The organism is Vibrio renipiscarius (genome assembly GCF_000827885.1).
Classification (GTDB): domain Bacteria; phylum Pseudomonadota; class Gammaproteobacteria; order Enterobacterales; family Vibrionaceae; genus Vibrio; species Vibrio renipiscarius.
On sequence record NZ_JTKH01000013.1, the window covers coordinates 1 to 57,671 of the forward strand.

Here is a 57,671-nt window from a genome sequence, read left to right on the forward strand (position 1 = left end):
CCAAGGGTATGGCTGTTCGCCATTTAAAGTGGTACGCGAGCTGGGTTTAGAACGTCGTGAGACAGTTCGGTCCCTATCTGCCGTGGGCGTTGGAAAATTGAAAGGGGCTGCTCCTAGTACGAGAGGACCGGAGTGGACGAACCTCTGGTGTTCGGGTTGTCACGCCAGTGGCATTGCCCGGTAGCTAAGTTCGGAATCGATAAGCGCTGAAAGCATCTAAGCGCGAAGCGAGCCTTGAGATGAGTTTTCCCTGGCACTTTAAGTGCCCTAAAGGGTTGTTCGAGACTAGAACGTTGATAGGCAGGGTGTGTAAGCGCTGTGAGGCGTTGAGCTAACCTGTACTAATTGCCCGTGAGGCTTAACCATACAACACCCAAGGGGTTTTGTAGGACTCAATGCAAGAACATGATTGAATGTGTGTGAGAACATAAGACAGCTTTCCGAATTAAAGAATTTGCTTGGCGACCATAGCGTTGCGGACCCACCTGATTCCATGCCGAACTCAGAAGTGAAACGCAATAGCGCCGATGGTAGTGTGGGGTTTCCCCATGTGAGAGTAGGACATCGCCAGGCTTTAAATTTCGTTTTTAGATAGACTATCTAGAAACAAAATGGACGCTTACTAAGGTAAGTTTGCCACTGCGGAGTGGTAGTTCAGTTGGTTAGAATACCGGCCTGTCACGCCGGGGGTCGCGGGTTCGAGTCCCGTCCACTCCGCCACTATTTGAAGAAGCCCTGCTAGTAATAGCAGGGCTTTTTTACGTCTGTCGAAAATTGAAGTGCTCTTCCGTTCAATGTCTCTCCTTTCCATTTTGACAATACCATTCTCCTTTATCTCAAGACTTGTGTGCGAAGTTACATTATTTCGGATCGGTTTATTTGTTTGTTTCTATGTGTCCATAAAGATTGAAAGTGGCTAGAATGTAGCCATTGAATATATTGGGGGATTTATGGGGCAACTTTCCATACTCGGCTTTATTGCACTCGGTGGGGCATTCGGTGCTTGTTCTCGCTATTTGGTCTCGGAGCTTTGCGTTGCGTTGCTAGGGCGTGGTTTTCCATACGGTACTTTGACGGTTAATGTGGTCGGTTCTTTCATCATGGGCTTACTGATCGCGGCTTTTGAAAGTGAGGTCCTTGCTATCGAACCATGGCGCCAAATTATTGGATTGGGCTTTCTTGGTGCATTGACTACGTTTTCGACCTTCTCAATGGATAATGTTCTACTCATGCAGCAAGGTGCCTTTCTCAAAATGGGCCTAAACGTATTACTTAATGTGGTGTTAAGTATTTCAGCTGCGTGGGTTGGCTTTCAACTTTTGATGAAAGTTAACATGTAATTAGTAATTGCGATGTGGTCGGCTTGGTTTCGTATCATTAATTGCTTATAATTTCTTCACTTGTCGGAGAGCCATTTGGCTGAGACCGTTTATTCGGGATCCGTAGAACCTGATCAGGCTAAGACCTGCGTAGGGAACAAGAGAAGATCTTTACACCTAATGTCCTGCTACATTCTGTGAAATCATCTCATTATCAGTGTTGCTCTATTTCTTAGTCTCACTCGATTCCTCTTGTCATATCGTTCCGCCAAGCATTTTTATCCCATACGTTTTATAAAAAATGAGCAAGGAAAAATGCTATGTCGACTCGCAAACAAGCAAGACTGGAAGCTAAACAGTTTATAGATACTCTCTCGGTACAACCGTACCCAAACTCCCGTAAAGTTTATATTGAAGGCTCACGACAAGATGTACGTGTGCCTATGCGTGAAATCACGTTAGCCGATAGTTTGATTGGTGGCACAAAAGATGCGCCAGTCTTTGAGCCCAATGAACCGATGCGTGTCTATGACACTTCAGGTGTTTATACCGATCCTGAACACGCGATTGACCTGTATAACGGCCTACCGAAACTTAGAGAAGCGTGGATTGAAGAGCGTAACGATACTCTCGTTCTCGATAATGTTAGCTCGGTATACGCGAAAGAGCGTTTAGACGATGAAACGTTAAATGATCTTCGTTATGGAAATTTGCCAAGAATTCGTCACGCCAAACAAGGTCAGTGCGTCACTCAATTACATTACGCTCGTAAAGGCATCATCACACCTGAAATGGAATACATTGCTCTACGTGAAAATATGGGCCGCGCTCGATACCATGATGAAATGCTTACTCAGCAGCATCCAGGACAAAATTTTGGGGCTAACTTACCCAAAGACATCACACCTGAATTTGTACGCCAGGAAGTCGCTGAAGGGCGCGCAATTATCCCATCTAATATCAACCACCCAGAATCGGAACCGATGATTATTGGCCGTAACTTTTTAGTTAAGGTGAATGCCAACATAGGTAACTCATCGGTGAGTTCATCGATTGAAGAAGAAGTTGAAAAGCTCGTATGGTCTACGCGATGGGGCGGTGATACGGTGATGGATCTCTCTACTGGGCGAAATATTCATGAGACGCGCGAGTGGATTTTGCGTAATAGTCCGGTGCCAATAGGTACCGTTCCCATGTATCAGGCGTTAGAAAAAGTGAATGGCGTTGCTGAAGATCTCAACTGGGAAGTGATGCGTGACACGCTAATTGAACAGGCGGAGCAAGGAGTCGATTACTTCACTATCCATGCCGGTTTGTTATTACGTTATGTTCCTATGACCGCCAAGCGTGTTACCGGGATTGTTTCGCGTGGTGGTTCTATTATTGCCAAATGGTGCCTCGCTCATCACCAGGAAAGCTTTCTTTATACTCACTTTCGTGAAATCTGTGAAATCTGTGCCAAGTACGATGTCGCTCTTTCTTTAGGGGATGGCTTGCGTCCTGGATCGATCGCTGATGCTAACGATGAAGCGCAGTTTGCCGAGTTACGCACATTGGGTGAGCTAACCAAAGTTGCATGGGAATACGATGTTCAGGTGATCATTGAAGGCCCTGGTCATGTGCCGATGCATATGATTAAGGAAAATATGGATGAGCAGCTAAAGCATTGTCATGAAGCGCCATTCTATACTTTGGGTCCACTGACCACCGATATCGCTCCTGGTTATGATCACATTACATCGGGGATTGGCGCCGCGATGATCGGTTGGTACGGTTGTGCAATGCTCTGTTATGTCACCCCCAAGGAGCATTTAGGTCTACCAAACAAAGAAGATGTTAAAACTGGCCTGATTACCTATAAGTTGGCCGCTCATGCAGCGGATTTGGCCAAAGGTCATCCTGGCGCACAAATTCGTGATAATGCACTCTCTAAAGCACGCTTTGAGTTCCGTTGGGAAGATCAGTTTAACTTGTCTTTAGATCCTGAAACGGCACGTACTTACCATGATGAAACTTTGCCACAAGAATCAGGCAAGGTGGCTCACTTCTGTTCTATGTGTGGTCCTAAATTCTGCTCAATGAAAATTTCACAAGAAGTTCGCGAATACGCAAAAGATACCGAGCAGGTCGCCGCTGATCAGGCTATCTCAATCAAGATGCTTGATGACCCTCTTGAAGGTATGAAGCAGAAATCAGCTGAGTTTAGGGCGACAGGTTCTGAACTTTATCATCCTGCGGTGGCGTCTGAGGCAGAGTAATCATGGTCGAAATATTGGTTCCATCATCTTCGATAGAGCTAACGGCAGAGATTCAGCAAGCATTGTTAGTCGCTGAGAAAAATGGTTTTGTGATTGACCAAGTGACGTTGGGAGTAAGCTCAACGTCACTCTTTGAGATAAACCTTGCGGATAAAAAATTTGTTGTTGGTACTGATTTTATTGGGTGTGACGATTGTGTTAGTGATTACTACCTTTGCTACACAACACGGCAGAATGTGATTACAAACCCGAGCCAGCGTAATTCTATTTTGCTGGGGATCGTCGATGGCGATAGTGCTTTGGATATATGGCACCACCCTCTAGGGGATGAGGTTCGTGCTCTCTCTTATCCGATTCAGCCTCTCGATAATAATCAGAAAAAACGGCATCTCTCTTGGGTGCTGATTTTGCTTGGTTTAGATTTTCCTATTGAAGATTGCCTTACGCTTGCGCGAGCGATGATGAATGTTTCACGTGAAACATGGGCGTCGGATTTCACGCAATTTCCTCGTCCGGTATTAGAGGATCACCGGCTTGATATTCAAGTCGGTTGGTCAGCTCAAACTCGTATTCGCTCTTTTGCTCACATGCATAAACAGGAAATTGGACTCTATCCGGTAGTCGATAGTGTTGAATGGATTGAACGGTTATTAAAAGTGGGTGTGAAGACGGTTCAATTGCGGATAAAGAACGCAGATCAAAGCGATTTGGAAGCGCAAATAAAGCATGCGATTGATCTCGGCGAACAATATAACGGCCAAGTGTTTATCAATGACTATTGGCAGTTGGCCATTAAGCATGGAGCCTATGGCGTCCATCTTGGCCAAGAAGATATCGAGCAAGCAAATCTATCGATGCTTAATCAAGCGGGTATTCGCCTTGGACTATCTACGCATGGCTATTTTGAACTGCTTCGAATCAGTCAGGTAAATCCCAGCTATATTGCTCTTGGCCACATATTCCCGACGGCAACCAAAGTGATGCCTTCCAAACCACAAGGTTTGGTGCGGTTGGCTCTCTATCAGCGGCTTATTGACACAATCCCATATCATGATCAAAAAGGGTACCCAACCGTTGCGATTGGAGGGATTGATTTGACGACGGCGCCGGTTGTTTGGCGTTGTGGCGTTTCAAGTTTGGCGGTAGTTCGTGCGATTACACTAGCAAAAGACCCTGAATCTGTGTGCGTTCAATTTCGTCAAATTATGCAGCGAAAAACTTTTGAAGCTATTCGAGAACAGGGAGTGGAATATGTTGCCTGATTCGTTATTTGAGCGTTACCAAAGACAAATTGGTTTACTTGAGATTGGTGAGCGTGGTCAAGAATCGTTGATCGCTTCCCACATTTTAGTGATTGGATGCGGCGGATTAGGTTCTGCTGCAACACTTTATTTAGCCGCGGCTGGCGTGGGGCGATTGGTGTTGGTTGATGACGATGTACTTGAAGAGAGTAATCTGCAAAGGCAGGTTGCTTATCGTCAAACCGATCTTGGAAAAAGCAAGGTAGCAGCACTCACTGTTCAATTGCAGGACCTTAATTCTAATGTAGCTGTCAGGACGCTCAATCAACGTTTATCTGATGAACAACTTGGACTAGAGATCATGCTCGCCGATCTTGTGTTGGACTGTTCTGATAACCTGACCACACGTCAGCAAGTTAATCGTCTTTGTTATCAGCAAAATAGGCCTTTGGTTTCTGCGGCAGCTATCGGCTGGCAAGGGCAATTTAGTGTGTTTGATTATAAGGATGAAGCACCATGTTATCGCTGCCTGATCCCATTTGATGAGATGCCGCAAAAGAGTAAGTGCAACGATATGGGTGTTGTTGGTCCGGTTGTTGGAACGTTAGGTAATTACCAAGCCTTGGCAGCGATTCAAAAATTGGCGACAGGACAATTTCTCGTCAAACCCAATCATTTGCATCTATTCAATGGCCAGTCAATGGAATGGCAAACTATCGAGATAGTGCATGATCGTGAATGTCACGTCTGCGCGAATCTTAGAGAGGCGACTTTATGAATGTTATGACGATCTACGTTAATCAAACGCCGCAAGAGATAACCGGTGGAGGCAGTCTAGAGAACGTGATCAGTTTACTCGGTCTTCCACATCAAAGTTGCGTATTCGCTATTAAAAATCAAGTTGTGCCGCGCAGTGTTTGGGCCAGCACTTTGCTATGTGAAGGCGATGAAATATCGCTGTTTCAAGCTATTGCAGGAGGCTAATCATGTTAACTATCGCAGATAGAACGTTTCAATCACGCTTATTTACCGGTACCGGTAAGTTCTCAAATTCTAGCCTGATGGCACGCGCCATTGCTGCTTCGGGTTCGCAACTTGCGACGATGGCGCTAAGGCGAGTTGATATGAGTGACAAGCAAGACGATATATTGCTGCCTCTTATAACATCAGGCGTCAGCCTACTACCGAATACCTCCGGGGCAAAAAATGCTAGAGATGCGGTTTTCGCTGCGCATCTTGCACGTGAAGCTCTTGGTACCAATTGGTTGAAATTAGAAATTCACCCAGATCCTAAATACCTTATGCCGGACCCGATAGAAACGTTGGCGGCCGCAGAGCAATTGGTCAAAGATGGCTTTGTTGTATTGCCGTATTGTCACGCAGATCCTGTGTTGTGCAAGCGATTAGAAGAAGTAGGCTGTGCAGCCGTCATGCCGTTAGGGGCGCCGATTGGTTCCAATAAGGGGCTTGTGTCGCAAGACTTCCTTGAAATTATCATCGACCAGGCATCTGTGCCGGTTATTGTTGATGCCGGAATTGGGGCGCCATCTCATGCCGCTCGAGCGATGGAGCTGGGTGCAGACGCTGTATTAGTCAATACCGCCATTGCTGCAGCAAGTAATCCTGTCGCTATGGCTATGGCGTTCAAACTAGCTGTTGAGTCTGGGCGTATGGCTTATGAATCGGGTCTTGCCGGTCAAGTATCGCATGCTGTTGCCTCGAGTCCTTTGACTTCATTTCTGGATAACTAGGTTGATGTTATGAGCTTTGTTGACAGGTTTAAGCAACTCAATTGGGATGACATTTCGTTATCTATCTATGCAAAAACGGCAGAGGATGTAGAACGTGCCTTAGCGAAACCTAAGCGTGATTTGGAAGACTTCAAAGCGTTGATTTCCCCCGCGGCGGAACCTTATTTAGAGCAGATGGCACAACAATCCTTTGCTCTTACTCGTAAGCGCTTCGGGCATACGATGTCGCTTTATATTCCGCTTTATCTTTCGAATTTATGTGCCAATGCGTGTAGCTATTGTGGTTTTTCTATGGAGAACCGGATTAAGCGACGCACGTTAACCAAGAGCGAAATTGAAGCCGAGGTTACCGCGATCAAAGCAATGAAGTTTGACAGCGTTTTGTTGGTGACTGGCGAACATGAAACGAAAGTGGGTATGAATTACTTCCGGGAAATGTTGCCGGCAATAAAGCCAAGTTTTAACTACTTAGCGATGGAAGTTCAGCCGCTCGAGCAGCAAGATTACGCCGAATTGAAAACGCTTGGGCTGGATGCCGTTATGGTATATCAAGAGACTTATCATCCCAGCACGTATGCGCAGCATCACTTGCGAGGCAATAAAACCAATTTTGAATTTCGCTTAGAAACGCCCGATCGTCTTGCGCAAGCCGGTATCGATAAGATTGGTATTGGTGCTCTGATTGGCTTGGAAGAGTGGCGTACGGATTGCTTCTTTGTCGCAGCGCATCTTGATTACTTAGAGCGCCGCTATTGGCAAACGCGCTATTCAATTTCATTTCCGCGTTTACGCCCTTGCGAGGGAGGCTTACAACCCAAATCGGTGATGTCGGATAAACAGTTAGTGCAATTGATTTGTGCTTATCGTCTGTTTAATCCACAAGTTGAGCTTTCTCTTTCTACTCGAGAGAGTGAAGTGTTTCGCGATAACGTATTGCCGCTTGGTATTACGGCAATGTCGGCCGCATCCAAAACTCAACCGGGTGGATATGCGTTAGAAGAGACTGAGTTGGAACAGTTTGAGATCAGTGATGAACGCAGTGCGAGTCGTGTTGAAGCCATGATTCGTAGCAAGGGTTTTGATCCCGTTTGGCGTGACTGGCATTCCGCTTATTCTGGTTAGATCTGATTGAGTGCGAGTGAGTGTTTCACGTGAAACAAAAAGGCTTCCGAAGGAAGCCTTTTCTATTAGCGCATGTGTTAACGAGCGCTATGAATTGTCGTTACTTATCTTATAGCGACAAATATTAGTGACTCAGTGGTAGGGTTGCTTGACGTAGCCACGCCTGCACTTCGCCAGAGACTAACGGACTCAAATCATTCCATACTTTATTGTGGTACTCATTTAGCCATGCAAGCTCTGGTCGCGTTAGCAAGTTCACATCAACGTTGCGAACATCGATTGGGCAGCGTGTCAGTGACTCGAAAGCCAAAACGGAGAAATCCCCTTGTGTTGGTTGCTCAATGACGAGCTCCAAGTTTTCAATACGGATACCAAACTGTTCAGCACGGTAGTAACCCGGTTCATTTGATAACACCATGCCTTCAACTAGCGGAATATCAATTAAGCGTTTGGAAATGCTCGCAGGGCCTTCATGAACACTGAGGAAGTGGCCCACACCATGGCCAGTGCCATGGTCGTAGTCATACCCTTCGGCCCATAGATGTTGACGAGCAAGGGTATCAAGCTGGAAGCCACGAGTGCCTTGTGGGAAGCGTGCGCGTGCCAGACCGATATGACCCTTTAAGGTTAGCGTAAATTGCCTAATCATTTCTGCACTTGGTTGGCCGATCGCAATCGTACGAGTAATGTCGGTCGTTCCATCTAAGTACTGGCCGCCTGAATCAACTAAGTACAATGAATTTAAACTCAATTGACCTGGTGTAGGTTGGTTCTCATGATTGTAGTGACACATTGCAGCGTTGCCGCCTGCTGCTGAAATGGTATCAAAGCTAAGATCCATCAAACTAGGGTCTAGGCGACGAATCGCTTCCAGCTTATCTGCAAGCTGCGCTTCATCATGCAGATGACCTTGTTCTACTTCATTATCTAGCCATGATAGGAACGTCACCATCGCGACGCCATCACGAACATGGCAGGCTTTCATACCCGCAATCTCGGTCGCGTTCTTAGATGCTTTTGGCATCAAGCAAGGATCCGCGGCGGTAATCACGGTCGCACCACTGTTTTCCAGTACCAACTTAAACCAAGCGTTACTGGTATTCGCGTCAAGCAGGACCTTAAATTGGCTTAATGCTTCTAAACGCTCTTGCAGTTGTTCTGGATGGTAAACGCGAACGCCTTGGCCAACATGCTGCTCAAAGTCTGCAGGGAGGCGGGTTGGGTCGAGGAAAAACTCCACTTGGCCGTCATTGTGCAAGATCGCGTGTGAGAGTAAAACGGGTAGGCGAGAGACATCAAGACCGCGTAAGTTAAGTAACCAGCAGATCGAGTCTAATGCGGTAATTACCGCGCTATCGCCCCCTTGTTTTACGACAATCGCCCCAATCTGTTCACGTTTACTGGCACTTGATTGACCAACTGCGTCCGTTGCCATTAAACGAACATCAGAGACAATGGCGGCAGGACGATCGAACCACAGTTCGTCGATTGGATTGCTGTCTAAAATGGTTAGGTGATGCTGCTTGGCCAGTTTAGCTTGAGCAGTTTCTAGCCACGCACCAGAATGCATACGTGGTTCGATGGCGACTTTTTTACCTGCTGAAACATGGTCAATAATCCAATCCAGTGCGGGTTCATTGATTAAGTGGCGGTACTCGAATAGCTCACCAGGTACTTGTTTGGTGACTTGAACGGTATAGCGACCATCAACAAAAATCGCTGCTTTATCTTGAGTTACGACCGCTACGCCAGCTGAACCGGTAAATCCTGTGAGCCAATGTAAACGTTCATTGTGTTCAGGAACGTATTCACCCAAGTATTCATCTTCGTGAGGTACAAGTAGTGCATCAATATTGTGCTGAACAAGCCATTGTCTAATGGCGCTCAAACGCTGTTCAGTGTTTGTAAGCATGGTCGTTAATCCTTCAAATAAATTGGTCACGCAAGCGTCGCTATAATGAAGAATAAGCTACTCCTTTTGCCGCATGGCTGCAAATATTAGCGAGCCCGTTTGCTGTATTTATTCTTCAGTAGGCTTGCGGTTTAAGCCTTTGTGATTTGTCCGTTATCGCAATGAATTCGTCTTCTCGGTTACCAATGAGCGTAACCATGAAAGTGCCGGATCATTCTCGCGGTCGCGATGCCAAAATAGCGTATAAGCCATTGGTGGAAACTCGAGTGGCAACGGTAGAACGGTAAGGTTGTTTTGACTGGCCGCGAGGTGGACAAAGTGACTTGGGGCTGTAAAAACAAAATCGGTGTAGCAGCATAAGCTCGCCGCGCTGTTGAAATCGGGCACCGTAACCGCGATGTCTCGCTCCGCCCCCATATCTGCCAAACGGTAGTCGAGTAACCAGCGGTCATTGCCGTCACAGCGAACCTGTACATGGCGCTGCTTGAGATAATTGGCTAAGTTCCACGGTTGTGTCAGCGCAGGATGATCTTTGCGTAACAGGCACATCTGATTGTCGCGGTAGATTTCTTGTTCACAGATATCATGCGGAGGCAACATAGTGAGTTTGGCATCATTGATGTCGATGTCTTTACCCGTAATACCTAAATCCAGCTCACCTCGTTGCAGTAGTGCAAAAGTTTGGTCGTTCCATGGATGCGTGCTGATGGTTACATTGGGGGCTTGCTTAAAAATCTGTGGCAAGAAATGGGGCAAAATCAGTGGGTAGACACTTTCGACTGCGGCGATTTGAAAGCGGTAATCACTCGAACTAGGAGAAAACTGCTCTGGTTGAGTTAGCTGTTCTAACTGATGGATCAGGTTATCGAGCTTAGGTTTCAGAAAGAGTGTTTTGGGAGTGGCCGTTAAACCATGGGCATTACGAATGAACAGAGGGTCGTCAAATTGCAGGCGCAACTTGGCTAAGTTTTTACTTACCGCAGATTGAGACAAACAGAGTCGGTTGGCACTGCGAGTGACATTCAGTTCCTCCGTGAGTACTTTCAAGCAGACCAGCAAATTGAGGTCGATGCGGGCAAGTTTTTCAATGTTCATTGCTATTCCTAATGAGAATATCTTGAATGACTTAATGTCATTGGATGTCATATCTAGCCTAACTTACACTTAGGGAAATTTCATCCACTAATGGTTTTGTTGTGCCGCATTCTCCTTCTGTTTCACCCGCTAAATCGCAAATGATTCTGCTTACTTTACTGGTTTTGTTCAGTCCTTTAGCGATTGATATTTACTTACCAGCATTCCCTTTGATGCAAGAGTCGTTTCACGTGGAACATGCTCAGGTGCAAGACACGATTAGTTGGTTCTTGTTCGCGATGGGTATCGGCCAGTTATTTGCAGGCCCACTCGCAGACAAGTTAGGCCGTCGAACGGTTGCACTTGGTGGTATTGGTATCTATGGCGTGAGTGCTTTATTGGCGTGGAGCGCTCAAAGCATAGAATGGATGCTGATGGCTCGATTGCTACAAGGTTTGGGCGCATGCGCGACTTCTGTAGCCGCCTTTGCAACCGTTCGCGATCTCTTTGGCCCACAAAAAAGTGGCAAGATGATCAGTTACCTAAATGGGGCGATATGTTTTATTCCCGCTTTAGCGCCGATCTTAGGCAGTTGGCTTACCCAGCAGTTTGGCTGGCGCAGTAACTTTAGTTTCATGGCTGGCTTTGCGATCACGGTGTTGGTGATGATGATTGTTGGCATGAAAGAGACCAACTTATCACCAAGTAAGGAGCCGGTGTTTAAGCTCAATCGCTATACGAGTATTCTGCAGACGCCGACATTCTTGTTCCATGCGAGTCTTTGCATGTTAGCCATGGCAATCATTCTTGCTTATGTCACATCTGCCCCTGTGGTATTGATGGCGCAATTAGGCTTGAGTATGAATGACTTTACCTTCTGGTTTGGTTTGAATGCTGCGATCAATATCATTGCTTGTATGACTGCGCCAAAATGTATGGACAAGCTTGGTACACGCGCCACTCTCATGATCGGTCTTACTATCTTGATGCTTGCAGGCGTGTTAATGCTGTTATTAGCCTCAATCGAGACTGCACTTGCCTTTATGCTGCCTATCTTCCTTTCTTCGGTTGGTTTTGCTTGGATTCTTGGTGCAGCGGCAGGTAAGGCGTTGGCCCCGTTTGGTGATAAAGCCGGTACTGCCGCGGCATTGTTAGGTTTATTCCAAATGAGTGGGTCAGGGTTGGTGATTGCACTGGTTCAACGCTTAGGCTTAGAGCCTCAAACGTTAATTGCAATTCAGATGCTGATTGTTTTCCCTTGGTTGCTGGTATTGTTTACTAAATCAGGTCGAGCGTGGCATGAGGTCAATGCGTAATAACCCGTGAGAATGATTCGGTTATTTGGCTTACAACTAGGCGGCATAGCGAAAACGTTGTATATTTAGCGTTCTTATTTAGCAAGTGGATTTTTTATAACATGTCTCTGACGACTTACGAGATGGCACGCATACTAGAACAACTAGATACCGCTCCAGAGAAAGTTATGTTTGGTAAATTACTCAATGAATTGGGTAATCAAAGCGGTGAGCGTATTCAAAGTGCGGCTAAGCAAGTCCCTGTAGCGGTGTTACGCGATATGATCTATCACTTCCAACAAGTGATTCTTTCTCGTAAAGATGAACAAGTTGATATCCTCGCTAAGCAAATTGCCGATCAAGGTATCTCTGTTGAAGAGTTAAAGTTATACCTTGAGTCTCGCTAATTTCTTTCATTAAAAAAGCTCGCCATTGGCGAGCTTTTTTATGTCTGTATCGAACCCCATCGCTATGGGTTCACGTTTCGATTGATCGGATTTTGCAGAGAGATTAGCGTTTCGGTGGATTGCACTTCATCGATGGCTTGCAGTTTATCAATCAAAACATACTGCAACTCTTCTATCGAACGACACATCAATTTTACAAAGATGTTGTAAGCGCCAGTGGTGTAATACGCTTCCACGACTTCCTCTAGCGCATTGAGTTTGGCCAGTGCGGAATGATAGTCACGGGCCGCGTTGAGATTAATGCCGATAAAGCAGCACACATCGTAGCCGAGCTTTTTGGTATCAACGATAACCTCTGTGCCTTGGATTACATTGGCCGCCTTCATTTTTTCAATGCGAACGTGAATAGTGGCAGGGCTAACATCAAATTTTTTGGCCATCTCAGCATAGGGTGTACGCGCATCTGCCATTAGCGTTTTTAATATGGCTTTATCAAGATCGTCGAGTTTATTCACGTGTACTTGCATAAAAATCCTGCCTGAATTTAAGCACTTAAGCTGTCGAGTTTAGTACAATTTACCACCAATGATGATACCATTGTATGTGTATTTCTTTTTATTAAAGAGCTGAATCTGTGCGTGTTTGCCTGATCGTTATTTCCCTTCTGCTGAGCCCTCTCGTCAGCGCAAAAGATCGGGATGAATTTATCGTTCACTCCTACAATCAGGGAGTATTCTGGGCAGGGTCTTTTCTACAAGGATTGGACAAGATACTGAAACCCGCTCAATCTTTCTTACCTACCATTTCTATTGAGAATAAAGACTCACAAAACGGCGCGTGTTTTGAATTGCTTACATTGGCAGATACGCCTTCGGTGATGAATAAACCGATGAGCTTTGTTGAGCGATACCGAATGGAATTACGTTTGGTTTTGATTCTGTGCCTGACGCTATCAATCGTGATCGTCGGGCTCATTTACTATCTTCGTCGTTTGAAGCGTAGTGAACAAGAAGCCCTCGAAAACCAAACCCTTATTGAGATGGTGTTCGATCAAAGTTATCACTACATCGGCCTTCTTGATGCTCAAGGTTGCATTCTCTCAAGCAACAGCAAACTACAAGATTTGTTCTATCACCAAAATATGGTGGTGGAGAAGCCTATTTGGTCGAATTGTCACTGGGAGCAAAGTGCAATCAATCGGCTACAGCATTATTTTTCGGCCAATAATGATGAGAGCAATTGTCAATTCGAGGCTGAGATTTGGCACCCAGAACACGGTTCAATCGTATTGGAGCTGTCATTAAGAAACTTACCAAGGCATGAAAATCGACCGGTACAAATCCTGCTTGAAGCGCGCGATATCACCTCTCGAAAATTAACCGAAGAACGCCTGTTTGAGCGTGAAGCTAATCTCAGTCATTACTATGAACAGCAACCAGTGATGATGATTACGCTGGATGATAAAAATCGCATTCAGCAGGTCAACCGTTTTGCTGAGCAGCTATTGGGTTACAAAGAGAATCAAATCCTCGGGCATTGGCTCAATTCCTTTTATGTGGACGCTGAAGCCAGTACGCCGCGACAAGTTTTATTGCAGCCTAAACAAGTCATGAAGGGCGTTTGGCGTCGTGAGGTTGAGTACCGACACCAAGATGGCCAGACCCTTTGGATTCGGGAAAATATTCGCCCGTTAACAGAGAGTGGGCAGTTACTGATTGTGGGTGAAGATATTACGACGATGCGTCAACTCTCTGAGCAGATCACCTATCAAGCATCCTATGATCTACTGACTGGGGCTTATAACCGTAACCATTTTGAAATGGAGTTAAACACGGCATTACAAGAGGTGGAGATTGAGACGCGTACCCACGCGATGCTTTACCTCGATATGGACCAACTTAAGGTGCTGAATGACACCGCAGGCCACGAGGCCGGTGATGCTGCCATTCGTTTTTGCGCGGGAATCATAGCGGAAGTGCTGCCATACAAAGCCATATTGGCTCGTATGGGAGGGGATGAGTTTTCCGTATTATTGAAGGACTGCACTGAGCGTGACGCGAAAAATGTGGCGAGTTCCATTCTGGCGACGTTAGCGGAACAGCCTTTTCTTTGTGGTGACATTAAACTCAACCTGACTTGTTCTATTGGTATACGCTTAATTGACCATACCGCCTCTTCGCCACAAATGGTGCACGCTCAAGCCGATACGGCTTGTTATGCCGCCAAAGAAGAAGGCCGTAACCGTTTCAGTCTGTATTGCCAAGATGACCAACAACTGCGTCGTCGTGAAATGGAAATGGCTTGCGTTAATATGGTGCACGATGCGCTCAATCATCGCCGTCTTGAATTGTTCGCACAGCGGATACTGAGTCTGGAGCAAGACGACAACCGCATGCACTTTGAGATATTAGTGCGCATTCGTAATGCGGAAGGCGAATACATGTCGCCGGGGATTTTTATGCCCGCGGCTGAGCGTTATAACATTGCACATTTGATTGATAAGCAGGTAGTGCGTCAAACACTACAGTGGCTGACACAACATCCTGAGAGTATTCATAACTTAGCGCTGTGCGCGATCAATATCTCTGGCCACTCGATGGGGAACCAGGAATTTACTGACTTCTTATTTCATGAGTTGCAAGCGAGTGCGGTGCCGTGCAACAAGATTTGTTTAGAGATCACCGAAACGGCGGCGATGAGCAATATGACGCAAGCGATTGAGTTTTTTGGTCAGCTTAAGCAATTAGGGTGTTTGATTGCTTTGGATGATTTTGGCTCAGGCTTATCCTCGTTTGGGTATTTGAAAAAATTACCTGTCGATATCGTGAAGATTGATGGTTTGTTTGTTCGTGAGATGGACAACAATGAAATGGATCACGTCATGGTTCGCTCAATCAATGATTTAGCGAAACAGATGGGGAAACGCACGGTCGCTGAGTTTGTTGAAAGCCACCAAATTATTGAGCAGCTTATTGAGCTGGGCGTCGATTATGCGCAAGGATACGCAATCGGAAAACCGAAACCTCTCGCCGACTTAGTGGGTGAGCTCACTCGTGAGAGTGAAGAGTTCACTCGCGAGCGTAGTAGCCAAGAATAAAATTCGCTAAACTGCGCGTCCTTTTTGCGCTTTACTGGAGCCAACTGTGCAATTACAAATTGTTTGTGAAGACCTAACTCAAACGGATCGCCTTGCTGAACTTGCGACCCGCTGGGGGCTTGAACATGATGAGCAAAGTCAATTTGCATTAGTGCTGACAGATCAGCGTTTAGAACTACGCAAACTTGATGAGCCAAAGCTAGGCGCAATCTTTGTCGATTTGGTTTCTGGTGCCGTCGCGCATCGCCGCAAGTTTGGCGGTGGTAAAGGGCAGGCAATCGCGAAAGCGGCCGGTTTGAATAAGGGCGCAACACCAACCATATTAGATGGAACCGCAGGCCTTGGCCGTGATGCTTTTGTATTGGCGTCACTGGGTTGTAAAGTGCAAATGGTCGAGCGTCATCCCGTCGTCGCAGCGTTGCTAGATGATGGTTTAACTCGCGCAAAGCAAGACAGCGAAATTGGTTCGTGGGTTTCCGAGCGAATGTCATTACTGCACGCTTCGAGCCATAACGCATTAGACACTCTCGCAAACGATCCAGAATTTGTTGCGCCAGATGTGGTGTATCTTGATCCTATGTACCCACACCCTGAGAACAAAAAGAAAAGCGCATTAGTTAAAAAAGAGATGCGCGTGTTCCAATCCTTGGTGGGCGCAGATAATGATGCGGATGCCTTGTTAGTACCGGCCTTAGCGTTAGCAACAAAACGAGTAGTGGTTAAACGCCCTGATTACGCAGAGTGGCTTGATCAAATCAAGCCAAGCATGGCGATTGAAACCAAAAAGAATCGATTTGATGTCTATGTAAAAGCATCGATGAGTTAAGTTCGAGACCCAAACAAAAAAGCCCGCATCAATGAATGCGGGCTTTTTATTTGTGGCGACTTTATGACGAAGAGCTCGATGTATAGTGACGTTCGACTTGGCGTTTAACCCAAGTTTCGTTAACCCAGAGTGACAACAAAATAATAGCTCCCCCAATCGAAAGGCGAAGCAGATCGACATCGCGGTTCCAAATAACAATGTTAACGATCAGGCCTGCAGGGACGAGGGCATTATTCATTACCGCTAAAGCACCCGCATTCACCATTGTGGCGCCTTTGTTCCAAGCAAAATAACCAATGCCAGAAGCGATCAAGCCAAGGTACAACAAGATCCCCCACTGAGTGCTGGTGGTCGGTAGATTGTCGATATTGCCCATTAGGCTAAACGCGATCGTCGCAACGACAAGTGCACCCAGATAAAAATAACCAAAGACGGCGTGCTGCGGCAGCTTAACCGGTTCCGTTTCCATGATGTATTTGTAGCCGACTTGGCCAATGGCAAAGCAGAGGTTTGCCCCTTGAACGACTAAGAAACCGAGTAAGAAATTCTCATTAATGCCGGCAAATTTAATAAAAGCAGCCCCGACAACGGCGATGCCAGCGGTGACTAAATACCAAGGAGAGAAGCGACCTTTGAGTAAGTCATAAATTAAAGTGACGTAGATAGGGGTGAAAACGGTGAACAGCAGGACTTCAGGCACCGATAGGAGCAGAAACGATTGATAGTAAAAACAATACATCAACCCAAGCTGGAAGCCACCAACGATCATGAGTTTGGCGATAAGGGATTTGCTGACGCCTTTGAATTTTATAAACGGCAGAAAGACGATGCTGGCTAACGCCACACGCATAAAGACGGAAAACCAAGAGTCGACCTGGCCTGCCAGATAGACACCAATCAAGCTAAATGAAAATGCCCAAAGCAACGTGACGGCTGATAAGTAGCCCATAAATCCATACTCATTATCAATAACAGCCGTCAGTCTAAACTAGATGATTCAGTGAAGCGATTAATCCTTGAGTGGTACAACCAACAAGTCGACCGGTGTGCAATTAATCAGTTGGCGAGTGGAAGAAAGCAACTTGCTCCAAAAATCTTGGTGGTGACCACAGATCACCAAGTCAATTTGATACTCACTGATGTTTTCGCACAGCTCATTACTCAAATCCCCGCTGCCCACTAACGTATGCTTAATGGGATAGCCAGCGTGATCCGCCAGGCTTTGTAGCTGTTGCTGTGAGGCTTCAATGGCTTGGTGCTGTGTCTCAGCCATATTGATATCGATTAAGCCGGTATAAAGCTCAGCATAATTCACATCAATATGAATAAATGACACTTCCGCGTTTAACGGTTTCGCTAATAACACCGCTTTCTCTACCAAATGTTTACTGTCTTCAGACAGGTCTATTGCGACTAAAATATGTTGATAACTCATACTGTCATCTCCTGTAGGTCTTTGATTTAAGGTTAGCACTGGTCGAGTGATAATTATGCTGTCGTGATCCCATAACCATACTCAGTATGCAAAGTGTTCTGTTTTTGTTCGTGTTATAGTCAATTAGGATTACAGAATGACTAGGAGCAGAAAATGTTGTCACAAGCTATGATTGATGAATTGAATGAGCAAATTAACCTCGAATTCTTCTCATCCAATCTATACTTACAAATGAGTGCTTGGTGTGAAGACAAAGGATTCGACGGTGCTGCTGAGTTTCTACGTGCGCACGCGGTAGAAGAAATGGGGCACATGCAACGTTTGTTCACCTACGTAAGTGAAACCGGTGGTATGCCGATTCTGGGGTCGATTGATGCACCCAAGCACATGTTTGGTAGCCTAGGTGAAGTCTTTCGTGAAACTTATGAGCACGAGCAGATGATTACACTGCAAATTAATAAACTCGCTCATTTAGCGTTTACTTCACAAGACTACTCAACATTCAACTTCTTACAGTGGTACGTAGCCGAACAGCACGAGGAAGAGAAGTTATTTAAAGGGATATTAGATAAATTGGAACTGGTTGGCGAAGATGGTAAGGCATTGTTCTTTATCGATAAAGATCTCGCTGCGTTAGCAAAAGAAGGTTCATCTTCCATTATGGACGCCCCGGCTGCGTAATCGTTAGCCAAAGACATTCTTACTGATTGTCTTTTTCTCTTGGGCTTCGTTGGAAGATGTAGGGAGGAAGAGATGATCAGTGGAGACACTATTTTATTTGCACTTATGCTTGTCACGTTAATCAACATGGCAAGATATCTGACTGCGTTGCGTTCATTAATTTATATTATGCGTGAAGCACATCCATTGTTGTACCAGCAAGTGGACGGCGGTGGCTTTTTTACCACGCATGGCAACATGACCAAACAGGTCAAGCTGTTCAGTTATTTGAAAACAAAAGAATATCATCATCATCATGATCCCGTATTTACTTCTAAATGTAGCCGGGTGAGACAACTGTTTATCTTATGCTCGACACTTCTCTTGGTGACCCTTTTTGCTTCTTTCATTCTTTAAGCCATGAATGGTGTAAACTCAATTCGGCAGCGAATTGGCAAGCTGTTAAAGAATCGCTAGAATAGCGCTTCGATTTGCAAGGATGTGCACTCAGCACATCCTTTTTTTATTGCCTAAGTAAGTTGTTTGAGTAAATCATCATGAGTGAAAAATTTGACGTCGTTATTATCGGTGCCGGTGCTGCGGGATTAGTTTGTGCAGCAGAAGCGGGTAAGCGAGGTCGTAAAGTATTGGTATTAGACCATGCAAAAAAACCAGGGCGTAAAATCCTTATCTCTGGTGGTGGCCGCTGTAATTTCACCAACTACGATGTGAGTGCCAACAACTACTTATGCCGCAACCCGCACTTTGTGAAATCGGCACTATCTCAGTACACCAACTGGGATTTCATTTCGATGGTGAGCAAATACGGCATCGAATTTGAAGAGCGCGATCACGGCCAACTGTTCTGTGTTGATTCTGCAAAGCAGATCGTCAATATGCTGTTGGAAGAGTGCCAACAAGCGAAAGTACAGTTCCGTTACCAACAAGATGTGCATCAAATTGAACAAACGGAACAAGGTTTTAATTTGATGGCCAATACGACGGCGATTGAGTGCCAGTCATTGGTTGTGGCTACAGGTGGTCTGTCGATGCCAAAACTGGGCGCAACGCCATTTGGCTACAAAGTGGCGGAACAGTTTGGTTTGCCAATTATCCCTACGTCTGCAGGCTTAGTGCCATTCACTTTGCATAAGCAAGAGAAAGAAGATTTCGAAGCTCTGTCTGGCATTGCGATCCCAGCTGAAATTACCGCACAAGATGGTACGGTATTTAAAGAAGCTCTGCTGTTTACTCACCGAGGTCTATCTGGCCCGGCGGTATTGCAGATTTCGTCATTCTGGAAAGCGGGTCAGAAAGTGACGATTAATCTTGTTCCAGAAGCGGATGTTGATGAACTATTGACGGTTTCACGTGAACAACACCCGAATCAAAGTTTGAAGAATACACTGGCGCGAGTGTTACCAAAGCGCTTAGTGGAAGTGATGGTTGATCGTAAAGAGCTGGTGGATAAGCCGCTGAAACAGTTCAACGACAAAGAGCTTAAGCAGATCACCGAATACCTGGAAAACTGGCAGGTTGCACCAAACGGCACGGAAGGCTACCGCACGGCAGAAGTGACGCTTGGTGGCGTTGATACCGACCATCTTTCGTCAAAAACGATGCAGAGTAAAAATATCGACGGTTTGTATTTCATCGGTGAAGTGATGGATGTGACCGGCTGGTTAGGCGGTTATAACTTCCAGTGGTGCTGGAGCTCCGGTTTTGTGGCGGGCCAATACGCTTAACAAGTCATGCTGAAACTCTCCCATCTGGGGGAGTTTTTTTTCATTTGTAACTGGTTAAGTCATTCTACTTGTTGAATATGTTTGGGTTAGGCATAATGTTACGAGTAACATGGATGAATAAAATACCCCTATGAATCAAAACAATAAGAAAAATCGAGCCACCTTGCAGGATGTCGCGGACAAAGTTGGCGTGACTAAAATGACGGTATCGCGCTACATGCGCAATCCTGATTCAGTGGCAGAGAAAACTCGGCTTAAGATCGCCGAGGCGATCGAGCAAACCGGTTACATCGAAAACCGTGCGCCTGCGATGCTCTCGAAATCGTCGAGCAATGCGATTGGCATTTTGTTGCCATCGTTATCCAATCAGATATTTGCCTCTTTTGTGCAAGGTATTGAAACTGTAACCAAAGCCCATGGCTATGAAACCTTATTAGCGCACTTTAGTTACGATGAAACGGAAGAAGAACACAAGATTGCCTCACTGCTGTCTTATCAAGTCGATGGATTGATTTTAACGGAAAGTCACCACACTCAACGTACCCTACAAATGATCAAGAACGCGGGTATTCCGGTAGTAGAAACGATGGAATTACCGGAGAATCCGATCGATATGGCGGTGGGACTGGATCATGAAGATGCCTCCTATCATGTGGTGAAGCAGATGCTGGACTCAGGCAAAACTACCATCGCGTATTTTGGGGCGCGTCTAGATACCCGTACGAAATTGCGTATGCAAGGGTACGATCGCGCAATGCATGAAGCCGGTTACGAACCGAAGCATATTCTTACGGGGGAGCATTCAAGCTTTTCTTTAGCGGATGGCTTGTTGGAGCGAGCGCTTGAGATGTATCCGAACTTGGATGGCGTATTTTGTACTAACGATGATATTGCGATTGGTACGCTCCTCAGTGCACAGCGTCGCCAAATTCGTGTGCCTCAACAATTGGCCGTCGTGGGTTACAATGCGCTGGATATTGGCCAAACGATCAGCCCAACCTTGACCAGTGTTGATACGCCACGTTTTGAGATTGGTGAAAAGAGTGCGCAGTTATTGATTGCTCGCTTGAAAGGTGAAGCGGTAGAAGAAACCGTCGTCGATATGGGCTATCGAATCTCCCAAGGTGAAAGCGTTTAACGAATGTTGTTCGCGTGAATCAATAGGCATTAAAAAGGGCGAAGTGAGTAAACACTTCGCCCTTTGTCTTTTTCGTTTATCGACTCGAGATCGGTTAAACGATGAAGCTTGCGCCTTCTTCTGCGCTGGTCACACTTTGACGCATTACGCTAAATAAGTTACGACCCCAAGTTTGCTGTACCGCTTCGGTATCCACTTGCAGTTGCTCACGGCCGGCCATGTCAGTTAGGTTGTTTAGCTCACCCGTTTGGCAATTTAGGCTGATGATGTCGCCGTCACGAACCAAACCAATCGCACCACCACGCAGCGCTTCTGGTGATAGGTGAATGGCTGATGGGATCTTACCCGATGCGCCAGATAGACGACCATCTGTCACCAATGCCACTTTAAAGCCCGCTTTTTGGATGTTACCCAAAATAGGCATTAGCTTGTGTAGCTCAGGCATGCCGTTTGCTGCTGGGCCATTGTGAGTCACGACAACAATACAGTCTTTGTTTAGTTCGCCACGCTTATACGCCGCTTCCACTTCGTGCTGACATTGGAATACGATCGCAGGGGCTTCAACAATGCGTTGGTCTTCTTTTACCGCTGATACTTTAACAACCGAGTTGCCAAGGTTGCCTTTCAGTACACGAGTACCACCGGTTTTTTGGAATGCTTCACCAGATGCCGCAATCACTTCTGCGTCAGAACTTGCGGCGCATGGCGTCCACTCAAGCTTGCCATCTTTCAGGCTTGGTAGGCTCATTTGGCCTTCGAAGTCACCAAACACAGGAGTGACATCACGATGCAATAGGCCTGATTCGTCCAAACGACGCATGAGTGCAGGTACGCCGCCAGCTTCTTGGAAGGCGTTCATGTCTGCAGGGCCGTTTGGGTAAACACGCGCCAGTAGTGGCACGACTTCCGATAGATCGCTGAGGTCTTGCCAAGTAAGCAATAGGCCAGCTGCGCGAGCAAGCGCTAACATGTGAATCGTATGGTTCGTGCTACCGCCAGAAGCCAATAGCGCAATAATACCGTTGATTAAGCTCTTCTCGGTCATCACTTCTGACAGTGGACGGAAGTTCGCTGAACCTGCGGTCATTGAAGCAATCTTAATCGCTGCATGGTCAGTCAGTGCGTGACGAAGTTCTGAATGTGGGTGGATAAATGCGGAACCTGGCAGCATTAAGCCCATCGCTTCAAATACAAGCTGGTTGGTATTTGCGGTGCCGTAGAACGTACAAGTACCCGGAGAGTGGTAAGCACGACATTCCATATCCAGTAGCGCTTCTTTGCCTACTTGGCCTGCCGCGTATTTTTGGCGAACGTCGACTTTTTCTTCGTTGCTAATACCGGTTGCCATTAGGCCTGCAGGTACAAACGCGGTTGGTAGATGTGCGTAAGCCAATGCACCCATTAGCTGTCCTGGTGCGATTTTGTCACAGATACCCAATAGTAAGGTGGCATCAAAGACATTATGGCTCAGTGATAGCGCGGTTGATTGTGCAATCAGGTCACGAGAGAACAGTGACATATCCATGCCCGCTTGTCCTTGCGTCACGCCATCACACATTGCCGGTACGCAACCTGCAACTTGTGACGTGTGGCCGTATTCCGCCAACACTTTCTTAATTTGTTCTGGGTAGTACTGGTAAGGCTGGTGTGCGCTCAACATATCGTTGTAAGCGCTGATCATCGCGACGTTTGAATGAGTAAAGTCGAGGATGTTCTTTTTCTCAGACGAGCAAGATGCCGCTACCGCGTGTGCAAGGTTGCCACACGTTAGGCCAACACGGCCTTTACCCGCGTCAGCTTGTTGTTGAGTTCGCGCGAGGAAAGCGGCACGAGTTTCGCGACTGCGTTCAACTAAGCGTGCCGTTACGTCAAGAATTACGGAGTGAGTCATAGTACTGCCTCTTGTTGAGCAACAAGTTGTTTCGCTGCGTTGTCGACGATTTCTTCAATAGAACAGTCAATGCCAACCACGATTGTTTGTGGCTCTGCATCTGGACGTTCTAGAGTTTCAAACTGGCTGTTAACCATGTTTTCTTTCATGAAGTGACCTTGGCGCTGACGCATACGCTCCATGATTAGGTCTTTGCTACCGTCGAGGAATAGGAAGGTCACGTTCTCGTTGCCTTCGCGAATTTGGTCACGGTATTTTTTCTTTAGAGCCGAGCAAACGATAATGCCGTGCTCATTTTTGCTTTCGAGGCTGTAAGATGCATCGCGGATGCGTTCTAGCCATGGCTTACGGTCGTCGTCGTTCAATGGTTGGCCTGAAGCCATTTTTTGAATGTTTGCTCGTGGGTGAAGATCATCACCATCAATGAATTTACGTCCTAGCTTCTGCGCTAGTTGTTCACCAATTGTGCTTTTACCACAGGCGCAAACGCCCATCACGATGACACTGCTGCCAGCCATAACTTATCCTCTATAACAAATTTTGCGCGTGATCCCAATTTTGGCATTCACTTTTAAATATGGGTTTATCTTATTCGTGTTATCGGTAACATGTTACCGGTAACGTAAATAAATGTGAACCACAACACAAACTATAATTCTTAAAGGTGAACCTATGGAGCTGCTAACCCAAGCCGCTGACCCAACTTACTTATTGACGATCGCAGTCCTTGCTATTGCGGCGTTACTAGTACTGATTATTAAATTTAAAGTGCACGCGTTTGCTTCACTAACGATCGTGAGCTTACTAACTGCAATCGCAACAGGCGTTGCTTCTGAGCAAGTTGTACCAACCATGATGAGCGGCTTCGGCGGCACATTGGCATCGGTTGCACTGCTGGTTGGCCTTGGTGCGATGATCGGTAAAATCCTTGAAGTAACAGGCGGCGCGAAAGTACTGGCTGATACGTTGATTGGCCGTTTTGGTAAAGAGCGTGCACCATTTGCTCTGGGTGTTGCATCCCTTCTGTTTGGTTTTCCAATCTTCTTTGATGCAGGCCTAGTGGTTATGATGCCTATCATCCTTAGCGTGGCAGCACGTTTTGGTGGCTCACCAATCAAATACGCATTGCCTTCAGCAGGTGCGTTTGCGGTTATGCACGGTTTTGTTCCACCACACCCAGGTCCTGTTGCTGCAGCAGAATTCCTTGGCGCGAACATCGGTCTACTGCTATTCGTTGGTATTCTTGTTGCGATCCCAACTTGGTACTTCGGTGCTTACTTGTTTGGTCTGTACGCAGGTAAGAAATTCGATATCCCACTATCAAAAGCATTTTTCAATAGCGATACGGTTATTGATGAAGCGAAACTGCCTAAATTTGGCACAGTAATGGCGATTTTGGTGCTTCCAGTATTGCTTATCTGTCTAGATACGGTATTAAACACGCTAGCGGTTGCGGGTCTGATTGACGGTAAAACGGCACTGGTTGAATTCCTACGTATGCTAGGCAAAACACCAGTAGCACTACTGATCACCTTGATTGCGTGTCTAGCGATTTTCGCAAAAGACTACGGCATGGCAAAACTTGAGAAGCTATGTGGCGACTCACTAGCGCCTATCTGTGGTGTGATTCTAGTAACGGGTGCGGGCGGCATGTTCGGCGGCGTTCTACGTGCGAGCGGTATTGGTGATGCACTTGCGGGTGTTCTGACTGATACGGGTATGCCTGTGATTGTTGCAGCATTCGTTATCTCTACTTGTTTACGTGTTGCTCAAGGCTCAGCGACCGTAGCACTAACAACCACAGCAGCTCTTATTGCGCCAGTAGTGGCAGCAACAACGGGTCTGAGTGAACTGGACCTATGTTTCATCGTGATCGCGATTGCGGGCGGTGCAACGGTGCTTTCTCACTTCAATGACTCTGGTTTCTGGTTGGTTTCTCGTCTACTTGATATGGATGAGAAAACCACACTGAAGACTTGGACTGTTATGGAAACTTTACTTGGTGGTATCGCGTTTATTATCGTGGCTACACTAAGCTTTATTTTTTAGAGGTTATTCATGAAAACTCTTGAACAACGATTAAGCGAAATCAAAATCGTTCCTGTTATTGCCATCAATGATGTTGCACACGCACTGCCACTTGCAAAAGTGTTGGTAGAAAACGGCCTACCATGTGCGGAAGTGACTTTCCGTACGGAAGCGGCTGCAGAGTCTATCCGTATTATGCGTGATGCTTACCCTGAGCTATTGATTGGTGCGGGTACGGTTCTAACGACAGAACAAGTTGATATCGCGATGGATGCGGGTGTGGACTTCATTGTAAGCCCAGGTTTCAACCCAACGACAGTGAAATACTGTCAGCAACGCAACATTCAAATCGTACCGGGAGTGAATAACCCTAGTTTGGTTGAGCAAGCGATGGAAATGGGTCTACGTACCTTGAAATTCTTCCCTGCTGAGCCGTCAGGCGGTGTTGGTATGCTTAAGGCATTGACTGCGGTTTACCCAGTAAGCTTCATGCCAACCGGTGGCGTAAGCCCATCGAACGTTGAAGAGTACCTGGCAATTAAAGCTGTTGTTGCTTGTGGTGGTACTTGGATGGTTCCAACTGACATGATGGATAAAGGTGATTGGGAAGGTATCGCAGCATTGGTTCGCGAACTTAACTAATTTATTACGAATATCGTAATATCCAAAAAGAGAAAAGGGCGCTTAGGCGCCCTTTTTTATCGGATAAAATTCAATGGAAGTGGCATGTCAGGCTAGTTTGTATTGGCCGCTATTTCTTTCGTTTTGAATTTGAGCTGCTGAATCACTAAGCCCGCAATGATCAAGACCAACCCGATTAAGGTGGTTGGATGAATGCTTTCACCAATGATGGTGGCAAGCAAAATAAGAGAAATAAATGGCGAAGCGAAAATGAGGTTGCTGATGCGAGCAGTATTCTGCGTGAGCTTCAAAGCGCTAAGCCACAAAACAAAAGTGATGCCCATTTCGAACAAGCCGACATAAGTGACCGCTAACCAACCTGATGGGGTGATTTGACTCCAAGTCGCACCTTCCCAAATGCTTAAGCCAATCGCAAAGGGAATCGCGACTAAGAATCCAAGCAACACGCCCACGACAGGGTCGGCTTTGTTTTTGGTATTGAGAATCCAATAGCCAGCCCACAATAACGTCGATACCAGCGCCAGTGCTACGCCCAGAGGGCTTTCAAAGTTCAGACCTAAAATATCGCCCTTAGTGGCAATTACGATGACACCAAAGTAGCTCAACACACAGGCGACCCAGTCTTGTTTACGTATCTTCTGACCAAGGAAAAATGCCGCCATTAAGGTCAGCGTGATCGCCCAACTGTAGTTGATCGCTTGCGCTTGAGAAGCGGGCAGCAAGTCGTAGGCTTTAAACAAAATCACGTAGTAAGCCAGTGGGTTGATTAGGCCAAGCAGTAAGTAGTAACCCGGGTTAGAGGCAAACGTCGTCGATAGCGATGAAAGCTTGCCTTGTACACCGCAAATAACCAATAAAACCAGAGCTGAAACGATACTGGCAATCGTCAGCATTTGGATAGGCGAGAACTCTGCCAGCGTGAGTTTGAAGGCAGTCGCCACCGTTGACCACAGTAAAACCGCAGATAAGCCAAATCCTAGAGCGCGGCGTTCGTTCATAATATTCCTTTTATTTTAGTCGCCGAATCGGCAAAACAGTCAGCAAAAACGTACTGCGAAAATGCATTGAACGCTGTACGGGGCGCTCAGTGTATCTGCTGATTATCTAGTCGACAAACTGGACATTTATCCAGTGGTGAAATACCATTATTTTTAAGTAATAGAAAAGAGTTAACGCCTTATTATGCAATGGATTATCGAGAACCAAAGCGTGTTATTCAGTGCCCTTGGAAGTGCCGTGATCAGCGGAGCGGTCGTGGGTTGGTGGGTTAAGCAGAAATTAGGCCTTGAAGGCCAGCTACTCGAACAACAATTGCACTCGAATCAACAATTGGCGAACGCACAAATCGGCCAGTTAAAACAATCGCTTGTCGAAGCGCAGCAAGAATTAGATGAACTAGACCAAGACCGTGATAAAGCCGCCTATGAGCTCAAGCAGTCGCACGGTAAATTGATGGCCGTGATTGAAAAGTTGCGTTATTTCGATGCGGTAAAACAAGAGCGCCAGCAATACGCCGACGATCTGAATCAAGTACGTGAGCAGAAATCACTGCTGGAAGCGCAATTGCGCGAACAAGAAGCGCGCCATCAGCAAGCTCAGTTGGCTAGCCAAGAAAAATTGCAGTTGCTTGAAAAAGCCGAAGAGCGCTTAAAGCAGCAGTTCGAGCATCTGGCGAATCAATTGTTTGAAGAAAAGACCGCGAAAGTTGACCAACAGAACAAGCAGAGTTTGGAGGGACTGTTAAGCCCTCTTAAAGAACAGCTAGAAGGCTTCAAACGCCAAGTCAACGACAGCTTTAACCTTGAAGCCAAAGAGCGCCATACCTTGGTGCATGAATTGAAAAACCTACAGCGCTTGAATGAAGATATGACCCGCGAAGCGGTCAACCTGACACAGGCATTGAAAGGCGATAACAAGCAACAAGGCAACTGGGGTGAAGTGGTGTTGGCGCGCGTGTTGGCGGAATCAGGTTTACGAGAAGGGCACGAGTATCAAACTCAGGTCAGCTTGCAAAATGAAGCGGGTAAGCGTTATCAACCGGATGTGATTGTTCACTTACCCCAAGAGAAACAAGTGGTGATTGATTCAAAAATGGCGTTGGTCGCTTACGAGCGTTATTTCAATGCAGACAATGACCAAGAGAGAGCTCGTGCGCTGAGTGATCACTTATTGGCTTTGCGTGGTCATATAAAAGGACTCAGTCAAAAAGATTATCATCAGCTGAAAGGCATCCGTAGCCTCGATTATGTGTTGATGTTTATTCCGGTCGAGCCCGCATTCCAAGTGGCTATCCAAGCGGATCCGAGTTTGGTGAAAGACGCGATGGAGCAAAACATTATCCTGGTGAGTCCAACCACATTGCTGGTGGCGCTGCGCACCATTGATAACTTGTGGCGTAATGATCGCCAAAACCAAAATGCACAAATCATCGCGGAACGAGCGAGCAAGCTTTATGACAAACTGCGCTTATTTGTCGAAGATATGGAAGGTTTGGGCGGAGCGCTCGATAAGGCCAATCAAAGCTACCAAGGCGCGATGAATAAGCTCGCCACCGGGCGCGGAAATGTGATTCGCCAAGCGGAAAGCTTTAAACAGTTGGGGGTGGAAGTGAAACGTCCAATCTCAAGTAATATTACGCAATTATCGCAAGCGGAGGATGTGACAGAAAATGAATATTTGGCTGAAAATGCACCGCAGTTAGAAAGACATCCGGCTGAGGATAAAGTAAACTAATCGGCCGCAGCTCGGGTCTGTGCTGCATCGATGTAAAACCCAATCAAGACTCGATGAGTGTTGTTGGGTCATGATGCTGCACAATACGTATCAATTCTATGTATAAACCATGCGTATAAACCGTAATTCCGAGTTGCTCGAAGAGGATTAATCATGACGGATACCAACGTGCAGTCAAATACAGCGTTAGAAACACAAGAAACCACCCATTTTGGTTTTACCACCGTAGCCAAAGAAGAAAAAGTGGCCAAAGTTGCTCAAGTATTTCACTCGGTAGCGGCGAAATACGACATTATGAACGATTTAATGTCGGGTGGTGTGCATCGTTTGTGGAAGCGTTTTACCATTGATTGCAGTGGTGCGCGCCCAGGTCAACGTGTACTGGATCTTGGTGGTGGCACTGGCGATTTGACGGCAAAGTTTTCGCGTATTGTGGGTGAGAAAGGTCATGTGGTCTTAGCCGACATTAATAACTCAATGCTCAATGTTGGTCGCGATAAATTGCGCGATAGCGGCATCGTTGGCAACGTACATTATGTGCAAGCCAACGCGGAAGAATTGCCGTTCCCAGACGACTATTTTGATGTTATCACCATCAGCTTCTGCCTACGTAACGTGACCGATAAAGATAAAGCACTGCGTTCGATGTTCCGCGTGTTGAAACCGGGTGGTCGCTTATTGGTACTTGAATTCTCTAAGCCGATTCTTGACCCATTATCAAAAATTTACGATGCGTACTCGTTTCACTTGCTGCCAAAAATTGGTGAAGTCGTGGCAAACGATGCAGACAGCTATCGCTACCTAGCAGAATCGATTCGCATGCACCCAGACCAAGATACCTTACAAGGTATGATGGATGACGCGGGCTTTGAGCAAACCAACTACTACAACCTCACGGGTGGTATCGTTGCGTTGCACCGTGGTTATAAGTTCTAGAGGTCGCTATGCCATTTGATCCCTTAGTTACTGCGGTTATTGAAACCACGCTCAACACCCTGATTAAAGACGATCCGGAACTGGTTCGTCGCTTGTCACGCCTGAAAGGGCAAGTTATTCAAGTTCATCTAAAAGAAGTGAATAAAACCCTCACATTTATCTTTAGTCAGCAAATCGATGTACTGGCTAACTATGAGGGTGAGCCGGATTGCTATTTGTCGCTTAACTTGTCGGTGCTGCCTGAATTGCGTGAGCAAGCCAATATCACCAAGTTGATCAAGCAAGATAAGTTAGTTTTGGAAGGTGATATTCAGTTAGCGCAAAAATTTGCGCAACTGATGACCGATTGTAAACCGGATATCGCGGAGTGGTTGTCACGCCTTGTGGGTGATGTTGCCGCGCATTCATTAGTGAAGGGCGTGAGCCAGTTTGGTTCATTCGTTAAATCACAAGTAAGTAAGCAGCAAAGTTATGTTGGTCAAGTGATCACCGAAGAGTGGCGTTTAGCGCCCGCCCCACTTGAAGTGGCGTACTTCTGTGATCAAGTGGATGATGTGAAAAGCCAAGCGGCGCGTATTGAAGCGAAATTAAACCAATTACTGGAGCGTGTATGACACCTTCGGAGATTCGTCGCCTTTACCGAATCATCAAAGTCCAACTTGAGTACGGTCTGGATGAGCTGCTGCCCAATCATCAGTTAACCAAAGCCCCATTACTGGCCCGCAAAGCGCTATTCTGGATTAAGAATCAACATCCAGAGAAACCGCTGGGTGAGCGTTTACGTTTAGCACTGCAAGAGCTAGGTCCGGTTTGGATTAAGTTTGGTCAGATGATGTCGACGCGCCGAGATTTGTTTCCTCCGCACATTGCTGACCCGTTGGCGTTGTTGCAAGACCAAGTCGCGCCCTTTGATGGCGCGTTAGCGAAAGCGCAGATGGAAGCATCGCTAGGCGGCCCGATTGAGAATTGGTTTAGCGAATTTGATATCAAGCCTCTGGCATCTGCGTCTATTGCTCAAGTGCATACCGCTCGCCTTAAAGCGACTGGGCAGGAAATTGTTTTGAAGGTCATTCGACCTGATATTCGTCCGGTGATTGATGCAGATCTAAAACTGATGTATCGCATGGCGCGTATAGTCGCCAAGGCGCAACCGGAAGCTCGTCGTTTAAAACCGGTTGAAGTGGTGCGAGAGTATGAAAAGACTCTGCTTGATGAACTAGACTTAAGAAGAGAAGCGGCAAACGCGATTCAATTGCGTCGTAACTTTGAAGGCAGTGAAGAGTTATACGTACCGGAAGTGTTACCTGATTTCAGCAGTGAATCGCTGATGGTGTCAGAGCGAATTTACGGCATTCAAGTGTCCGATATCGAAGGTTTAAAAGCCAACGGAACGAACATGAAATTGCTGGCCGAACGCGGTGTGAGTGTTTTCTTTACCCAGGTGTTTCGCGACAGCTTCTTCCATGCAGACATGCACCCGGGCAACGTGTTTGTTGAGCCCGAGCACCCAGAGAATCCACGTTGGATTGGTTTGGATTGTGGCATTGTTGGTACATTGAACAGCGACGATAAACGTTACTTGGCGGAAAACTTTTTAGCCTTCTTTAATCGTGATTATCGCCGTGTGGCAGAATTGCATGTCGAGTCGGGTTGGGTTCCACGTGAAACCAACATTGATGAGTTTGAATTTGCTATTCGTATCGTGTGTGAGCCGATTTTTGCGAAACCGTTGTGTGAGATTTCGTTTGGTCATGTACTACTGAATCTATTTAACACTGCGCGCCGCTTCGAGATGGAAGTGCAGCCGCAACTGGTCTTGCTGCAAAAAACCTTACTCTATGTTGAAGGGTTAGGGCGTCAGCTATACCCACAGTTGGATCTGTGGGCAACAGCGAAACCTTTCCTTGAAACCTGGATGATGAATCAAGTTGGTCCGCAAGCGCTGATCAACGCTGTGAAAGATCGCGCGCCGTTTTGGGCGGAGAAATTACCTGAGCTACCAGAGTTGTTGTACGACAGCTTGCGTCAAGGTAAAGCCATGACAGAACGCATGGATCAGCTCTATCAAGGTTATCGATCTTCAAAGCGTCAACAGGCAACAGGTAAATTTTTATTTGGTGTTGGTGCCACATTAGTCGTATGCTCGGCAATAATGGTCAACAGCACTTACGAGCAATTGTCACCGATCTGCGTCATTGCAGGGGTCACATTTTGGTTGCTCAGCTGGCGGGCTTATCGTCGATAGGCGTTAAACTCATAAAATAATTTTGTTTAATAGAACCCGAGGTAAATGAAATGGGTGGTATTAGTATTTGGCAACTTCTGATTGTTGCTGTGATTGTTATCCTGCTATTCGGTACCAAGAAACTACGTAACATTGGTGGTGACTTAGGTAGTGCTGTTAAAGGCTTTAAAAAGGCCATGAGCGACGAAGAAGCTTCTCAAGATAAGAAAGATGCGGATTTCGAGCCTAAAAATTTAGAGCAGCAGCAAAAGACAGAAGCGACTGCTGAAACTAAGAAAGACAAAGAGCAGGCATAATACGTGTTTGATATCGGTTTTTGGGAACTGGTATTAATATCTGTTGTTGCTCTTGTTGTATTGGGCCCTGAACGTTTGCCACATGCGATTCGAAGCGTTTCACGTTTTGTGTCGCAAGCCAAAACCATGGCAAACAGCGTGAAAGATGAAATCTCTCATGAGCTAAAGGTACAAGAACTGCAAGAGAACTTGCGTAAAGCCGAAAAAATGGGGATGGAAGATCTGTCTCCAGAATTGAAGTCTTCCGTTGAAGAACTCAAGAAAGCGGCGCAAGAGGTGCAACGTCCCTACGCTCAAAAAGCGGCAGAGACAGAGACGGTAGTGAACAGTGACACTAAGCCACTGACAAGCCAGTCTAGTGCACCGGCAGATAAGAAAGCCGAGTAGCCTTTAAGTGAGGAGCTGCATGTGACGTGCGGCTCCTTTTTGATCTTCTAGAATGAGGTTTGATATGCCTTCTGTTGAGCAGACGCAACCTTTAATCAGCCACTTACTGGAACTGCGTAATCGTCTATTACGCGCGCTGGTTGCGGTACTGATTGTATTTCTTGGTTTAATCTACTTCTCTGGTGATATCTACGAGTTTGTTTCAAAACCACTTGTCGACAAATTACCGGAAGGGGCGACAATGATCGCGACAGATGTCGCGTCCCCTTTCTTTACGCCATTAAAACTGACGTTAATCGCGTCGGTGTTTATTGCCGTGCCACTGATTCTTTATCAGGTTTGGGCCTTTGTCGCACCAGGATTGTATAAACACGAACGTCGCTTAATTATGCCGCTGATGTTCTCCAGCTCACTGCTGTTTTACGCGGGGGTTTCTTTTGCGTATTTCGTGGTGTTCCCGCTGGTGTTTGGCTTTTTTACCGCGATATCGTTGGGGGGCGTAGAATTCGCCACCGACATTTCCAGTTATCTTGATTTCGTTCTCGCGCTATTTATGGCGTTTGGTATTGCGTTTGAGATACCGGTAGCGATTATCTTGTTGTGCTGGACGGGAGCGACCTCACCGGATGAATTAAGGTCGAAGCGTCCGTATATTATTGTGATCGCTTTCATCGTTGGCATGTTACTGACACCACCCGACATCATCTCGCAAACGCTATTGGCGATTCCAATGTGTTTGTTGTTTGAGGTGGGACTGTTCTTTGCACGTTTCTATGTCCGTAAGGATGAAGACGAAGAAGAGCAAGTCGAAGAGTAATGATACTGCTCGTCGTATTGAAAAAGGTTGGCTATGCCAACCTTTTTTTTATGCCTGTGAGAGACGAATGGCGATCAAAATCGCGTGTTATTCGTCGCTAAACCTTTATAGCTTAAACAGCATTTTCGCGTTGTGCGTCGTGAGCTCATCGACCTGTTGTAAGCTCATCTCGCGCAGATCCGCCACACGTTGAGCGACCAACTGAGTGTAGGCTGGCTCGTTGCGTTTACCGCGATGCGGCACTGGCGCTAGGTAAGGGCAGTCGGTTTCTAAAATGAGATAGTTCAGATCCAGCTCCGGGATCACCACATCCATGCCGCCATTTTTAAAGGTAGAGACGCCACCTAAACCTAAATGAAAACCAAGGTCGTTGATCGCCTTGGCTTCTTCAATACTGCCCCCGAAGCAGTGGAAGACGCCACTTAGCGATCCATCTTGTTCTTGGCGAAGTAGGCTGAGGGTTTCTTCAATCGAATCACGGGTATGGATCACCACCGGTAGACGCATTTCTTTCGCCCAGTTTAACTGAGTAATGAAGGCCTTTTCTTGTTCCGTTCGGTAAGTTTTGTCCCAATATAAATCGATACCAATTTCACCCACGGCAATAAACGAATGCTGGCTAAACCACTGATAGATAGTCGCTAGGGTTTGATCAACGTTGCCATCGACATAGCAAGGGTGCAGTCCCATCATTGAACGGCAAATTTCAGGATAAGCGGCTTCGGTTTTGAGCATTGGTTCAATCGAGTCTAGATCAATGTTCGGCAATAAAATGTGCTCAATACCTTGCGCTAATGCTCGTTGTACAACGTCGTCGCGATCATTATCAAATTCGCTGGCGTAGATATGGGCATGGCTATCGATCATGGTGATTCTCTTGATTCATGGGTTATATTTCGGTCTGAACAAAGTATACGGCAGTGTGAAGCGTAGGTCATTTTTTGCATTTTTAATGCTTGGATCTAGCGTGTGCTGGCGAGAGTGATATGATTCTCAGTAAGCACTTTCACCAGATGAAGGAGAATAGAGTGTCAATTTCCATTCAAGGTCAATTTCCAGGTCGTCGTATGCGCCGCATGCGTAAGCACGACTTCAGTCGCCGTTTAATGGCAGAAAATCAGTTAACGGCGAGTGATCTGATTTATCCGATGTTTGTTCTTATGGGCGAAAATCGCCGTGAAGCGATCGGTTCAATGCCGGGGATAGAACGTCTATCGATTGATTTGTTGTTGGAAGAAGCTCAATACCTAGCGCAGCTAGGAGTGCCAGCGATTGCTTTATTCCCAGTGGTTGATCAAGACGTGAAAAGCTTGTGCGCAGCAGAAGCATACAACTCAGAAGGCTTAGTTCAACGCGCAGTGCGTGCATTAAAAGCACACGTACCAGAAATGGGTGTGATCACGGATATCGCGTTAGATCCATACACCACACATGGTCAAGACGGCATCATTGATGACGAAGGTTATGTGCTGAACGATGAAACAACCGAAGTCTTGATCAAACAAGCCTTGTCTCACGCAGAGGCAGGAGCGGACGTCGTGGCACCATCGGACATGATGGATGGTCGTATTGGTGCGATTCGTGAAGCGCTTGAAGAAGCCGGTCATATCAACACGCAAATCATGGCGTACTCAGCGAAGTATGCATCATGCTACTACGGCCCATTCCGTGATGCGGTCGGCTCGGCATCGAACCTGAAAGGTGGCAATAAGAAAAACTACCAGATGGATCCAGCCAATAGCGATGAAGCCTTGCACGAAGTCGCAATGGACATCAATGAAGGCGCGGATATGGTGATGGTGAAACCGGGTATGCCATATTTGGATATTGTTCGCCGTGTGAAATCAGAGCTGCAAGTGCCGACGTTTGCCTACCAAGTGTCAGGCGAGTATGCGATGCACAAAGCGGCGATCTTGAACGGTTGGTTGAGTGAGCGCGATACGGTGATGGAATCATTACTGTGCTTTAAGCGTGCTGGCGCAGATGGCATTTTGACTTACTTTGCTAAAGATGTGGCGCAGTGGTTGGCAGAAGACAACGCACAAGCGGCGCAACACTTACGCAGTGAGTAGTTAAGACAGTAATCAATTGAAAGGTCGGCGATAGCCGGCCTTTTTTTTCCCTGGATAAATGTGGTGACGATGTTGATGTAAATAAGCCGTATCAATACGGTAAAAATAAATGAGACTTTTTCTCATTTAGCTATTGACTGTGTAAATGAGAATCATTATTATCGATATCGTCTTAGGGAATGAGGTTGTTCACAAGGATGTTGAGTCATTAATTTTAAGCAATTGAATTTAATGGCGACACAGAATTCAACGAACTTGCACAAGTTCTTTTTGACACGACATTGCTCACATTGCTTCCAGTGTAATTTATAGCTATTTGGCAAAGCGAAATGTTCCACATGAAACGCTTTGACAGTTTATCGCTAGGCGACATCGAAAGATGTCGCTTTTTTTATCCCTGTCATTTGGCCTTGCACAAAAGGGCACCAACAGTCTTTTCCACAATTGAAGATCGTTTTTAGATCTCAAATCAAACGATCGATCCTTTAATATATCCTTTGTAAACAATGCATTGCGTATGAAAATACCAGTAAAATACAAAAACAAAAAGACTGGGGATAATTATTATAAACAGAGTTATCCACAGATGGCGGGTTGGGTTGTAGAGATTCTAAACAAATGCCGCAAGAGACATCACAGAGTTTGCATGGCATCGCTGGCACAGTCGTGGCATTCTAAGCAGATCTTATTTTGCATTTTCTTTGGAAACTAAAAGACTATGGCTCGTATCCCAGATAACCCGTTAATTCTGATCGACGGTTCTTCCTATCTATACCGTGCATTCCATGCTTACCCTGGCACCATGAGTAATGGTGATATCCCAACCAATGCGGTTTATGGCGTGGTAAACATGCTTCGTAGCATGATGCGTCAATTTGCGTCGGATCGCATTGCAGTGATCTTTGATGCGAAAGGAAAAACCTTCCGTGATGATATGTATCCGGAATACAAGGCAAATCGACCACCGATGCCGGATGATCTTCGTTGCCAAATTGAACCGCTGCATAATGTTATTCGAGCGATGGGTTTGCCATTGATCTCGATCTCAGGCGTGGAAGCGGATGATGTGATCGGTACATTAGCGTATCAAGCATCACAACAGGGCATTCCTGTCCTGATCAGTACCGGCGATAAAGATATGGCACAGCTGGTGGATGAAAACGTCACGCTGATCAATACCATGACCAACGTTGTGCTTGATCGTGAAGGCGTCATTGAAAAGTTTGGTGTTCCACCAGAATTGATCATCGATTACCTCGCACTGATGGGCGATAAAGTGGATAACATTCCAGGCGTTCCGGGTGTCGGTGATAAAACCGCGACGGCTTTGTTGCAAGGCATCGGTAGCATGGAGATGCTGTATCAGAATCTGGATGATATCGCCGCGCTAGGCTTCCGTGGCTCGAAAACCATGGCCAAAAAGCTGGAAGATAACAAAGAAAATGCATTGCTCTCTTATCAACTAGCAACCATCAAACTTGATGTGGAAATGGAATTCAAACCGGAACAGTTGGTAAAAGCGCTGCCAAATACCGATGATCTCATCAAACTGTTTGGTCAACTTGTCTTTAAGTCATGGCTCAATGAGTTACTTGAAGGGGGTACCGGTGTGGTTGAAGCGATTGAAAAGAGCGGGGCTGTCGCCACATCATCATCGACGTCAGCGTCAACAAGCGACAACCAAGTTGAAATCGATCGTTCAGCGATCAGCATTGATCGCAGCCAATATGAAACGATTCTTGATGAAGCGCGCTTTGCTCATTGGTTAGAGAAACTGAAAGCCGCGGACGTCTTTGCCTTTGATACGGAAACCGATAGCCTAGATTACATGGTTGCGAATCTGGTTGGTGTTTCGTTTGCCACCGAAGAAGGTGTTGCGGCGTATGTTCCGGTTGCGCATGACTATTTAGACGCGCCAGAGCAGCTTGATCGTGATTGGGTATTGGAGCAACTAAAGCCGTTATTGGAAGACGATAACCAAGCGAAAGTTGGTCAAAACCTCAAGTACGATGCGAGCATTGTTGCTCGTTATGGCATTGAGATGCGTGGCATTAAATTCGATACCATGTTGGCTTCTTACGTTTATAACAGCGTCGGTGGTAAACATGATATGGATAGCTTGGCGCTGCGCTTCTTACAGCACAGCTGCATCTCATTTGAGCAAGTGGCAGGTAAAGGTAAAAAGCAACTGACCTTTAATCAAATCGATCTTGAGCAAGCGTCGCCTTATGCTGCTGAAGATGCTGATGTGACATTGCGTTTACACCACCGCCTCAATGAAAGCCTAGCAAAAGACGACAAGCTTAACGCGATCTATCATGAGATTGAGATGCCATTGGTGCCGGTACTGTCGCGTATTGAGCGCACTGGCGTATTGATTGATGACATGAAGCTGTCTGCACAATCACAAGAAATTGCGGTACGTTTGGATGAGCTTGAACAAAAAGCGTATGAGCTCGCTGAACAAGAATTCAATATGAATTCGCCGAAGCAGTTACAAGCATTATTGTTTGAAAAAATGGGGCTACCGGTCATTAAGAAAACGCCGTCAGGTACGCCTTCAACCAATGAAGAAGTGCTGCAAGAGTTGGCGTTAGATTACCCATTACCAAAACTGATTTTGGAATATCGTGGTTTGGCTAAGCTGAAATCGACTTACACCGATAAGCTACCAAAAATGATCAACCCAGAAACAGGGCGCGTTCATACCTCTTACCACCAAGCGGTTACCGCGACCGGTCGTCTATCATCGACCGATCCAAACCTACAAAACATCCCAATTCGTAATGAAGAAGGTCGCCGTATTCGTCAGGCCTTTATCGCTCCGCATGGTTACAAGATTCTTGCGGTCGATTACTCCCAAATTGAATTGCGTATTATGGCGCATCTCTCAGGGGATAAAGCGTTGTTAGAAGCGTTCCGTGAAGGGAAAGATATTCACGCGGCAACGGCGGCGGAAATCATGGGAACGACGATTGATCAGGTTTCTTCAGAGCAACGTCGTCGTGCTAAAGCGGTAAACTTCGGTCTGATTTATGGCATGAGTGCGTTTGGCTTGGCTAAGCAGTTAGGGATCCCTCGCGGTGAAGCGCAAGATTACATGAACAAGTATTTCGAGCGTTACCCTGGCGTGATGCAATACATGGAAGACACCCGTAGCGCAGCGTCTGAGCAAGGCTATGTGGAAACCATCTTTGGTCGTCGTCTGCATTTACCTGAAATTCAATCTCGCAACGGCATGCGTCGTAAAGCGGCCGAGCGTGCGGCGATTAACGCGCCAATGCAGGGCACCGCTGCCGACATCATCAAGAAAGCGATGCTTCTGGTTGATGAATGGATTGAAAAAGAAGGCGATGGTCGTGTGAAATTGCTCATGCAAGTGCACGATGAATTGGTCTTTGAAGTACAAGAGTCAGCCTTGGCTGAAATTGAAACAAAAGTACAAGAATTGATGGAAGCGGCAGCGACACTCGCGGTGCCATTAATCGCAGAGAGTGGGCACGGTGACAACTGGGACCAGGCTCACTAGACAAAAATTGTACAAATTGCCCTAAATAGCATGAGCCAGCGCACAAACGCTGGCTTTTTTATTGCCGCTAAAAAAGCCTATGATAACAAGGGTTTTCTGTTACTAAATAAAACCAAAATGAAAAAAAACTACAAAAATAGTTTCCATCACTGAGCAATTGTTGTACATTATTCGACGTAGGGTACAGAGGTAAGATGTTCTATCTTTCAGACCTTTTGTTTCACGTTATTGGATTAGGCTGATTCAGCCGCCCCAGCCAGTGTTTGGCTGGGGCGTTTTTTATTGGGCCAAAGAAAAGTTTCAATAGCGCTTATCGCCAATCAAAATATCCCCCCAATTCACCGCCATTTTAAGCTTTTTTAGGCTGATGACTTCGTTACGTACATTCACCGTTTTTAGTCTGTTTTGTAATATTTATCCATGTACAAACTTGTTATTTAATCTAATAAATTAAATGTTAGCCATTAACGCTGTTAACGTTTTCTGGTCGGTAAACACGCGTTCATGAGTTAAGTCTTTTCTCTATTGAGATGACGCTAGCGAAGGCCATTAAATGCACGAGTGAAGCGGAAGTGAGTCTTGAAAGGGGGCATAACGGTTGAAACGGGTATAAAAAAGCCCCGCACATGGCGAGGCTTTCTGCAATCATCGCGGCTTATTCGCCGTCGAAATCTGCTTGTTCGTCTTGATCTAGTTCGTCAACAAGGTGAGCAAATGCAGGTGCAAACCACTCATCCAGTTTGTGACGCAGTACATCAACACCGATCCCTTTTAGTGACGAGAAAGCATCGACTTTCACTGTGCCACCAAAACCAATCGCTTCTTCTTGGATCTTTAGCAGCTGCGCTTTACGTGCGCCGCTCTTCAGCTTATCAGCTTTAGTCAGAAGAACCTGTACAGGAATTCCGCTGTCTACAGCCCAAAAGATCAGTTGTTGGTCTAAATCTTTCATTGGGTGACGAATGTCCATCAACACGACCAAGCCTTTCAAGCATTGACGTTGTTGTAGGTATTCACCCAAAGATTTCTGCCATTTCTTCTTCAGTTCAAGTGGAACTTGCGCAAAGCCGTATCCCGGTAAATCGACGATATGACAGCCATCGGTCACCTTAAAAAGGTTGATCAATTGTGTACGACCAGGCGTTTTACTCGTCTTTGCTAAGCTCTTTTGGTTCGTTAGGCGGTTCAAAGAGCTTGATTTACCCGCGTTGGAGCGTCCGGCGAACGCAATTTCGATTCCCTCATCCTCTGGCAAATGACGAATATCAGGTGCACTTGTGATGAAATGGGTGTTTTGGTAATTAATTTTTACGCTCACTGTTAACTCCATCTCGACTTTGTGTAGTCAATTGATTACTTTTTTGTGAAATTGTGTAAAATAACCGCACTCGGCATAAGGTCGCCTATTGTATCATGAGTGGCAATGCAGAGTGTTACTGGAAGCTTGATAATTATAATGGAATATCATGAAGAAATTAGCGCTAATTGTGAGCCTTTTCGTCAGCTGCTCCGTGTCGGCTCAAGGCAGTATAGAAGCTGGTAAAGCAAAATCTCAAACTTGTGTGGCATGCCATGGCTCTGATGGCAACAGCTTACTGGGTATGTATCCCTCTTTGGCTGGGCAACATGCGAAGTATCTTGAGAAGCAGCTAAAAGATTTAAAACTGGGTATGACGAGTGCGGGTAAGCAAGGCCGCTATGACCCCGTCATGAGCGGTATGGCTCTCCCATTGAGTGAACAAGATATGGCTGATCTTGCCGCCTATTATGCTTCTTTACCTTTGGCGCACAATACCACGCCTGAATCGGCTATCGAGCAAGGTAAAGTCCTTTATACCGCAGGCGATGCAGAGCGCGGTCTTACTGCATGTATTGCTTGTCATGGTCCTCGTGGCAACGGCACCGAGTTGTCTGGTTTCCCGAAAATTTCGGGTCAGCAACCGGATTATATTAAATCTCAATTAATGAAATTCCGTGATGGCACGCGTGAGAACGATATGAATGAGATGATGCGTGATATTGCCAAGAAATTAACCGATAAAGACATTGATACACTCTCGAACTACATGGGTGGTTTGCACTAAGTGCGTTAGATGGTCATTCTTTTTTTTGGTCGGTGAGATGAAAAGCTGCAAACTTATCGCGGCTTTTTTTGTGCGTTTTTTCATCACAAGGAAGAATGTCGTCGTCTCAGGGAGCATCTTTTGTCGTGAATATGTGATCCCCATCGCTGTGTGAATGAGGGGCGAATAGGCCATCTTGCTCTTGGTGGTGTGAGAGATTCGCCATAGCGTCACGAGATAAAAAGCAGCCGTTTAGATAAATAAAAATAAAATCATTAGCTTAACAACAGCGCTAATAATGAGCTGTCATTTTTTGTGTGCATGGGTTGTTTCAAGTCACGGCTGCAGTAAAGTAGTTCCACTCACAGGGCGTGGGTTAGGAATTCTAGGCTAGGAAGGTCTCCACGGATGCAAGCAATGAATGCTTGGCAGTCAATAAGGATATTGGGTAGGTAGGATACCTGCTCAAATAAGGATGGTTGACTCGTCTAACGGTTTAGACAGGGAAACGGATCAGGCTGAGGATTAGCCCAGTAACAGGATGTTGAAAAGGAAAGCCAAAACTCATCAGGATGATGGCAAACAACACCTTTTGGCAGGGAAAGCACTAAGAACAAATGGAATTTTGGAGTACAACTTTTTGTACGACTCAGTTTTGCCCTTGTGGCATTTAGAAAGCGATAGGCCATCTATCGCTTTTTTTATCTCTATTTTTTACCAATTTGACGATAAATTGCACAATAGTACTCCACTCTAAGCTGACTTTCTGGTATGTTTCGCATCCCCGTTTGAGGATGTAAAGATGCACCAATGTCCGCTTTGTCAAAGCAATCACACACATCACTACTTTGAAGACAAACACCGCCAGTATCTAGAATGCTCGAACTGTGCATTGGTCTTTGTGAATCCAGAGCAGCGATTGGATGCGAAAGCAGAAAAAGCGCATTATGATCTGCACGAAAATAACCCGAATGACATGGGTTATCGCCGCTTTTTGTCACGCATGGCAGACCCGATTTGTCAGCGTGTGGCACCTCAATCTCACGGGTTAGATTTTGGTTGTGGGCCAGGACCAACACTTTCAATAATGTTGGAAGAGCTGGGCCATACCATGAAATTGTACGATATTTACTATCACCCAGAGCGTTCGGTGTTAGCACAACAGTACGATTTCGTGACTGCTACAGAAGTGATTGAGCACTTATATGAGCCAGCTCAAGTGTGGCAGCAATGGTTGAATTTAGTTAAGCCCGGTGGCTGGCTTGGTGTTATGACCAAGATGGTTATCGATGTAGGGGCGTTTGCTCATTGGCATTATAAAAATGATCTCACTCATGTGATCTTTTTTAGCCAGGCAACGTTTGAATACTTGGCAGAGCGGGATAAGCTCGAACTTGAATTTGTAGGAAATGATGTAATTTTACTGAGGAAAGCCCAGTAATGAGTCGTAGTAAAAAATCTAGAACAGGCGGCCCTGCTGCTGATGTTATCGTTGTTCGTAACCGTACCCAATCTGATGTTGAAGGTCGTGAACGTAAACGAGACAAAAAACGTAAAGGTTTGAAAACGGGTTCGCGTAACGCTGAAACCAAACAAACTAAACAACAGCATTCAGCTCAACAGCGCGATCCTCGCTTAGGCAGCAAGAAGAAAATTCCTCTTATTGTGACTGAAGTGAAAAAACCAACGAAAGCTGAGCGTCGCGTTAGCGCAGCGCAAGAGCTGGAAATGTTGGAAAATGATGCACAACTTCTTGTTTTGCTTGATCGTATCGAAGACGGTGAGAACCTAGGTTCTGGTCTACAGAAGTACGTTGATGAAAAACTGAACCGCATCGAAATGCTGATGAAGCAACTGGGTCTTTACGAAGAAGACATCGCTGACGATGTTGACGACGAAGAAGAAGAGATGCCAGTACCGGCAACGAAAAAAGTAGCGAAAAAATCGAACTCAGACGAAGATCTTCTGTCTGAATTTGAATCGTTCGATTTCGACCAATTTAAAGGATAACAGCCAGTATGAATGTAACCTTATTAGCCTTTGTCGGTGGAATTATTATTCTAGGCTTAGCGTCTTACGCAGGTTACCTTCTGCTCCAGCTGAAGAAGCAAAAGGAATTGCAGCTTAAACATAAAAAGCTAGCGATTGAAAAACGTAACGCGAATATCTTTGAAAATGTCACCACACTTTGTATGGCGGGCGTTCAAGGACAATGCGATTTATCAGAAATCAGCATTCGCGTTTACTGCATTATGGATTACGTTCAAGGCGATGACCGTATTGACTTCGATACGAAGTTTCCGGCTACCGCAGAGCTTTACCATATCGTGAAGGACATGGCGCGTGGTGAAGACCGCCAAGCGCTGCCAAAACAACAGCGTATGCAACAGAATTTGGCCCGTCAAAAAGCAGAATCTCGCCTGCAAGATGCGATTGTTGATGAATTAAAACAGCTGCAAGAAACTGTGAAGCCGCTCAACAATCAAATCAATATTCAAATGCTTTAAGCCCAACCGGTAGTTTAACCGAACGATAAATCGCGATCACTGGCTCTTAACGGTGAGTGATCGCGGTAGCAGTTCTGAGTTTTACTACTCAAAAAACGGTTTGCTTTCGTTTCTCCCGTTTAGGGCTATGGCAAAATGGACCGTTCACATAACCATGACCTTTCAGTCACAAAGTGGAAATATCACCATGTCGCAGCAAGTAGTCGCAAGCCAACAAATTGTGTGGGATCAAACCGTTCTAGATAAATACAACTATTCTGGGCCGCGTTACACATCTTACCCAACCGCATTAGAGTTTCATGAAGCTTTTACGGTGGCAGACTATGACATGGCATGCGCAGCATACCCAGATAGACCACTTTCGCTTTATATCCATATCCCGTTTTGTCATAAGCTTTGTTACTACTGTGGTTGTAATAAGGTGATTACGCGTCATGCGCACAAAGCGGATGAATACTTGGATGTATTAGAGGCTGAAATCCGCACACGCGCTAGCTTGTTGCAAGGTCGCCGTGTGACACAATTGCATTTTGGTGGTGGTACGCCGACGTTCTTATCCAAAGCGCAAATCAGCCGTGTAATGGCGATTCTACGTGGTGAATTTGATTTCGATCCAACCTCAGAAATCAGTATTGAAGTAGACCCGCGTGAAATTGAGCTTGATGTGCTTGATCACCTACGTGGCGAGGGCTTCAACCGTCTTAGCATTGGCGTGCAAGATTTTAATAAAGAAGTACAAAAGCTGGTTAACCGCGAGCAAGATGAAGATTTCATCATTGCGATGGTTAAGCGCGCTAAAGAGCTCGGTTTTCGTTCGACTAACCTTGATCTGATCTACGGACTGCCAAAGCAGACCAAAGATTCTTTTGCTGAAACCCTAAAGCAAGTGCTTGAGATGCAACCCGGTCGTCTATCGGTGTTTAACTACGCTCACATGCCGCAATTGTTTGCTGCCCAGCGTAAGATTAAAGATGAAGACCTGCCACAAGCGTCTGAAAAAATGCATATCCTGCAAGATACCATCGCGACCTTAACAGGGGCGGGTTATCAGTTTATTGGTATGGATCACTTTGCTCTGCCAGAAGATGAACTTGCCGTGGCGCAACGTGAAGGCATTTTGCACCGTAACTTCCAAGGCTATACCACCCAAGGTGAATGTGATTTGGTCGGTTTCGGCGTTTCTGCGATTTCCATGATTGGTGATGCGTACGCGCAAAACCAGAAAGAGCTGAAAAAGTACTACGAGCAAGTGAACGATCAGCGCCATGCCTTATGGAAAGGTGTTTCACTGGATAACGATGATTTGATTCGTCGTGAAGTGATCAAGCAGCTGATTTGCAACTTTAAGCTCGATAAAAAATTCATCGAAAAAGAGTTTAAGCTTGAGTTTAACCGTTACTTTGCTCAAGACTTAGATTTGCTGCAAACCTTCATTAATGATGAGCTGGTGGAAGTTGATGAGAATGAAATTCGCGTGACGCTACGTGGTCGTTTATTGATTCGTAACATCTGTATGTGTTTCGACAAATACCTACGTGACCGTGCTCGTCAGCAGCAATTCTCTCGTGTGATTTAATCAAGAGAGAACGAATAAAATTTAAAAGCCACGCATTTGCGTGGCTTTGTCGTTTAAGGCGTTATGAATTTTTCTTGCGCCACTTTCCACAATGCCTTGATTAGCGGGTTGTCTAATTGCGATCGCTTGCAGCATACGCCAAGTTCAAAAGGGGCAATCGAGGCGACTTTTAAGCGATCGATTTTATCTCTTACTGGGCTGTTGTTGATCACCACATCTGGCGCAATACCCACGCCGCACCCAAGCGCAACCATGCTCACGATGGCTTCGTGTCCCGAGACTTGAGCGTAAATGTTGGGCTTAATCTTCATTGCTTTAAACCACGTGTTGGCGCGCTCACGTGCCGTTCCGGCCTCTGGGACGATAAACGGAATCTGACTCCAGTTAGGCCTTTCTTGTTGTAGCTCTTGCGCAAAATGGCTTACGCCGGCAGGCGCAATGACTGACAGCGGTATCTCACTGATGATCTCAAACTCGACCCTCGAAGGCAGTTGGCTCGGCATGGCTGAAATCGCAATGTCGGCTTCGTCATTGAGTACCTTATCGATCGCTTGAGCGGGGTCGCCGGTTGAGAGTTTAAATTCAATAAAGGGATGCTGAAGGCGAAACTCAGAGAGTAACTCAGGCAAGTGGCTATAACTGGCGGTGACGGAACAAAACAGGCGAATTTCGCCCTTAAGTTCTTTGTTTTGATCGAGGAATTGCACTTGATAATTTTGCCATTCCGCGAGGATGTTCAGCGCTACGGGCAATAATTTTTTACCTGATGGCGTGAGCTCAACGCTGCGATTGTCTCGCAAAAATAATGCTTGGCCAGATTCCGCTTCCAATTTTTGGATCTGACGACTTAACGCTGAAGGGCTAATGTGCATCGCTGAGGCCGTCTTAGCAAAGTTTTTACTTTCACATAAGTGAATGAAAAGCTGCAGGCTCTTTATGTTCATTTCGTTACGTCCATGTTGCATAAGTTGCAATTACTAATTGTGAATATATCACTTTAAGCAATTTGATGTCTGTTTTAGTATCAGGTCATTCGGTAAGCAAAATTACCGACCCAATGGACATTATTCTTAAAGGAGAGCCCTACAATGGCTAACTATTTCAACACCCTAAACTTGCGTGAGCAGCTAGACCAACTTGGTCGTTGTCGTTTTATGGACCGTTCAGAGTTTGCAACAGAAGCAGATTTCTTGAAGGGTAAAAAAGTAGTCATTGTGGGTTGTGGCGCTCAAGGTCTTAACCAAGGCCTTAACATGCGTGACTCTGGCCTAGACGTCGCATACGCGCTTCGCCAAGCGGCGATTGACGAGCAGCGTCAGTCTTACAAGAATGCGAAAGAGAATGGCTTTGAAGTGGCGAGCTACGAAGCACTCATTCCACAAGCAGATCTCGTGGTTAACCTCACGCCAGATAAACAACACACCAACGTGGTTGAAACGGTGATGCCGTTGATGAAGCAAGGTGCTGCGCTTGGTTACTCACATGGCTTCAACATCGTTGAAGAAGGCATGCAAGTTCGTTCAGACATTACCGTTGTTATGGTTGCACCTAAGTGTCCAGGTACGGAAGTTCGTGAAGAATACAAACGTGGTTTTGGTGTACCAACGCTGATCGCAGTTCACCCAGAGAACGATCCAAAAGGTGAAGGTTGGGATATCGCGAAAGCATGGGCAGCGGCAACCGGTGGTCACCGTGCTGGCTGTCTAGAGTCTTCATTCGTTGCGGAAGTAAAATCAGACCTAATGGGTGAGCAAACCATCCTGTGTGGCATGCTGCAAGCGGGTTCAATTGTTTGTTACGAGAAGATGGTTGCAGAAGGTATCGACCCAGCATACGCCGGTAAACTGCTGCAATTTGGTTGGGAAACCGTAACAGAAGCACTGAAATTCGGTGGCATCACGCACATGATGGACCGTCTATCAAACCCAGCAAAAATTAAAGCGTTTGAGCTTTCAGAAGAGCTGAAAGATCTGATGCGTCCACTGTACAACAAGCACATGGATGACATCATCGAAGGCGAGTTTTCTCGCACCATGATGGCCGATTGGGCAAACGATGATGTGAATCTACTAGGTTGGCGCGCAGAAACCGGTGACACCGCGTTTGAGAACTACCCAGATTCAAATATCCAAATTTCAGAGCAAGAGTACTTTGATAACGGCATCCTAATGGTAGCAATGGTCCGTGCAGGGGTTGAGCTGGCATTTGAAGCCATGACCGCATCAGGCATCATCGATGAGTCAGCGTACTACGAATCACTGCATGAATTGCCGCTAATCGCCAACACGGTTGCGCGTAAGCGTCTATACGAAATGAACGTGGTTATCTCAGATACGGCAGAATACGGTAACTACCTATTTGCGAACGTTGCGACGCCGCTATTGCGCGAGAAGTTCATGCCATCAGTCAACATTGATGTGATTGGTAAAGGCTTAGGTGAAGAGTCAAACCAAGTCGACAACCAAAAGCTAATTGATGTGAATGATGCTATTCGCAACCACCCAGTGGAATACATTGGCGAAGAGTTGCGTGGTTATATGACGGATATGAAGCACATCGCTGTGGGCGGCTAATCTCATTGTGTTAGGGGATAACTTCGTTGTTTGATGTGCTCATTTACTTTCGTAAACTGCGCGCATCATCCTAGAATTTATCGCCTATCCCTGCGAGATGAATGTCGAGAGGATATTGGCCCGCAGAGCTAAATGTATTCCAGACCGATTTAGGTCAATAAATAAAAACAGCATACAAAAAAGGCTTACTCCAATGGGGTAAGCCTTTTTTATGTTCTCACGGTTGCGCTATGGCTTTGGCGAGCGATTATTTTTCTGCGATTTTTGCTTCTAGATCAGAAAGTTTCTTTTCCATTTCAGTCAGCTTTTGGCGAGTACGCAGCAGCACTTGAGTTTGCACATCAAACTCTTCGCGGCTGACTACATCTAGCTTGTTTAGCTGACCTTGGATAACTTGACGAACTTTTTGGTCAACGTCTGAGCCTAGGTCTTTCACTGGCTGAGGCATTGAATCATGAATTTGTTTTGCGATTTGCTCTAATTTTTTTGGGTCAAACATGGGGTGAACACTCCTGTATCGTTGGTTTCATTTTATGTAATTGATACGCGAAAGTCGCCACTTTGATGGTAAAAAAAGCGAGTCTTTACCCGCAGTCGAATAACATGGTCGCTATTTAGGGCATAAAAAAGGCCACCGAAGTGGCCTATAAAACAGTGGTAAGTGCTCAGCTGCGGCTGCTAATTTCGCGGCATGCGGCTTTGGCTTCATCCACTCGAGCGAGTTTTTCGAGATCTTTATCTTCAACAAAGACCGGTAATGGTTTGTGCTGTTCTGCAAGGTAGCTATAAATAACCGGCAGTACGAACAGGGTAAACAAAGTACCAATCGCCAGACCGGCAACGATAACAATACCAATACTAAAGCGCTGCTCGGCACCCGCTCCGGATGCGTAGAGCAAGGGCACAAGACCTGCAATCATTGCCGCTGTCGTCATCAAGATAGGGCGTAGACGCACTTTTGCTGCCTCTTTTACCGCATCAATACGAGATAGCTTATTGTGCAGCTGCTCTTCCTTGGCAACTTCACAAATCAAGATACCGTGTTTGGTGATCAAACCCACTAAGGTGATTAACCCCACTTGCGAGTAGATATTCATCGTCGCGGTTCCCCATGCCAGAGCGATGAGTGCCCCACATATCGCCAACGGTACGGAAACCATGATAACGATTGGGTCTCGTATCGATTCGAACTGAATGGCCAATACCAAGAAGATGATCGCGAGCGCCAAACCAAAGGTCGCGTACAGCGCGCTTCCTTCTGTTACATACTGACGAGCTTCACCCATGTAATCATGGTTGTAGCCAGACGGTAGGCTATTTTGCGCCACATCTTCAAACCAATTGATGGCATCGCCCATCGCCACGCCAGGGGCAGGGACGGCGCCAATTGAAGCCGAATTCAATTGGTTGAAGTGAGGTAGAGCACGAGGGGCTGCAACCACATCAATGGTAATCAAGCTACCTAGAGGAATCGAATTACCATCTGCCGTTCTCAGATAGTAGTTGTTCATTGATTCAGGGTTTAGACGCCATTTACGCTCAACTTGAGGGATAACTTCGTATGAACGACCATTGAGGTCGATACGGTTTACGTAGCCATCGGCCATCATGGTACTTAAGGTGATACCGATATCTTGCATCGTCACACCGTAGGCACCGGCTTTGTCTTTATCGATACTGATTTTCATTGTGGCAGAGCCATAGTTCAAATCGAGATCAGAGTAGACAAATAATGGGCTTTTCATCACTTGCGTCAGAACATCGCTGGTAATGGTAAACAAACTTTCAAAGCTGTTTGGTGTGGTAATCACAAACTGAATGGGTAAGCCTGAACCGGCCCCTGGTAACTCGGGCATCTGGAATGCAGTGACGGCCATTCCCGGAACACTAGACACTAAATCGCCCACGCGCTTGGTCACTTCAGCTTGGCTCGCTTCACGTTGGCTCCACGGTTTCAGAGTTGCCAAACCAAATGCTTGGTTAGAATTGGGTACCCCAGTAAATACCTGAGCATATTCCACTTCAGGTTGGTCGGATAAGATTTTATTCACGTCGTTCATGGTATTTTGAATGTAATCCAAGTTGGCATTCGCTGGGGCGGTGCCCATTAATACCACGACGCCTTTATCCTCTGATGGGGCCAGTTCGCTTGGGATAAACGAAAACAGCACAGGCAAGACCGCAAACACGATAAACGCAAAGCCAATCACAACAGGACGATGCTTCATGACCGCGCTCAGCATGATGTCATAGCGATTGGTCATTCGTTCCAATATGCCATGCACTTTTTGCTCGAACTTGCTTGGTTTGTCGGTCGCCTTGAGCATCTTTGAACACATCATTGGCGAGAGCGTTAGTGCGATAATACCTGAGACGAATACCGCCCCTGCAAGGGTGAGTGCGAACTCTGAAAACAGTGCACCGGTAATCCCTCCCATTAAGGCGATTGGCGCGTATACCGCCCCTAGCGTCAATGTCATGGCGATAACGGGTACTGCGATTTCACGTGTGCCAATAATCGCCGCGCGAAATGGCGATTCGCCTTCTTTGATATGACGGTCGACGTTTTCTAGAACCACGATCGCATCATCGACCACCAGACCGATGGCCAATACCATCGCCAGTAGGGTCATCAAGTTCCAAGAAAAGCCCATGGCCTGCATGACCATTGCGACACCAATCAGAGAGAGTGGGATGGTCACAATCGGAATCACAACGGCACGGAACGAACCCAAGAAGAGTGTGATCACCACCAATACAATCAGCGCTGCTTCAAGAATGGTTTTGATTACCTCTTGAATCGATTCGTTGATTGCGACGGTAGAGTCGTACATCACGTTCATCTTGATGTTGCTTGGTAGGTTACGCTCAAGTTGAGGTAGCAAGGCAAGGACATCGGCGGCAATGTTGATTGGGTTGGCACTTGGCGCGGCATTGATAGCGGCGACTACCGCCTCTTGGCCGTTGGCACTGGCTCGATAAACATCGTGACTTTTCTCTAGCGTCACTTTAGCAATGTCGCCCAAACGGATCACATTACCTTGGCCTGTTTTCACCACCAGTGCTTTTAGTTCATCGACGTTTGATACTTGCGTATCGGCACTGCCGTTGTACAACACAAATTCACCGACAGCTTGACCCGTGGCGGATTGGTAGTTGTTGGCACTTAAGACGCCCATAACATCGGTTGCGGTGAGATCAAGCGCGCCCATTTTGTACGGATCAAGCCAAACACGCAGTGCGTATTTCATCCCGCCGTACATATCCACTTTTGACACCCCATTAACGGTGAACAATTGAGGATTAATCACACGCTCAAGGTAATCGGTAATCTGGCTCGAAGAGAGCTCATCACTGGTAAAGCCAATATAAAGTACCGCGGTTGTTGAACCGGTCGACATCGTAACGGTTGGGTCTTCCGCTTCTTTAGGAAGTTGAGATCGCACCGAGTTGGTTTTCGCCAAAATATCAGATAAGGCCGCATTGGGGTCGGTATTGAGCTTCATATTGACGGTGATCGTCGATTGGCCCAATACAGACGATGAGGTCATGTAATCAATATTGTCGGCTTGTGCGACGGCTTGCTCCAAAGGTTGGGTAATAAAACCTTGGATCAAGTCAGCACTGGCACCGTAATAACTGGTCGTTACCGTGACCACGGTATTTGTCATTTCAGGGTATTCGCGTACCTGCATCTTGAAGATTGCTTGAAGACCAAGCAAAGCAATCAAGAAGCTGATCGATACCGCTAAAACTGGACGTTTAATAAAAACATCAGTAAAGCGCATGAAGCCTCCGGTTACAGCATTGGTGTTTCTTTAGGTGGGGTCAGTGCCGTGTCTTCGACAATGCGTACCTTAGCGTGGTTACTAAGACGAACTTGACCCGATGTGACCACCATATCGCCAGGTTCGACACCCTCAAGAATATGAGCAATATCACCAGAACGTTCACCCACTTTCACCACTTGCTGCGTCACTCGCTGAACGCCATCTTCTTCTTTAATCAGATAGATATTGTCACCATAAAGCGTATAGGTAATCGCGGTTTGTGGCAGAGTGACCTGATCCGTAACTTTAGGCAGAATGATTTTGGCGCGGGCAAACATGCCACTACGTAACTTGCTGTCGCTGTTTGGAATATCAGCTTGGACTTGAATCAAACCACTTTGTACGGCTACCGCAGGTTCTATCGCCGTGATAGAGCCAGCAAATGGGCGCTCAGGGTAAGCATCAACAAAGATTTCAACCGTTTGACCTAGATTGATACGAGAGATATCGGTTTGCGGCACCGTGAAACGTAAACGCATCACACTGGTGTCTTCTAAGCGGACAATGTCACTACCGGTTTGGAGGTATTGCCCAAGGTAGACATTACGAATACCGACAACGCCGGCAAAGGGAGCGCGAATTTCACGACGATCGATGGAAGCTTTTAAACTTTCAACATCAGCAACAAGGGAGAAGTAGTTTGCCCCTGCTTCATCGAGGGCTTCTTTAGAGATGGAGCCTTTTTTGTAAAGGCCTTGGTAACGCTTGTATTTGGCTTTTGCGGCAGGCACTTTGGCTTCTGCACTTTTAAGATTCGCTTGCTCAACTTCCGAATCGAGCTCCACGAGCAGCTGCTCTTGCTCTACTGTGGTTCCGGAATCAAAACTGATCTTATCGATTATACCGCTGGTTTCATTGGCGAGGGTAACGCCCTGGTTGGGTTCAATAAAGCCGATGGCCTCAATCACGGGCACCCAGTCGACAGACTTCACGGTGACAGCGGTAATCGGGAATTCCGCTTCGGGTCGGTTCGCCATGTATTCGGCGATCTTTTGTTGTTTAAACAGATTGAAACCTATCACACTACCAAACAGTAGTATCGCAATAAGCAACATGAAGAAAGTCCACTTTTTCATTCTAATTGGAACTCCAAGTTAATGAGTAATTATTGCATCCCAACTGGCCTCGATAACGGCTTCGAGTTCGTCATCGTTCAGTTTATAAAATCCCAGCGCATTCTTTCTTGCAAGGGTCACGCTTGATTCAAAACTCAAAACAAACAACACCTGGTTATCCAGTTGTTTAAAGATGTTTTGCTTTTTACCTTCTAAAAACAAACGCTCTACTTGGTCAAACATTTTGCGCTCGAGTTCCCTTATTTGATGGTCATCAGATCGAGGAAGAGATTCATATTGGACTCGGCTACTTAGTGCATCTTTTTCAGAAGATGCGAGATTCCAAATGTTTAGCCACATAGTCCGGAAGGCCGTTTTGAGCGGCATATCGTCCGTTACGCCATGTTGAATGACTGTGGCTATACGTTTGGCTACGTGAAGTCGAACTTCATTAAGTAATTGTTCTTTATCTGAAAAATATCGATAAATTGTCCCTGTTGCTACGCCAGCAGCGGTCGCGACTTTTTGCATCGATAAACAATGAAAGCCGGAGTCAGCAATGAGCTTTTCAGCAGCAATCAAAATTTGTGAGTGTTTACCGACCGAGATTTTTCTAGACATTTTCCTATCACTAATGAATGAACGTTCATTCATTATTAAGCCAAAGTCATTGGAATATTGCAATAAGTATGGCCTTAATTACGGAAAAATCCTGTCAATCCAATGATTTTTCTTTGATTGGACGGCCTTTTTTTGGCCAACCATTAATCATGGTAATAACGAAGTTGCACTATTATTATAAGCGGCAATATTTTTTCGAAATGAGACCCCCATGAAGCTGAACCCCGGACAAGAACAAGCGGTGAAGTATGTATCAGGCCCATGCCTCGTGCTTGCTGGCGCAGGCTCAGGTAAAACGCGTGTAATCACCAATAAAATCGCTTATTTGGTTCAGCAATGTGGCTATAAAGCACGCAATATCGCTGCGGTGACCTTTACCAATAAAGCTGCTCGTGAAATGAAAGAGCGAGTGGGGCAGACCTTAGGAAAGCAAGAGTCAAAAGGCTTAATGGTGTCGACCTTCCATACCTTGGGCCTCAACATCATTAAGCGAGAACATAAACATTTAGGGCTTAAATCTGGCTTTTCTTTGTTTGATGATCAAGACCAATTGGCGTTGTTAAAGGAGCTGACAGAAACGCAATTGGATGGCGATAAAGATTTGCTACGTCAGTTGCTCAGCGCGATTTCCAATTGGAAAAACGACATGTTGACGCCCGATCAGGCCAAGGCGTATGCACAAGGTGAGCAACAACAGTTGTTTGCATTTTGTTTTGAGATGTATCAGAAACAGATGCGCGCCTACAACGCACTCGACTTTGATGATTTGATTGCGCTACCAGTATTGTTACTGCGTACCAATGAAGAGGTTCGAACGCGCTGGCAGAACCGCATTCGTTACCTGCTGGTGGATGAATACCAAGATACCAACACCAGTCAGTATGAGTTAGTGCGCTTGCTGGTAGGGCAGCGTGAACGCTTAACCGTGGTGGGCGATGATGACCAATCTATTTATTCATGGCGTGGTGCTAAACCCCAAAACTTAGTGCTGCTTGGCCAAGACTACCCGAACTTAAAGCTCATCAAGTTGGAGCAGAACTACCGTTCAACCAACCGTATCTTGCGTTGCGCCAATATCTTGATCGCCAACAACCCGCACGTCTATGAAAAATCGCTCTTTTCGACGCTGCCTGATGGGGAAAAGCTCAAAGTATTATTGGCCAAAAATGAAGATCATGAGGCTGAGCGCGTCACGGGTGAAATTATCGCGCACAAGTTTCTTAATCGAACTCATTACCGTGATTATGCGATTTTGTATCGTGGTAACCATCAGTCGCGCTTAATTGAAAAGTCGCTGATGCAAAACCGTGTACCTTATAAGTTATCTGGCGGTACGTCGTTTTTTGCCCGTGCAGAAATCAAAGACATGATGGCTTACTTGAAAGTCTTAGTGAACCCAGATGATGATAATGCCTTCTTACGCATCGTGAATACGCCTAAGCGAGAGATTGGCCCCGTTACGCTAGAGAAGCTGGGCAGCTACGCGAATATGCGTGGGAAGAGCCTATTTGATGCCAGTTTTGAAATGGGATTGGAGCAGCATTTAACCGGTCGTGGCTTAGAGAATCTACAGCGATTTACGGCTTGGTTGGTGAAAATCGGCGATCAAGCGGAACGTGGCGATACAGTAGAAGCGGTACGTTCGTTGGTGCGTGATATCCATTATGAAGATTGGCTCTATGAGACTTCCGCAAGCCCGAAAGCGGCAGAAATGCGGATGAAGAACGTCTCGGATCTGTATTCTTGGATTGTGGCCGATTTAGAAGGCGATAATTATGACCAAGAAGAGAAGACGCTGAAAGAAGTGGTTCAGCGCTTAACGCTACGTGACATGATGGAGCGTAACGAGGAAGAGGAAGACAGTGATGCGGTGCAATTGATGACACTGCATGCTTCTAAAGGCTTGGAGTTCCCTTATGTGTATCTATTGGGCTCGGAAGAGGGCATCTTGCCGCACCAAACCAGCATTGATGAAGATAATGTCGAGGAAGAGCGTCGTTTGATGTACGTGGGCATTACACGTGCGCAGAAAGAACTGACGTTCACTATGTGTCGCGAGCGTCGTCAGTACGGTGAGTTGCTTAAACCGACACAGAGTCGATTCCTCGATGAGTTGCCGTTTGATGACGTCGAGTGGGAGCAAACGAAGAAGCCGGTAACTCAAGAAGAGCGAATGGCCAAAGGGCAGGCGCATATTGCGAACCTTCGGTCGATGTTCAATAAGAAGTAGCGGTCAACATGACTTGATCCCGTGATTTAAGGGGATAAACGACAAAAGGCTTGGTGTTGACCAAGCCTTTTTGTTGCGCGCTTTTTTACAGGCCGTCTGTCATGTGTTTGATTGCGGCAATGATCTCATCATCAGAACAATCCATACAGGCCCCTTTAGCGGGCATCGCGTTGAAACCATTGATGGCATGATCATTGAGCACCGCCTCGCCCTGAGCGATTCGTGGCGCCCAGTCTGCCGCATCACCAATCTTAGGCGCGCCACTCACGCCTGTCGCATGACAAGCGATACAGAAGGTGCCATACACCGTTGCGCCATCGCGTGGGCCTGTGGGCTCTGCCGCAATAGGCTCGCTGCCGGCGAGGTAGATATTACCCACAGGTTTGATCCTTTCGGCGATTGCATCGTATTCTTCTTGGCTAACGCTCGCGGCAAAAGAGGCACTAGAAAAGGCAATTGCGGCGATCAGAGCGGTTAAGATTTTTTGAGACATATCCATTAAACTCACTGTTCATCCTGAGGGTAAGTTCATGCTTACCTAATTTTTAGGGTGTATATTTGATCTAAGCGACTTTGCTCTGTTAAATCAATGTAAACAGTAGGTGATTATATCCCGAGAAGTTGTTGCAATAAACAATAACTTCTTAGCGACAGGGGGTACATCACACGTCGGATTGCTTTTTAATTAGTCAGCGCTGTTGAAAAAGGCAGCAAACGATAAAAAAAGTAAAAAAAGTACTAGACGCAATAGTGTGATATCCGTATTATTCCTCTCCGCCGATAGGGCATGCGCCCGTAGCTCAGCTGGATAGAGCGTTGGCCTCCGGAGCCAAAGGTCGAAGGTTCGAATCCTTTCGGGCGTACCATGTGCCTCGGAAGTATTATCGGTGAAAAAACAGTGGTGGCTATAGCTCAGTTGGTAGAGTCCCGGATTGTGATTCCGGTTGTCGCGAGTTCAAGCCTCGTTAGCCACCCCATTATTCAGGTAGCTTTTGCTCCCTTTCTTGATGAAAATCGAGAAGAAACTTAAGTCGGTGAATAGCGCAGCTTGGTAGCGCATCTGGTTTGGGACCAGAGGGTCGGGGGTTCGAATCCCTCTTCACCGACCACTATTTAGTTTTTTGCATATTGTTGCATTAAACACACAAATTGTGGTGGCTATAGCTCAGTTGGTAGAGTCCCGGATTGTGATTCCGGTTGTCGCGAGTTCAAGCCTCGTTAGCCACCCCATTATTTAGGTAGCTTTGCTCCCTTTCTTAATGAAAGTTAAGATAAAACCTTGTCGGTGAATAGCGCAGCTTGGTAGCGCATCTGGTTTGGGACCAGAGGGTCGGGGGTTCGAATCCCTCTTCACCGACCACTATACGAAGCCCTAGTCGAAAGACTAGGGCTTTTTTACGTCTGTGCTTTAGTCATTTCCGTATTCATACTGCCCAACAGGGTGCGAGTTTATACAAGCCGTATCGTCGCACTTATCACCGCTTATCCTTTTTCTATTGTTCTTATCGATGTCTTTATCTGTGCTGCCTTGATCTTCTATCACTGTGGCTGATCACTATCGTTTGTCGACGGTTCACATTCTTCGCTTTATTTCTCCTGTCGTTATTGTTCCCCCTAATGTTTTAAGCCATGCAGCAAAACTGACGGTTTTCATCAGATTCAGTTAGGCCATAAAAATAGAATTAAAGGTTGAGTGGTGCTAGTTGTGTGAAGTTAATCACTGCCTATGCAGCCTCAAGTTGGTTCTAAATTTCACTAGATAACTGAGATGGCAGCGTGATGTGTTTTTTTTGTTAATAAAGACTAATTCACTAAATTGATTGATTATGCGCAGAGATTTTAAGGTCATTTAGATAATAATCACTAGATTGCCAGTAATAGCAGTAAACACTGGTAATTTATTATGGGTTTTCCTTATCAATAATTGTATTTTTATGCATTATTACTTTTATTAGTTGCTTAAAATATGCGCAAAACTAAATTTTTCCACTGTAAATGTTGCTTTCGTGTGAATTATTTGCCAAATTGAACAGCTAATAAATATCAGAACGATATTCTGGTAAATGAATGGATTCAGTTTTTCAGACAGGGCAGAAAGCTGTCAAAGCAGTAGAGGTCTGGTAATGTCACTTTTAGAAGTAAAAAACCTGCGTATTGAGTACCCATCGCGTCATGGTGTTCATGCTGCGGTTAAATCGCTGTCGTTTAATATTGAACGTGGCGAAATCGTCGGTGTCGTAGGCGAATCAGGTGCGGGTAAATCGACAGTAGGCAATGCCGTTATCGATCTACTTAGTCCTCCGGGCACGATCGCTGATGGTGAAGTGTTCCTCGAAGGCGAAAAAATCTCAGGATTAACA

50 protein-coding genes, 6 tRNA genes, 2 rRNA genes, 1 pseudogene and 1 riboswitch (1 of these 60 running past the window's edge) are annotated in these 57,671 nt (G+C 46.1%); of the genes and pseudogenes, 43 read left to right on the forward strand and 16 right to left on the reverse strand.

All coding sequences use genetic code 11. From position 1 onward, the window contains the following. From OJ16_RS09250 to thiH, 10 genes are all read left to right on the forward strand, one after another. A 23S ribosomal RNA gene (locus OJ16_RS09250) occupies positions 1-366 on the forward strand; the annotation flags it as partial. A 91-nt stretch (positions 367-457) separates the two neighbouring features. After that, positions 458-573: ribosomal RNA gene (gene rrf / locus OJ16_RS09255) — 5S ribosomal RNA — on the forward strand. Between the two features lie 70 nt (positions 574-643). Continuing rightward, a tRNA-Asp gene (locus OJ16_RS09260) sits at positions 644-720 on the forward strand. Between the two features lie 230 nt (positions 721-950). Beyond that, positions 951-1,340, forward strand: a complete 390-nt coding sequence (gene crcB / locus OJ16_RS09265) for a fluoride efflux transporter CrcB (RefSeq protein ID WP_040989707.1) — start codon at positions 951-953, stop codon at positions 1,338-1,340. Positions 1,341-1,394: 54 nt separating this feature from the next. After that, positions 1,395-1,493, forward strand: a riboswitch (TPP riboswitch). Positions 1,494-1,639: 146 nt separating this feature from the next. Then, complete coding sequence (gene thiC / locus OJ16_RS09270; protein ID WP_040989709.1) at positions 1,640-3,577, forward strand: phosphomethylpyrimidine synthase ThiC; 1,938 nt, start codon at positions 1,640-1,642, stop codon at positions 3,575-3,577. A gap of 2 nt (positions 3,578-3,579) precedes the next feature. Continuing rightward, on the forward strand, positions 3,580-4,839 hold the full coding sequence (locus OJ16_RS09275) for a thiamine phosphate synthase (RefSeq protein ID WP_040989711.1): 1,260 nt from the start codon (positions 3,580-3,582) through the stop codon (positions 4,837-4,839). Continuing rightward, positions 4,829-5,596: a HesA/MoeB/ThiF family protein gene (locus tag OJ16_RS09280; protein WP_040989713.1), complete on the forward strand. Its 768-nt coding sequence runs from the start codon at positions 4,829-4,831 to the stop codon at positions 5,594-5,596. Before OJ16_RS09275 ends, OJ16_RS09280 begins: the two co-directional genes overlap by 11 nt. Next, complete coding sequence (gene thiS / locus OJ16_RS09285) at positions 5,593-5,802, forward strand: sulfur carrier protein ThiS (protein ID WP_040989715.1); 210 nt, start codon at positions 5,593-5,595, stop codon at positions 5,800-5,802. The genes OJ16_RS09280 and thiS overlap by 4 nt, the downstream gene beginning before the upstream one ends. A gap of 2 nt (positions 5,803-5,804) precedes the next feature. Continuing rightward, positions 5,805-6,569 (forward strand): thiazole synthase, encoded by a 765-nt coding sequence (locus tag OJ16_RS09290; RefSeq protein WP_040989717.1) that lies wholly within the window; start codon positions 5,805-5,807, stop codon positions 6,567-6,569. A gap of 9 nt (positions 6,570-6,578) precedes the next feature. Next, the gene (thiH, locus tag OJ16_RS09295; RefSeq protein ID WP_040989719.1) at positions 6,579-7,691 is read left to right on the forward strand and encodes a 2-iminoacetate synthase ThiH; all 1,113 of its coding nucleotides are present in this window, start codon (positions 6,579-6,581) and stop codon (positions 7,689-7,691) included. A gap of 124 nt (positions 7,692-7,815) precedes the next feature. On the opposite strand, the gene OJ16_RS09300 is transcribed toward thiH, so the two are convergent. Next, positions 7,816-9,603 carry an aminopeptidase P family protein gene (locus tag OJ16_RS09300; protein ID WP_040989857.1) on the reverse strand — a complete coding sequence of 596 codons (1,788 nt, stop codon included), beginning with the start codon at positions 9,601-9,603 and terminating at the stop codon, positions 7,816-7,818. Between the two features lie 153 nt (positions 9,604-9,756). Beyond that, a complete protein-coding gene (locus OJ16_RS09305) occupies positions 9,757-10,698 on the reverse strand; it encodes a LysR family transcriptional regulator (protein WP_040989721.1) in 942 nt (313 codons plus the stop codon). A 140-nt stretch (positions 10,699-10,838) separates the two neighbouring features. Here OJ16_RS09305 and OJ16_RS09310 point away from each other — a divergent pair, with 140 nt between their 5' ends. Next, the gene (locus OJ16_RS09310; RefSeq protein WP_052810288.1) at positions 10,839-11,993 is read left to right on the forward strand and encodes a multidrug effflux MFS transporter; all 1,155 of its coding nucleotides are present in this window, start codon (positions 10,839-10,841) and stop codon (positions 11,991-11,993) included. A 101-nt stretch (positions 11,994-12,094) separates the two neighbouring features. Continuing rightward, positions 12,095-12,379: an H-NS-like global regulator TsrA gene (gene tsrA, locus OJ16_RS09315; protein WP_040989725.1), complete on the forward strand. Its 285-nt coding sequence runs from the start codon at positions 12,095-12,097 to the stop codon at positions 12,377-12,379. Positions 12,380-12,441: 62 nt separating this feature from the next. On the opposite strand, the gene asnC is transcribed toward tsrA, so the two are convergent. Beyond that, positions 12,442-12,906: a transcriptional regulator AsnC gene (gene asnC / locus OJ16_RS09320; protein ID WP_040989727.1), complete on the reverse strand. Its 465-nt coding sequence runs from the start codon at positions 12,904-12,906 to the stop codon at positions 12,442-12,444. A 350-nt stretch (positions 12,907-13,256) separates the two neighbouring features. On the opposite strand from asnC, the pseudogene OJ16_RS09325 reads away from it, so the two are divergent. Then, positions 13,257-15,476, forward strand: a pseudogene (locus OJ16_RS09325) (EAL domain-containing protein); the annotation flags it as partial. 46 nt (positions 15,477-15,522) lie between these two features. Further along, on the forward strand, positions 15,523-16,302 hold the full coding sequence (locus OJ16_RS09330; RefSeq protein WP_040989730.1) for a class I SAM-dependent methyltransferase: 780 nt from the start codon (positions 15,523-15,525) through the stop codon (positions 16,300-16,302). A gap of 61 nt (positions 16,303-16,363) precedes the next feature. Here OJ16_RS09330 and OJ16_RS09335 read toward each other — a convergent pair whose 3' ends face one another. Then, on the reverse strand, positions 16,364-17,251 hold the full coding sequence (locus OJ16_RS09335; RefSeq protein ID WP_040989732.1) for a carboxylate/amino acid/amine transporter: 888 nt from the start codon (positions 17,249-17,251) through the stop codon (positions 16,364-16,366). A gap of 60 nt (positions 17,252-17,311) precedes the next feature. Then, positions 17,312-17,737 carry a universal stress protein UspA gene (uspA, locus tag OJ16_RS09340; RefSeq protein ID WP_040989734.1) on the reverse strand — a complete coding sequence of 142 codons (426 nt, stop codon included), beginning with the start codon at positions 17,735-17,737 and terminating at the stop codon, positions 17,312-17,314. A 153-nt stretch (positions 17,738-17,890) separates the two neighbouring features. Here uspA and ftnA point away from each other — a divergent pair, with 153 nt between their 5' ends. From ftnA to OJ16_RS09360, 4 genes are all read left to right on the forward strand, one after another. Beyond that, complete coding sequence (gene ftnA, locus OJ16_RS09345) at positions 17,891-18,418, forward strand: non-heme ferritin (protein ID WP_040989736.1); 528 nt, start codon at positions 17,891-17,893, stop codon at positions 18,416-18,418. 72 nt (positions 18,419-18,490) lie between these two features. After that, positions 18,491-18,814: a universal stress protein UspB gene (uspB, locus tag OJ16_RS09350; protein ID WP_040989737.1), complete on the forward strand. Its 324-nt coding sequence runs from the start codon at positions 18,491-18,493 to the stop codon at positions 18,812-18,814. Positions 18,815-18,954: 140 nt separating this feature from the next. Further along, positions 18,955-20,142 (forward strand): BaiN/RdsA family NAD(P)/FAD-dependent oxidoreductase, encoded by a 1,188-nt coding sequence (locus OJ16_RS09355; protein ID WP_040989739.1) that lies wholly within the window; start codon positions 18,955-18,957, stop codon positions 20,140-20,142. Positions 20,143-20,272: 130 nt separating this feature from the next. Next, positions 20,273-21,280 (forward strand): LacI family DNA-binding transcriptional regulator, encoded by a 1,008-nt coding sequence (locus OJ16_RS09360; protein ID WP_040989741.1) that lies wholly within the window; start codon positions 20,273-20,275, stop codon positions 21,278-21,280. A 94-nt stretch (positions 21,281-21,374) separates the two neighbouring features. Here OJ16_RS09360 and edd read toward each other — a convergent pair whose 3' ends face one another. Both edd and OJ16_RS09370 read right to left on the reverse strand, forming a co-directional pair. Beyond that, positions 21,375-23,171 (reverse strand): phosphogluconate dehydratase, encoded by a 1,797-nt coding sequence (edd, locus tag OJ16_RS09365; protein WP_040989744.1) that lies wholly within the window; start codon positions 23,169-23,171, stop codon positions 21,375-21,377. Next, entirely contained in the window at positions 23,168-23,689 is a 522-nt protein-coding gene (locus OJ16_RS09370) for a gluconokinase (protein ID WP_040989746.1), read from the reverse strand. The genes edd and OJ16_RS09370 overlap by 4 nt, the downstream gene beginning before the upstream one ends. Positions 23,690-23,843: 154 nt before the next feature. Here OJ16_RS09370 and OJ16_RS09375 point away from each other — a divergent pair, with 154 nt between their 5' ends. Next, positions 23,844-25,220 (forward strand): GntP family permease, encoded by a 1,377-nt coding sequence (locus OJ16_RS09375; protein WP_040989748.1) that lies wholly within the window; start codon positions 23,844-23,846, stop codon positions 25,218-25,220. Between the two features lie 9 nt (positions 25,221-25,229). Next, positions 25,230-25,841 carry a bifunctional 4-hydroxy-2-oxoglutarate aldolase/2-dehydro-3-deoxy-phosphogluconate aldolase gene (locus OJ16_RS09380; protein ID WP_040989750.1) on the forward strand — a complete coding sequence of 204 codons (612 nt, stop codon included), beginning with the start codon at positions 25,230-25,232 and terminating at the stop codon, positions 25,839-25,841. Positions 25,842-25,933: 92 nt separating this feature from the next. On the opposite strand, the gene OJ16_RS09385 is transcribed toward OJ16_RS09380, so the two are convergent. Continuing rightward, positions 25,934-26,839, reverse strand: a complete 906-nt coding sequence (locus OJ16_RS09385; protein WP_040989752.1) for a DMT family transporter — start codon at positions 26,837-26,839, stop codon at positions 25,934-25,936. Positions 26,840-27,023: 184 nt separating this feature from the next. On the opposite strand from OJ16_RS09385, the gene rmuC reads away from it, so the two are divergent. From rmuC to tatC, 7 genes are all read left to right on the forward strand, one after another. Further along, a complete protein-coding gene (gene rmuC / locus OJ16_RS09390; RefSeq protein WP_040989754.1) occupies positions 27,024-28,574 on the forward strand; it encodes a DNA recombination protein RmuC in 1,551 nt (516 codons plus the stop codon). A gap of 153 nt (positions 28,575-28,727) precedes the next feature. Beyond that, a complete protein-coding gene (ubiE, locus tag OJ16_RS09395; protein WP_040989756.1) occupies positions 28,728-29,510 on the forward strand; it encodes a bifunctional demethylmenaquinone methyltransferase/2-methoxy-6-polyprenyl-1,4-benzoquinol methylase UbiE in 783 nt (260 codons plus the stop codon). A gap of 8 nt (positions 29,511-29,518) precedes the next feature. Next, a complete protein-coding gene (locus OJ16_RS09400) occupies positions 29,519-30,124 on the forward strand; it encodes a ubiquinone biosynthesis accessory factor UbiJ (RefSeq protein WP_040989758.1) in 606 nt (201 codons plus the stop codon). Further along, positions 30,121-31,755, forward strand: coding sequence for a ubiquinone biosynthesis regulatory protein kinase UbiB (gene ubiB, locus OJ16_RS09405; protein ID WP_040989760.1), 1,635 nt, complete (start codon positions 30,121-30,123; stop codon positions 31,753-31,755). The genes OJ16_RS09400 and ubiB overlap by 4 nt, the downstream gene beginning before the upstream one ends. A gap of 50 nt (positions 31,756-31,805) precedes the next feature. Next, positions 31,806-32,051, forward strand: a complete 246-nt coding sequence (tatA, locus tag OJ16_RS09410; protein ID WP_040989761.1) for a Sec-independent protein translocase subunit TatA — start codon at positions 31,806-31,808, stop codon at positions 32,049-32,051. Positions 32,052-32,054: 3 nt separating this feature from the next. Beyond that, entirely contained in the window at positions 32,055-32,438 is a 384-nt protein-coding gene (gene tatB / locus OJ16_RS09415) for a Sec-independent protein translocase protein TatB (RefSeq protein WP_040989763.1), read from the forward strand. A 64-nt stretch (positions 32,439-32,502) separates the two neighbouring features. After that, positions 32,503-33,255, forward strand: coding sequence for a twin-arginine translocase subunit TatC (gene tatC / locus OJ16_RS09420; RefSeq protein WP_040989765.1), 753 nt, complete (start codon positions 32,503-32,505; stop codon positions 33,253-33,255). A 105-nt stretch (positions 33,256-33,360) separates the two neighbouring features. Here tatC and OJ16_RS09425 read toward each other — a convergent pair whose 3' ends face one another. Continuing rightward, the gene (locus tag OJ16_RS09425; RefSeq protein WP_040989767.1) at positions 33,361-34,122 is read right to left on the reverse strand and encodes a TatD family hydrolase; all 762 of its coding nucleotides are present in this window, start codon (positions 34,120-34,122) and stop codon (positions 33,361-33,363) included. A 161-nt stretch (positions 34,123-34,283) separates the two neighbouring features. Between OJ16_RS09425 and hemB the strand changes: the two genes are divergently transcribed. The 3 genes from hemB (at position 34,284) to OJ16_RS20295 (ending at position 39,098) form a co-directional block, all read left to right on the forward strand. After that, the gene (hemB, locus tag OJ16_RS09430; protein ID WP_040989769.1) at positions 34,284-35,327 is read left to right on the forward strand and encodes a porphobilinogen synthase; all 1,044 of its coding nucleotides are present in this window, start codon (positions 34,284-34,286) and stop codon (positions 35,325-35,327) included. Positions 35,328-36,045: 718 nt separating this feature from the next. Then, the gene (polA, locus tag OJ16_RS09435; RefSeq protein WP_040989771.1) at positions 36,046-38,856 is read left to right on the forward strand and encodes a DNA polymerase I; all 2,811 of its coding nucleotides are present in this window, start codon (positions 36,046-36,048) and stop codon (positions 38,854-38,856) included. Between the two features lie 194 nt (positions 38,857-39,050). After that, a complete protein-coding gene (locus OJ16_RS20295; protein WP_438356636.1) occupies positions 39,051-39,098 on the forward strand; it encodes a hypothetical protein in 48 nt (15 codons plus the stop codon). A gap of 413 nt (positions 39,099-39,511) precedes the next feature. On the opposite strand, the gene yihA is transcribed toward OJ16_RS20295, so the two are convergent. Further along, positions 39,512-40,174, reverse strand: coding sequence for a ribosome biogenesis GTP-binding protein YihA/YsxC (yihA, locus tag OJ16_RS09440; protein WP_040989773.1), 663 nt, complete (start codon positions 40,172-40,174; stop codon positions 39,512-39,514). Between the two features lie 148 nt (positions 40,175-40,322). Between yihA and OJ16_RS09445 the strand changes: the two genes are divergently transcribed. From OJ16_RS09445 to hemN, 5 genes are all read left to right on the forward strand, one after another. Next, positions 40,323-40,940 (forward strand): c-type cytochrome, encoded by a 618-nt coding sequence (locus OJ16_RS09445; protein ID WP_040989774.1) that lies wholly within the window; start codon positions 40,323-40,325, stop codon positions 40,938-40,940. Between the two features lie 781 nt (positions 40,941-41,721). Next, positions 41,722-42,360, forward strand: coding sequence for a class I SAM-dependent methyltransferase (locus OJ16_RS09455; RefSeq protein ID WP_040989777.1), 639 nt, complete (start codon positions 41,722-41,724; stop codon positions 42,358-42,360). Beyond that, a complete protein-coding gene (gene yihI, locus OJ16_RS09460; RefSeq protein ID WP_040989779.1) occupies positions 42,360-42,929 on the forward strand; it encodes a Der GTPase-activating protein YihI in 570 nt (189 codons plus the stop codon). Before OJ16_RS09455 ends, yihI begins: the two co-directional genes overlap by 1 nt. A gap of 8 nt (positions 42,930-42,937) precedes the next feature. Further along, positions 42,938-43,426, forward strand: coding sequence for a DUF2489 domain-containing protein (locus OJ16_RS09465; RefSeq protein WP_040989781.1), 489 nt, complete (start codon positions 42,938-42,940; stop codon positions 43,424-43,426). 187 nt (positions 43,427-43,613) lie between these two features. After that, entirely contained in the window at positions 43,614-45,002 is a 1,389-nt protein-coding gene (hemN, locus tag OJ16_RS09470) for an oxygen-independent coproporphyrinogen III oxidase (RefSeq protein ID WP_040989783.1), read from the forward strand. A gap of 53 nt (positions 45,003-45,055) precedes the next feature. On the opposite strand, the gene ilvY is transcribed toward hemN, so the two are convergent. Then, a complete protein-coding gene (gene ilvY / locus OJ16_RS09475) occupies positions 45,056-45,946 on the reverse strand; it encodes an HTH-type transcriptional activator IlvY (protein ID WP_040989785.1) in 891 nt (296 codons plus the stop codon). Positions 45,947-46,090: 144 nt separating this feature from the next. Between ilvY and ilvC the strand changes: the two genes are divergently transcribed. Beyond that, positions 46,091-47,575 (forward strand): ketol-acid reductoisomerase, encoded by a 1,485-nt coding sequence (gene ilvC / locus OJ16_RS09480; protein ID WP_040989787.1) that lies wholly within the window; start codon positions 46,091-46,093, stop codon positions 47,573-47,575. A gap of 247 nt (positions 47,576-47,822) precedes the next feature. Here the strand turns inward: ilvC and ubiK are convergent, their stop codons facing one another. From ubiK to OJ16_RS09500, 4 genes are all read right to left on the reverse strand, one after another. Further along, a complete protein-coding gene (gene ubiK / locus OJ16_RS09485) occupies positions 47,823-48,074 on the reverse strand; it encodes a ubiquinone biosynthesis accessory factor UbiK (RefSeq protein WP_040989789.1) in 252 nt (83 codons plus the stop codon). Positions 48,075-48,240: 166 nt separating this feature from the next. Further along, a complete protein-coding gene (locus OJ16_RS09490) occupies positions 48,241-51,363 on the reverse strand; it encodes a multidrug efflux RND transporter permease subunit (protein ID WP_040989791.1) in 3,123 nt (1,040 codons plus the stop codon). An 11-nt stretch (positions 51,364-51,374) separates the two neighbouring features. Further along, a complete protein-coding gene (locus OJ16_RS09495; protein WP_040989793.1) occupies positions 51,375-52,481 on the reverse strand; it encodes an efflux RND transporter periplasmic adaptor subunit in 1,107 nt (368 codons plus the stop codon). A gap of 18 nt (positions 52,482-52,499) precedes the next feature. Further along, the gene (locus OJ16_RS09500; RefSeq protein WP_040989795.1) at positions 52,500-53,081 is read right to left on the reverse strand and encodes a TetR/AcrR family transcriptional regulator; all 582 of its coding nucleotides are present in this window, start codon (positions 53,079-53,081) and stop codon (positions 52,500-52,502) included. A gap of 211 nt (positions 53,082-53,292) precedes the next feature. Between OJ16_RS09500 and rep the strand changes: the two genes are divergently transcribed. Continuing rightward, on the forward strand, positions 53,293-55,311 hold the full coding sequence (gene rep, locus OJ16_RS09505; RefSeq protein WP_040989798.1) for a DNA helicase Rep: 2,019 nt from the start codon (positions 53,293-53,295) through the stop codon (positions 55,309-55,311). Between the two features lie 85 nt (positions 55,312-55,396). On the opposite strand, the gene OJ16_RS09510 is transcribed toward rep, so the two are convergent. After that, the gene (locus tag OJ16_RS09510) at positions 55,397-55,810 is read right to left on the reverse strand and encodes a c-type cytochrome (RefSeq protein ID WP_040989799.1); all 414 of its coding nucleotides are present in this window, start codon (positions 55,808-55,810) and stop codon (positions 55,397-55,399) included. A 290-nt stretch (positions 55,811-56,100) separates the two neighbouring features. Here OJ16_RS09510 and OJ16_RS09515 point away from each other — a divergent pair. The 6 genes from OJ16_RS09515 to OJ16_RS09540 form a co-directional block, all read left to right on the forward strand. After that, a tRNA-Arg gene (locus OJ16_RS09515) sits at positions 56,101-56,177 on the forward strand. Positions 56,178-56,212: 35 nt separating this feature from the next. Continuing rightward, positions 56,213-56,288 (forward strand) — tRNA-His (locus OJ16_RS09520). A 55-nt stretch (positions 56,289-56,343) separates the two neighbouring features. Continuing rightward, positions 56,344-56,420: transfer RNA gene (locus OJ16_RS09525), tRNA-Pro, on the forward strand. 45 nt (positions 56,421-56,465) lie between these two features. Continuing rightward, a tRNA-His gene (locus tag OJ16_RS09530) sits at positions 56,466-56,541 on the forward strand. 53 nt (positions 56,542-56,594) lie between these two features. After that, a tRNA-Pro gene (locus OJ16_RS09535) sits at positions 56,595-56,671 on the forward strand. A gap of 763 nt (positions 56,672-57,434) precedes the next feature. Beyond that, positions 57,435-57,671: the start of a dipeptide ABC transporter ATP-binding protein gene (locus OJ16_RS09540; RefSeq protein ID WP_040989801.1), read on the forward strand. It continues 1,506 nt past the right edge of the window; the window shows 237 of its 1,743 coding nt (coding positions 1-237); it begins with the start codon at positions 57,435-57,437; the stop codon falls past the right edge of the window.

Bases quoted from the DNA above. Each gene is read 5' to 3' on its own strand.
- asnC (WP_040989727.1), bottom strand. From the start codon at position 12,906: ATGCAAGTACACGTGAATAAACTCGACGATCTTGATAAAGCCATATTA.
- OJ16_RS09385 (WP_040989752.1), bottom strand. From the start codon at position 26,839: ATGAACGAACGCCGCGCTCTAGGATTTGGCTTATCTGCGGTTTTACTG.
- OJ16_RS09360 (WP_040989741.1), top strand. From the start codon at position 20,273: ATGAATCAAAACAATAAGAAAAATCGAGCCACCTTGCAGGATGTCGCG.
- OJ16_RS09455 (WP_040989777.1), top strand. From the start codon at position 41,722: ATGCACCAATGTCCGCTTTGTCAAAGCAATCACACACATCACTACTTT.
- uspB (WP_040989737.1), top strand. From the start codon at position 18,491: ATGATCAGTGGAGACACTATTTTATTTGCACTTATGCTTGTCACGTTA.
- ubiE (WP_040989756.1), top strand. From the start codon at position 28,728: ATGACGGATACCAACGTGCAGTCAAATACAGCGTTAGAAACACAAGAA.
- OJ16_RS09355 (WP_040989739.1), top strand. From the start codon at position 18,955: ATGAGTGAAAAATTTGACGTCGTTATTATCGGTGCCGGTGCTGCGGGA.
- hemN (WP_040989783.1), top strand. From the start codon at position 43,614: ATGTCGCAGCAAGTAGTCGCAAGCCAACAAATTGTGTGGGATCAAACC.
- rmuC (WP_040989754.1), top strand. From the start codon at position 27,024: ATGCAATGGATTATCGAGAACCAAAGCGTGTTATTCAGTGCCCTTGGA.
- uspA (WP_040989734.1), bottom strand. From the start codon at position 17,737: ATGAGTTATCAACATATTTTAGTCGCAATAGACCTGTCTGAAGACAGT.
- OJ16_RS09510 (WP_040989799.1), bottom strand. From the start codon at position 55,810: ATGGATATGTCTCAAAAAATCTTAACCGCTCTGATCGCCGCAATTGCC.
- yihI (WP_040989779.1), top strand. From the start codon at position 42,360: ATGAGTCGTAGTAAAAAATCTAGAACAGGCGGCCCTGCTGCTGATGTT.
- OJ16_RS09375 (WP_040989748.1), top strand. From the start codon at position 23,844: ATGGAGCTGCTAACCCAAGCCGCTGACCCAACTTACTTATTGACGATC.
- OJ16_RS09300 (WP_040989857.1), bottom strand. From the start codon at position 9,603: ATGCTTACAAACACTGAACAGCGTTTGAGCGCCATTAGACAATGGCTT.
- OJ16_RS09335 (WP_040989732.1), bottom strand. From the start codon at position 17,251: ATGGGCTACTTATCAGCCGTCACGTTGCTTTGGGCATTTTCATTTAGC.
- ilvC (WP_040989787.1), top strand. From the start codon at position 46,091: ATGGCTAACTATTTCAACACCCTAAACTTGCGTGAGCAGCTAGACCAA.
- OJ16_RS09280 (WP_040989713.1), top strand. From the start codon at position 4,829: ATGTTGCCTGATTCGTTATTTGAGCGTTACCAAAGACAAATTGGTTTA.
- thiH (WP_040989719.1), top strand. From the start codon at position 6,579: ATGAGCTTTGTTGACAGGTTTAAGCAACTCAATTGGGATGACATTTCG.
- ubiB (WP_040989760.1), top strand. From the start codon at position 30,121: ATGACACCTTCGGAGATTCGTCGCCTTTACCGAATCATCAAAGTCCAA.
- OJ16_RS09425 (WP_040989767.1), bottom strand. From the start codon at position 34,122: ATGATCGATAGCCATGCCCATATCTACGCCAGCGAATTTGATAATGAT.
- OJ16_RS09305 (WP_040989721.1), bottom strand. From the start codon at position 10,698: ATGAACATTGAAAAACTTGCCCGCATCGACCTCAATTTGCTGGTCTGC.
- ubiK (WP_040989789.1), bottom strand. From the start codon at position 48,074: ATGTTTGACCCAAAAAAATTAGAGCAAATCGCAAAACAAATTCATGAT.
- thiS (WP_040989715.1), top strand. From the start codon at position 5,593: ATGAATGTTATGACGATCTACGTTAATCAAACGCCGCAAGAGATAACC.
- edd (WP_040989744.1), bottom strand. From the start codon at position 23,171: ATGACTCACTCCGTAATTCTTGACGTAACGGCACGCTTAGTTGAACGC.
- tatC (WP_040989765.1), top strand. From the start codon at position 32,503: ATGCCTTCTGTTGAGCAGACGCAACCTTTAATCAGCCACTTACTGGAA.
- rep (WP_040989798.1), top strand. From the start codon at position 53,293: ATGAAGCTGAACCCCGGACAAGAACAAGCGGTGAAGTATGTATCAGGC.
- ftnA (WP_040989736.1), top strand. From the start codon at position 17,891: ATGTTGTCACAAGCTATGATTGATGAATTGAATGAGCAAATTAACCTC.
- OJ16_RS09380 (WP_040989750.1), top strand. From the start codon at position 25,230: ATGAAAACTCTTGAACAACGATTAAGCGAAATCAAAATCGTTCCTGTT.
- polA (WP_040989771.1), top strand. From the start codon at position 36,046: ATGGCTCGTATCCCAGATAACCCGTTAATTCTGATCGACGGTTCTTCC.
- thiC (WP_040989709.1), top strand. From the start codon at position 1,640: ATGTCGACTCGCAAACAAGCAAGACTGGAAGCTAAACAGTTTATAGAT.
- OJ16_RS09370 (WP_040989746.1), bottom strand. From the start codon at position 23,689: ATGGCTGGCAGCAGTGTCATCGTGATGGGCGTTTGCGCCTGTGGTAAA.
- ilvY (WP_040989785.1), bottom strand. From the start codon at position 45,946: ATGAACATAAAGAGCCTGCAGCTTTTCATTCACTTATGTGAAAGTAAA.
- OJ16_RS09490 (WP_040989791.1), bottom strand. From the start codon at position 51,363: ATGCGCTTTACTGATGTTTTTATTAAACGTCCAGTTTTAGCGGTATCG.
- OJ16_RS09500 (WP_040989795.1), bottom strand. From the start codon at position 53,081: ATGTCTAGAAAAATCTCGGTCGGTAAACACTCACAAATTTTGATTGCT.
- OJ16_RS09495 (WP_040989793.1), bottom strand. From the start codon at position 52,481: ATGAAAAAGTGGACTTTCTTCATGTTGCTTATTGCGATACTACTGTTT.
- crcB (WP_040989707.1), top strand. From the start codon at position 951: ATGGGGCAACTTTCCATACTCGGCTTTATTGCACTCGGTGGGGCATTC.
- OJ16_RS09445 (WP_040989774.1), top strand. From the start codon at position 40,323: ATGAAGAAATTAGCGCTAATTGTGAGCCTTTTCGTCAGCTGCTCCGTG.
- OJ16_RS09400 (WP_040989758.1), top strand. From the start codon at position 29,519: ATGCCATTTGATCCCTTAGTTACTGCGGTTATTGAAACCACGCTCAAC.
- tsrA (WP_040989725.1), top strand. From the start codon at position 12,095: ATGTCTCTGACGACTTACGAGATGGCACGCATACTAGAACAACTAGAT.
- OJ16_RS09310 (WP_052810288.1), top strand. From the start codon at position 10,839: ATGATTCTGCTTACTTTACTGGTTTTGTTCAGTCCTTTAGCGATTGAT.
- OJ16_RS09290 (WP_040989717.1), top strand. From the start codon at position 5,805: ATGTTAACTATCGCAGATAGAACGTTTCAATCACGCTTATTTACCGGT.
- tatA (WP_040989761.1), top strand. From the start codon at position 31,806: ATGGGTGGTATTAGTATTTGGCAACTTCTGATTGTTGCTGTGATTGTT.
- OJ16_RS09465 (WP_040989781.1), top strand. From the start codon at position 42,938: ATGAATGTAACCTTATTAGCCTTTGTCGGTGGAATTATTATTCTAGGC.
- OJ16_RS09275 (WP_040989711.1), top strand. From the start codon at position 3,580: ATGGTCGAAATATTGGTTCCATCATCTTCGATAGAGCTAACGGCAGAG.